The organism is Mesorhizobium sp. M0019 (assembly GCF_040323975.1).
Taxonomy (GTDB): Bacteria; Pseudomonadota; Alphaproteobacteria; order Rhizobiales; family Rhizobiaceae; genus Mesorhizobium.
Map to the genome: position 1 here is coordinate 1 of NZ_JAMYVK010000057.1, position 41,545 is coordinate 41,545.

Consider the following 41,545-nt stretch of genomic DNA (forward strand, 5'->3'; position numbering starts at 1 on the left):
GAGGTTCGCGGAAAAGCGCCCAACAGCGGCCACATCGCCGCTTCAGGCCGCCAAAACCTCATCGCCGTGCATCAAGGCGGCTAGAAGCACAGCGTCCCTGGCCGAGACAGCCAGCGGATCGGCGACGAACCAGCCGAGCACGAACAGAAGGAATGCCGACACCGCACCCGCCCACACCACCGGCGTGTCGCGGAAGGCGCGCACCATGATCATGTAGAGCGCGCTCCCGATCGTCATCAGCAGCGCCAGCCCGTCGCCGAACAAATGGCCGGTGCCGAAGCCGGACCAGACCATGATTGCCACACCGCATAGTGACACAGCAGCGGCGGCAAGCGTCTGCAGCCGGAACGGCTCGCGGACCAACAGGAGGGCCAGCAGCGCGGTGACGAACGGGGCCGTGGCATAGATGATCGCGACATTGGCGACAAAGGTGAACTTGAACGCCGAGATAAAGGCGATGCTCGCGAGTGCGCCCTCGATCGCCAGCAGCCAGCCTCGCCAGCCGAGCCGCAAGCTGTCGCGACCGCCGGAGCGCTGGCGGCGCCATAGGACATAGAGGCTGATCAGGATCGAGCCGACGAAGCCGCGCCAGCAGGTAATGGTCAGCGGGTCGGCATGGATCGATTTGGTCAGCACGCCGGTGAGGCCGAAGACGGCCGCCGATGCCGAGACCAGGATGATGCCGAGGGTACGCTCGCGGGCGCTTTCCACTGTGCATGGCATGTCCAGCGATCCCGTCATCTCACCAGCCTGCGCTGCCCCTTCCTGACACCATAGTGTCAGCTCGAGGCGTCCTGCATCGAAAACAGCAGGTAGGCAGCCCCGGTGAACAGGATTCCGGCAAGAACCCGTTCGCGGGTTTCCGCGATGGCGATATCGGCCATATGTCCGGCGGCCTTACGAATGTGTTGCGAGAGACGGTGTGAAGGCGTTGGATGCTCCCCGTATCGTCAGGCTATACGGGCGAAACCCTGCCAAGCGCTACGCCAGTGGAGACTTGCGTTTGGGCAGGCGGCATCGCCGTTAGGCAGCGAAGCCAGGCAACTATGGGAGAGAAACGAAATGGATGCGATCGCATTGAAGGCCATGCAGGCGCCGCTGAAGGTGGCCTATCGCGACGACGCCTCGCGCGCGCTGATTACTCTCCGCGCCAAAGGCTCGATCGACGACCAATCGATCGCCTGCAAGGTCGAGACAGGCAGGGCGATCGCCATTGCCGGGCTGCATCCGGCGACCGGCGGCACCGGGCTCGAACTCTGCTCCGGCGACATGCTGCTGGAGGCACTGGTGGCTTGCGCCGGCGTCACGCTGAAGGCGGTAGCGACGGCGCTGGAATTCAAGCTTGGGGCCGCCACGGTGGAAGCCGAAGGCGACCTAGACTTTCGCGGCACGCTTGGCGTGGCAAAGGATGCGCCGGTTGGCTTCCGCGCCATCCGGCTGACATTTGGCCTCGACACCGACGAGCCGCAGGAGCGCATCGATGCGCTGCTCAAGCTGACCGAGCGCTACTGCGTCGTGTTCCAGACCATCAGCCAGAAGCCGGAGCTGACGGTAAGCGCGCGACGCTGACGATCTCCCCCCTTGAGCGGGAGATGTCGCCGAAGGCGACAGAGGGGGTTGTCTCGCGTGAAGCGGCAACCGCTGCAGCAGGCCGAGCCCGGTCGGACCAACCCCCTCTGGCCTGTCGGCTATCTCCCCCTCGAGGGGGAGATCACGCTGTCCTACTGCGCCGACGGCTCCTCGGCGTCGCCCTCGTCGGCGAAGGGCGAGGCGCTCGGCACGCACTGCACCGACCAGCCGGCCGGCGTCGGTTGCTTCTGGTATTCGGTTATGGCGAAGGCGCACTGTTCGCGGGTGTCGAATGTGCTGGGCAGCACGACCATGCCGCCTTGCGGGCCGGCGATCACCAGATACCAGACTAACGCTACGCTCGGTGCCGCCATGAGTATTTCCTCGCTCTGCTTGTTTTGGGAGTCGCACGATCCTAGCAACTCCGGCCCAGCGGCGAAAGCTGGGCCAAAGCGCGGCGTTAAGCCACGGCATCACAGCCACGTGACGTCGGGTCGTTTTGGTTCAGTTCACCGCAAAACAATAGAACAGGCCGTCGCCGCCGGTGCCCTTCAGCGCTTCCTGGCTGCAGCCACCGCGTGACGCATGCGAGGAATTCCACGATTTGGCGGCTGCCGAATCATCGAGGCCGGTACGATCGTGATGACCCATCATCGCCACACCTTCTGCTTCGCTCAGCGTCCAGTCGCCGCAGGTCTGGTCGGCTATTTTCGTGCCATCCGGCTTGGAGCCGGTCAACACGTCGTGCCGGTTGGGCGTGTCGCCGCGGCCGTTGACCATTTGGCCCTTTTCGTCGAGTGCCGTCTGTTTGGTGATGGCGTTGGCATCGCTATGCAGGGAAGCGACATCATCGGCGATCTTGACGCCCTTGGCGTTGAACCACGGGCCTTTGCCGATACGGTCGCGTGCATCGGTATCGCTGGTCGAGAGATAGGCGCGCCATGTCTTGCCGGTAACGCCCGCGGCTTCGGCCAGAGAACTACAATGGGCGTCGGCGCCGGCGAGACCGCCGAGATCGGCGCCTTTGCCGGAGCCGACGCTGGTGACGAAAAAGCTCATCGTTGCCTCCTGCGACGACGCGGCGCCGATCACTGCAAGCAGCGCGGTGGCAGTCAAGAGAAGCAGTCTCCGCATATGGTCCTCCGTTTCTCGAATTGTGGCACCCGAACAACGTTGGTGCCGGCGCAATTCTTCCGGCAAAATGCGATGTGTGGCTACTCCGGCTGCCGGTAGGCGACAAAGCGATTGTGCTTGGCCTGGAAGATCAGCCCGGTCTCCTTGAGCGTAGGGCTGGCCAGCGGCACGATACGCTTGGCGATCTCCGAAGGGTGCGGCAGTGTTTCAGGATCCTCGCCGGGTACGGCCTGCGCCCGCATCGCGGTGCGCGTTGCCCCGGGATCGGCGGCATTGACCCTGAGCGGCAGGTTTTCGGTCTCATGCGCCCATGAACGCGTCATGGCCTCGACCGCCGCCTTCGACGCCGCATAAGGCGCCCAGAAGGCGCGTGCGGAGTGGGCAAGGCTGGAGCTCAGCACGATAGCACGGCCGGCATCGGAAAGCCTGAGCAGCGGGTCGACCGAGCGGATCAGCCGCCAAGTTGCGGTGACGTTGATGGTCATCACCTTCTCGAAGGTCTTGGCCTCGACATGGCCGATCGGGGCGATGACGCCGAGCACAGCGGCGTTGGCGACCAGTATGTCGAGCTTGCCCCAGCGCTCGTGGATCGCGCCGCCCAGCCGGTCGATCCCCGCCATGTCGGCAAGATCGAGCGGTACCAGCGTCGCCTGTCCGCCACCTGCCTTGATCTGGTCGTCGAGTTCTTCCAATCCGCCGACGGTGCGAGCAACCGCAATCACATGCGCACCGGCCGCGGCAAGCTCCCTGGCGATGAAATAGCCGATACCGCGCGAGGCGCCGGTGACGACCGCAACGCGGCCGGAGAGATCGAGGGGAGGGGTCATGAGCTATTCTTGGGTTGCTGGTCTAAGAACGACAGCTGAATGAAGGCAATTAATTGTTTGGCGGAATTCTCGTCAAGAGGGACAAAAACCGTTGCATCACCACCAATGGCTTTGACGACGACATACTTGTCCTGAGTCTCTCTCGCCTCTCTAACTTGGCAAAAAAGAAATCCATTACCGAGAGGCGTATCGATATCGACCTCAGATCTAATCTGATCTTTGAGCAAGGATTTTGCAAATGAGAGTGAATCCTTGAGGGCTTGCCATAAGCCTCGTCGAGCGCTCATGTCTTACCTCCGTCCGGATCGGAATTCTAAGACCCGCCGGCCGCTAACAGCGACAGCGTGCGCACATTGTCGGAGCCTTCGAAGTCGGCAAGCCGGGTCGGATACTGGCCGGTGAAGCAGGCGTCGCAGAATTGCGGCTGCTCGTTGTCGCGGCCGGCCTCGCCGACGGCGCGGTAGAGCCCGTCGATCGACAGGAAGCCGAGCGAATCGACGCGGATGAACTCGGCCATCTCCTCCACCGACATGCGCGACGCCAGCAGCTTCGACTTTTCCGGTGTGTCGACGCCGTAAAAGCAGGAGGCGCGCGTCGGCGGCGAAGCGATGCGCATATGCACTTCCTTGGCGCCGGCATCGCGCACCATCTGGACGATCTTCTGGCTGGTGGTGCCGCGCACGATCGAATCGTCCACCAGCACCACGCGCTTGCCTTCGATCATGCGGCGGTTGGCGTTGTGCTTGAGCTTGACACCCATGTGGCGGATCGAATCGCCGGGCTGGATGAAGGTGCGGCCAACATAGTGATTGCGGATGATGCCGAGCTCGAACGGAATGCCCGCGGCCTGCGAAAAGCCGATCGCCGCCGGCGTGCCCGAATCCGGCACCGGCACGACGATGTCGGCCTCGACCGGACTTTCCTGCGCCAGCTCGGCGCCGATGCGCTTGCGCACTTCATAGACGTTGCGGCCTTCGACCGACGAATCCGGCCGCGCGAAATAGACATATTCGAAGATGCAGAAGCGGGTCTTCTGCGGCTCGAACGGGAACAGGCTTTCGATGCCCTTGCTGGTGACGACGACCATTTCGCCGGGCTTCAGGTCGCGCACGAAACGCGCACCGATAATATCGAGCGCGCAGGTCTCGGAGGCGAGAATCCAGGCGCCGTCGAGATCGCCGAGCACCAGCGGGCGGATGCCGAGCGGGTCGCGGCACCCGATCATCTTCTTGGACGTCATCGCCACCAGCGAGAAGGCGCCTTCGACTTGGCGCACCGCATCGATGAAGCGCGAATTCAGGTCGCGCTCTTTGCTGGTGGCAACCAGGTGCAGGAGCGTTTCGGTGTCGGAGGTGGAAGAGAAGATGGCGCCTTGCTTCTGCAGGGCGCGCTGAACGGTCATGGCGTTGGTGAGATTGCCGTTATGGGCGACGGCAAAGCCGCCATCGGCAAGTTCGGCGAAGAAAGGCTGGATATTGCGCAGACCGGCGCCGCCGGTGGTGGCATAGCGTGTGTGGCCGATGGCACGGTTGCCTTGCAGGCTGTCGATGACACGCTGCTTAGTAAAGGTGTCGCCGATCAGGCCGACATGGCGTTCGACATGGAATTGGGTGCCGTCATAGGAAACGATGCCGGCCGCTTCCTGGCCTCGATGCTGCAACGCATGCAGACCGAGCGTTACGATGGCTGCGGCGTCCTGCCGGCCGAAAATGCCGAACACGCCGCATTCGTCGTGGAAATGGTCGTCGGCTTCGGCGGAAAGCACGTCGTCTGCGTCTGCCACTGAGGCTGCCATTGGGGCTCAAGCTCCGCTAAAGTCGCCATATAAGGTCATAGCGCATCGAAAGCAACGCACGTCGTGCGGCGTTCACATGATCGACAGTCTTGAGCCTCGCAAGTCTGTCGAAATCAGTTTGCCGGCGCCGGGTTTGCAGGTGCCGGCGTCGCGGGCGCATTGTCGGCCGGCGGCGCATCGCTGTCGTCGGGTGCCGGAGCAGTGGCGTCGTCGCCGGCGGCAGGGGCTTCCGCTGCAGGCGCGTCGGGGGCCAGAGGCGTCTCGGTGGCCGGCTGATTCGGATTGAGCTTGTTGAGGATGGCGTTTTCCGGATCCTCGGGCAGTAGGCTTTCGAGCTTGGCGCCGATCGATTCGAGCAACGGCTTTGACTTGGCGTTGGCAATCCAGCCTGGAGCCTTGGCGCCGGCCAGCCAATTGAAGAAAAGCAGCGCGACAGCGACGACCAGGATGCCGCGCGCCGCGCCATAGAGGAAGCCAAGTGTACGATCGAGCGCGCCGATCCTGGAATCGATGATCCAGTCGGCGAGCTTCATGGTGATGACCGAAACGACGATCAGCGCGACAATGAAGACGATACCGGCGGCCGCCGCCATGGCGGCCTTTTCGTTGTCGACATAGGGCTGAATGTAAGGCAGCACCGGCTTGTAGAAGAAGAAGGCGGCGGCCGCGGCGGCTGCCCAGGAGATGATCGACAGGATCTCGCGCGAAAAGCCGCGAACCATAGCGAGCATCGCCGAGACCAGGGTGAAGCCGACGAGAATTCCGTCAAGCAGCGTAATCGGCATGTTTTTCGCCCCACTCCGATCTCTTTTTCACGGCCCGACGAGCCGCATCACTCTTGCTCGTCGGCGCGGCTGCGCCGAGAGCCGGCTATGCGCGCCACGAGATCGGCAAGCTCGGTGGGCTGGAAAGCGCCGGCTCCGATCCCCCCGACCCCATTACCACCAACAAGTTCCTCGCTGCTCAAGGGCAGAACCGCGCGTCCGAAACCCAGCTTTTCGGCTTCCTTGAGGCGCTGCTGCGCATGCGCAACCGGCCTCACCGCACCCGAAAGGCTGATTTCGCCGAAATAGACGCAATCGGCGGGAAGGGCAAGACCGGTGAGCGAGGAAACCAGTGCCGCCGCCACTGCCAGGTCGGCCGCCGGCTCCGAAATGCGGTAGCCGCCGGCAACGTTGAGATAGACGTCGTGCGTGCCGAAGCGGACGCCGCAATGGGCTTCCAGAACCGCCAGGATCATCGACAGCCGGGCACCGTCCCAGCCGACGACGGCGCGGCGCGGTGTGCCCAGCGTCGATGGCGCCACCAGCGCCTGGATCTCGACCAGCACCGGCCGTGTGCCTTCCATGCCGGCGAAAACCGCGGCACCCGGCGACTTCGCATGGCGCTCACCGAGGAAAAGCTCGGACGGGTTGGCGACTTCCCGCAAGCCCTTGTCCGACATTTCGAAGACGCCGATCTCATCGGTTGGCCCGAAGCGATTCTTGACCGTGCGCAGGATGCGGTAGTGGTGGCCGCCTTCGCCCTCGAAATAGAGCACCGCGTCGACCATGTGCTCGACAACGCGCGGTCCGGCGATCTGGCCCTCCTTGGTGACGTGGCCGACCAGAACGATCGCCGCCCCTGTGGATTTTGCGTAGCGGATCATCGCCTGGGCGGCGGCACGCACCTGGGTCACCGTGCCGGGCGCCGAATCGGCCATATCGGTCCACAGCGTCTGGATCGAATCGAGAATGACCAGATCCGGCCGCTTGCCATCGGCGATGGTGGCGAGGATGTCCTCGACATTGGTTTCGGCGGCGAGCTCGACCGGGGTGTCGGCGACGCCGAGCCGCTGGGCACGCAGCCTGATCTGCGCGACCGCCTCTTCGCCCGAGACATAGACGATGCGGTGGCCCTTTGCCGCCAGCGCGGCCGCGGCCTGGGTGAGCAGCGTCGACTTGCCGATGCCGGGATCGCCGCCGACCAGCAGCGCCGAGCCGCGCACGAAGCCGCCGCCGGTGGCCCGGTCGAGTTCGCCGATGCCGGAGACGATGCGCGGCGCGTCCTCGATGTCGCCGGAGAGGCTGGTCAGCACCACCGCACGGCCCTTGCGGGCGTTGCGCGTATTGGCCGGGCCGGAGCCGATACCGCCTGACGTACCTTCCTCGACCAGCGTGTTCCACTCGCCGCAGGCATCGCATTTGCCAGCCCAGCGCTGATGCACCGATCCGCAATTCTGACAGATGAACTGGATACGGGATTTGGCCATCAGTTTATTGGTTCCAAGAGGTATTTGGAACGATCCCAGTAAATCGGCAAAGCATTTTCGACTGTATCGAAATGAGTGCGGCGCTGGCCGTTGCTCTGAGCCCAATTGTCGTATGCCGACCAACATGCATAGATGAACAAATTTACCGCCAAATCATTGTCTCGCCTGACTTCTTCATGCAGCGTTTCGAACAATCGCCTGAGCGCTAACGAGAGGCGGCGGTCCTGAAGCCGATGCATGAGAAGGAATGCACACCCGATCGCAGCGACAGACGTACTCTGCCGAGAGTCCCCTGACCAAAGTGCCAAAAGGCCCAGAAGATCATCGATGTCGCGAGTCGTTCCCAGCTTCCAAATCCGATAGAGGCCGGTCACTGCCGCGCTTCGCGTATAGTCTTCGACATGCTTGGCAAGGAATTTCCTCACCAATTCAACGTTCTCGGGCGTCGGTTCGCTCGAGTAGCAGAACACCAGCAAACCGGCGTGCGATTCCGTGCGAGAAATTGACCCGGCAGATCTCAAATATTCAGTGAGTTGCGCGCGTTCATCCTCGGAGATGTCATACTCTTCGAATTTTATCCTTTGGTAGATATCGCTAAAGTCCAATCGGCTGCTCCGCGACAATGCCTACTCGAACCGATCCGGCAAATGATGCTCCTCGGCGAGGTCCGAGAAGCGGGTGAATTCGCCCTGGAAGGCGAGGCTGACCGATCCCGTTGGGCCGTGGCGCTGCTTGGCGACGATGACCTCGGCCTTACCGCGCATCTCGTTCATCTCGTGTTCCCATTTGATGTATTCGTCGGTGCCCGGCTTCGGCTCGCGGTTCTTCAGGTAATATTCCTCGCGGTAGACGAACAGCACCACGTCGGCGTCCTGCTCGATGGAGCCCGATTCGCGCAGATCCGAAAGCTGCGGGCGCTTGTCATCGCGGCTCTCGACCTGGCGCGACAGCTGCGACAGCGCGATGATCGGCACCGCCAGCTCCTTGGCTAGTGCCTTGAGGCCGGTGGTGATCTCGGTGATTTCCTGGACGCGGTTTTGCGAGGATTTCGCGCTCGATCCCTGCATCAGCTGGATATAGTCGATAACGATGACGTCGAGGCCGCGCTGGCGCTTCAGGCGACGCGCGCGGGCCGACAGCTGAGCGATGGAAATGCCGCCGGTCTGGTCGATGAACAGCGGGATTTTCTGCATTGTCTGCGAGCAGGCGACCAGCTTTTCGAAATCCATCTCGCTGATCTCGCCGCGCCGGATTTTCGACGACGGGATTTCCGTCTGTTCGGAAATAATGCGGGTGGCCAGCTGTTCGGATGACATTTCGAGCGAAAAGAAGCCGACGACGCCGCCATTGGCCGCCTTGAACGAGCCGTCCGCCTGCTGCGCCGGGACATAGGCCTCGGCGATGTTGAAGGCGATATTGGTGGCGAGCGAGGTCTTGCCCATGCCGGGGCGGCCGGCAATGATGATCAGGTCGGACGACTGCAGGCCGCCCATGCGGCGGTCGAGATCGCGCAAGCCGGTAGCAACGCCCGACAAATGCCCGTCGCGCATATAAGCCGCATTGGCCATGTCGACGGCGGTCTTGACGGCATCGGTGAAGCTCTCGAAGCCGCCGTCGTAGCGGCCGGTCTCGGCCAACTCGAACAGGCGCCGCTCGGCATCCTCAATCTGGTCGGAGGGCGACATGTCGACCGGCGCGTCATAGGCGATGTTGACCATGTCCTCGCCGACAGTGATCAGCGCGCGCCGCGTCGCCAGATCGTAGATGGCGCGGCCATAGTCGGTGGCGTTGACGACGGTGACGGCCTCGACCGCCAACCGCACGACATATTGCGCCACCGTCATGTCGCCGACCTTCTCGTCGGCCGGCAGGAAGGTCTTCAGCGTGATCGGCGTCGCGATCTTGCCCATGCGGATGAGCTCGGCCGCGACCTCGAAGATCTTTCTATGCAGCGGCTCGTAGAAATGGCCGGGCTTCAGGAAGTCGGAGACGCGGTAGAAGGCATCGTTGTTGACCAGTATGGCGCCGAGCAGCGCCTGCTCGGCCTCGATGTTGTTCGGCGCCTCGCGATAGAGCGGTGTTTCCGCCACGCCGAATTTTCGTGCTGCCTCTGCCATGATGTCCCCGGTCCTGATCCCCGTCTCTCGATATCAGAACGAGACAAGTCGGTGATGACTTATCTGCATCAGTCCCCAACCAACCAACTTTGATGCCCGCGATTCACAGCCAGGATCTTTCGGTGGAAAGAATCTCGATTGACTCGAATCAAGATGGCGAGCCTAGCCGTTCTCAGGCGAGAACAAAACAGGAAAATAGCTGCCGGTCATTCCGGCAAGGCATCACCCCAATCCAGTCGCCGCGCGGCCTTGAACGTCTCGCCGTCGCGCTTGGTGAACAGTCGCTCGGCAGCACCCCCATCCTGTTCGCAAAGCTTCAGCAAGACCTTGCCGGAGCCCGACTTCGGCGGTGCGATCACTCGCGCTCGAGGCGGAGCGGCCGGATGGCGGGAGGCCGCGACAAAGATGAATTTCTCGTCCTCCCACGGCACCTCGGCATCCTTGGCCAGACGGTGTAGGCGCGAGCGGGCGACGCGGCGGGCGAAATGGCACCAGTCGGGGGCGACGAGCGGACAGGGCGCCTCATGCGGGCAGGGCGCAAGCACGTGCGCGCCCGCCTCGATCAGCTGCCGCCGTACGGCAAGAATACGCTGCCAGCCGGCCGGCGTGCCCGGCTCGACCACCAGCAGCGTGTCTGCGGTCAGCTGCCAGAGCCGGTCGACGAGTTTTGCCAGCGATGCCGGCGCGATCTCGTCCAGCACATAGGCTGAAGTCACCAGATCGGCCGGCTCCAGATCGACCAGGTCGATGGTGATGTCGCCGGTCCGCCAGGCGGTCCTGGCCGTGATCGAGTCCGCGGCAAGTGCTTCGCCGACCCTTCGTACCGCGGCGCCGGCCTCGAGCAGCACCGCCTGTTCGAGATCCGGCCAAAGATTGATTGTGGCCCAAAGCACCGTGCCAGGGCCGGCGCCGACATCGAGCAAGGTCTTCGGAGCATAGTCGGGCCGAGACTCGCCCACCGCATCGAGGCTGGCGCGAACGGCCGCATAGGTCGCCGGTAGCCGCGTTGCCAGATAGGCCTTCACCGCCATGTCTTCGGCCATGTGCAGGCGGCCGTCGCGCAACTCTGCGCGGTAACGGTCCGACAGCGTCCTGGCCGCTTGCTTAAGCATCGGCAACGGCACTTTTTCGAGGAGGCGGTCGACGCCTTGTCTAAGTGGGACAGGCAGTTCCATCGCTTACGCCGCCCGAGGTGCGAGCACGATGACCGAGGCGCCAACGATGCAGATCGCGGCACCGGCAAGGTCCCAGCGGTCTGGGCGCACGCTTTCCGCCAGCCACAGCCAGACCAGCGAGGCGGCAATGTAGATGCCGCCATAGGCGGCATAGGCCCGGCCCGCCGCACTGGCGTCGACCAGCGCCAGCAGCCACGCAAATAGCAGGAGCGAGACGAGACCGGGCGCCAACCACAGTGGCGACTTGTCCAGCCGCCACCACGCCCAGAACGAAAAGCAGCCGGCGATCTCGGCAAGTGCGGCGGCGACGTAGAGGAGGTAGGTCATGAAAAAAGGTCCCGCGTTGACGAGACCTTTTTCAGCGTGCCAGCCGGCAATGGCAAGCGGCAATGGTGCAATCGCAGGCAGTCTACTCCGGATCCGCCACCTTGCGGCGGCGCGTGGGCTTGGCCGCAGAAGCCTTTTCACGACGTCCAAGATCGCGCATCTCCAGCGCCTTCTCGCAACTGGCCATGTAGTCGCGCGTCATCGGCAGCGTGTCGTTCTTCTTGGCAATCTGGATTTGGAAAATCACCAGATCCTGCCAGCGGAAAGCGGCTTCCGAGGCGGCAAGATAGAACTCCCACATGCGGCAGAAGCGCTCGTCATAAATCGCCTTGGCCTTGTCGCGGTTGGCGGCGAAGCGCTCGCCCCAATGCTTTAGCGTCTCCGCATAATGCAGCCGCAGGACCTCGATATCGGTGACGACGAGCCCCGATTTCTCGATGGCCGGCATCACTTCGGAGAGCGACGGGATGTAGCCGCCCGGGAAGATGTACTTGCGGATGAAGGCGCTGGTTGCCCACGGCACGCCGGAGCGGCCGATCGTGTGCAGCAGCATGACGCCGTCCGGCTTCAGCAGCGTCGCCGACTTGTCGAAGAAGGTGCGGAAATGATTGACGCCGACATGCTCGAACATGCCGACGGAGACGATGCGGTCGAAACGCTCATTGAGCTCGCGATAGTCCTTGATGTCGAAATGCACCCGGTTTTGCAGGCCTTGCGCATGGGCGCGGTCGGTGGCGACGCCGTGCTGCTCGGTCGACAGCGTCACGCCTTGCACGTCGACGTCGAACGCCTTGGCTAGATAGAGCCCAAGCCCACCCCAGCCGGAGCCGATATCAAGAACCGTCTGGCCGGCCTTCAGCCTGAGCTTGGCGGCGATATGGCGCTTCTTGGCCGCTTGTGCCTCGTCGAGCGTCATGTCCGGCTGCTCGAAATAGGCGCAGGAATATTGCATGTCCTCATCGAGGAAGAGGCGGTAGAGGTCGCCCGACAGATCGTAATGGCGCTGCACGTTGCGGCGCGCCCGCGACGCTGTGTTGATCTGCTGCAGGCGCCGGAAGGCGTGGCGCAGACCTTCGATCGCCTTCGACCAGGTGGCATCGATACCGCCGCTGCCCATGTTCTGGAAGGCAATCCGCATCACCCCCAGCACGCCGCCCTCGAGAATGTCGAGTTCACCGTCCATGTAGGCTTCCGGCACCGCCAGCATCGGATCGAAGGTTATTGCGCGCTCGGCATGCCTTGTCTTGATGTGCATGTGCACCGGCTCGCCGCTGCCGTCACCGAAAGTCACCATCGAGCCTTGCGGCCCTGTCACCTTGAGATTGCCTATGCGGACCAGGCGGTCGAGAACGCGTTTCAGCAGAATATTCATGACCAATTGTCCCCTCTCGGCCAGACATGCTGTCCTATTCTGCATCAAGATATAGGGGTTCGAAAAGTTCCATTTGGCATAAAAATGCCCGGGTACGGGGCCCGGGCATTGGTCCAGAATAGCGATTAGCCGGCGAATGCCGACGAATGACGATCAGCCGTTGTCTTCGCCGCCTTCGAACTCCGCATTCGGATCGAAGAAGTTTTCCGGCCGCGCATTATCGTTGATGTCCTCGCCGTAGATGGCTTCGGCGGTGGTCAGTGTTTCGCCCTTGGCCTGGCGCTCGGCTTCGTCGGCCGTGCGGGCAATGTTGAGTGTGATGGTAACCTCGACTTCCGGGTGCAGCGCGATCGCCACATTGGTGACGCCGATGGTCTTGATTGGCTGGTTGAGCAGGATCTGGTTGCGGTTGACCGAAAAACCTTCCGCCGTCACCAGCTCGGCGATGTCGCGCGTCGAGACCGAACCATAAAGCTGACCGGTTTCGCCGGCCGAGCGCACGGCGATGAAGCTCTTGCCGTCGAGCTTTTCTGCAATCTGCGCGGCTTCGGACTTGCGCTCCAGGTTGCGGGCTTCGAGCTGGGCCCGCTGTCCCTCGAACTTCTTCTTGTTAGCTTCGTTGGCGCGCAGCGCCTTGCCTTGCGGCAGCAGGAAATTGCGGGCGAACCCGTCCTTGACCTTGACGGTATCGCCCATCTGGCCGAGGCGGGAAACGCGTTCGAGAAGAATGACTTCCATGGTTTTGTTCCTTCGCTTGGGCGCTATCCTCAGGATCGGCGCCGAGTTGTCTGGAACAGGTCAGGAAGCTGGGGCGTCGCCGCCTGTGTCGCTGTCCTGCCTGTCGCGGCAGTTAGGATCTCTTGTCGAAATCCAACCCGGGATTTGGTATTCGATCCGGCTACGCCCGTCGTGGCCGGTGAAAAAGCGGGCGGCGAACCGCCCGCTGGCTAGACCATGATCCCGAAAAGTGGAAACCGGTTTTCGGATAAGATCATGGTCAACTAATCAGTGTTAGCGGACCACGTAGGGCAGCAGGCCGAGGAAGCGGGCGCGCTTGATCGCCTTGGCGAGTTCGCGCTGCTTCTTCTGGCTGACGGCGGTAATACGCGATGGCACGATCTTGCCGCGCTCGGAGATGTAGCGCTGCAGAAGCCGCACGTCCTTGTAGTCGATCTTCGGCGCGTTGGCGCCGGAGAACGGGCAAGTCTTGCGGCGGCGGTGGAAGGGGCGCCGGGTTGGGATCTGGTTGATGTCGACCATTATTCTGCGGCTCCTTCAAAGCCTTCGCGCGGACGGCGCGGGCCACGATCGGCACCGCTATCGCCGAAGCTGCGCGGCGGACGATCACCACGGTCACCGCGATCGCGGTCGCCGAATGAGCGCGGGCCACGATCGCCACGGTCGCGGTCGCCGAAGCCGCCGCGTTCCGAGCGCTCTTCGCGCTTCTGCATCATTGCCGACGGACCTTCCTCATGCGCATCGACCTTGATGGTCAGGAAACGCAGCACGTCCTCGGACAGGCCCATCTGGCGCTCCATCTCATTGAGCGCGGCCGGCGGGCAGGTGATGTCCATGAGTGTATAATATGCCTTCCGGTTCTTGTTGACCCGGTAGGTGAGGGACTTCAGTCCCCAGTTCTCGACCCGGCCGACGGACCCGCCATTCGCGGTAATGACGCCCTTGTACTGTTCGACAAGCGCATCGACCTGCTGCTGCGAGAGGTCCTGCCGGGCAAGAAACACATGTTCGTATAGAGCCATAGTGTTCGTGCCTTTCTTCGTTTCTCTCCCGGTTCCCGGCGGCAAAAGCCTCTGCAACTTCTCTGACCCGCAATCCTTGCGAAGGCGGGGAAGAAAGGAGCATGACGAGACGGTCGAGAGCGGAGACACGGGAGGCGGAAGCGCTTCTCGCTTCACACGAAGGTTTCGAAAAACCTCCGGCCCTCCGTTCAGCCCCCAGCAAGGACCGGCAGATTGCGGGCGTCTATACAGGAATTTGACCGCAAAGCAAGGCCAAACGACAGGGCAAACGGCCCTACCGTCCCAGAGCGCCACGGGCCTCGACGGCAAGGCTTACGGATTTCCTGAAACCGGACCTTAACCACCATGCGAAGTTCCAGCACCGGCGGGCGTGGCGGCAACCCGTCGTTCATCATGCGGATGCAAAAGCAAACAGTCTGCGCGAGGTCGGCAGCAAGGCGGTTTTGGGGACAAAAATGCTTTTCGACAAATTCTGCCGTTCGAAGAGCGGCAACTTTGCCCTGATGCTGGCGTTCGGGCTGCCTGCGGTTCTGACCGCGGTCGCCTTTGCCGTGGACGTGTCCACCTTGATGAGGGCCAAGGTCAGCTTGCAGAACGCGCTCGATGCCGCGAACCTTGCATCTTCGCATCTCGGCGACATCGAGGCTTCCCGCAAGGACGTCTTCGACCGCTACTTCCAGACCAATGTCGCCGGCCACAGCGAGTTGAGGAACGCCGAAGCGACGCTTACCGTGGAAAGGGGCCTCAATTACATCCAGACAAAGGCTGTCGCCATGTCGGACGTCAATTTGAACTTCGCCTTCCTGTTCGGCAACGACAAGCGCATCACCGTCGATGCCGGCGCCGTCGAATCGACCAATCAGCTCGAAGTCGTGCTGGTGCTCGACAATACCGGGTCGATGGCCAGCAACGATCGCATCGGCGCATTGCGGACGGCGGCGACGGCCCTGATCGATATGCTCGAAGCGGCGAAGTCGCCGACGCGCAGCGTACGTGTCGCGGTGGTGCCGTTCGTCACCGCGGTCAACGTCAAGGGCGAGGACTACGATCCGGCCTGGATCGACATGGCCGGCAAATCGCCGAACAATGGCGCCAATTTCCCCTTGGTCGGCGGCAAGCGCGTCAACCATATGGACCTGTTCAAGCAATTGGGCGTCGAATGGAGAGGCTGCGTCGAAGCGCGGCCCGGAACCAACAATGTTTCCGACATTTCGCCCGACCAAAACAAACCGGACACCCTGTTCGTACCCTATTTCGCGCCGGACGATCCAGGTAACGCTAAAAATCCAACCAGCTCCTACGGCAATTCAGCGACCGGCTACAACAATTCCTATCTCGACGATACCGTTGTCACCGTGCTTCCCGGCCTCACCAGCGACATGGCGAAGTACAGTGTTTCGACGATGAAGCTGATCAACGACAAGAGAGGCCCACTGACTATCGGCCCAAACCGGGCCTGTCCGACGCCGATAGTGCCGCTGACCGATGATTTCGACAAATTGCGGAAGGCCGTCGGTGAGATGATCGAATGGAACGGCTCGGGGACCAATGTTTCGGAAGGCTTGTCATGGGGGATGCGGGTGCTCTCGCCGGAACCGCCTTACAGCGACGGCGCGCCGTTCAGGGCGTCAGGCACGACCAAAACGGTGCTGCTGCTCACCGACGGCGAGAATGTTGTCTATGGCGCGAAGGATACGCCACAGAAGTCGGACTATGGCTCCTACGGATTCCTGGCCTCGGGTCGGTTTGGATCCAGCGACCAGACCGCGGCTGCGCGCAATGTCGACGATTGGACAACCAATGTATGCAACACATTGAAGAAGCAGGACGTGCAGATATTCACAGTGCTGCTGCAGGCCGACACCGCAGCCAATCGCAAGCTTTACGAGGCCTGCGCATCGTCGCCGTCGGATTATTACCCGACCAACGACGTCAGTCAGCTCGAAAGCGTCTTCCTGAAAATCGGAAGCTCGATTTCGCAGCTGCACTTGACGAACTGAACGACGTCGGCCGCTCTCCCGCCGCCGCTGCTCAACTCGTGTGTGCAGCCACTTTGCCTGTGGTTTCGGGGAAGAAATCGGGCGCCGCATGGCGCTTGCCGAACATCATGTCGTATTGCAGCAGACGGAAGTCGCGGATTGCCGGATCGATCTCTTTCTGACGCGACCAATCGGGGGTGGCGTCGCCCCCCGGTGCCAAAAGCAAATTGCGGTCGATAACGCGGTAGCGCTCTCGCAACTGTCCGAGGAAGCCGGTGTAATAGGGATGGCTGATGCCGGCTGTCTTCAGGATATGGTAGGGCAGGAAGGACGGGCTGACGGCGCCCAGATCCTCGGCCGGGCCGCTGCGATTCGACCAGACGATCAGCGGCGTCTGGTGGTGCAGCAGCATCTGGTCGGCCGCCTCCTTGCGCGGCGCAACATTGTCCTTCAGGAAGCCGGTCTCGACGTAGACCGGCCCAAGTGGCGGCAGATGGTCGCCGAAGAACGCGATGACGGTCGGCCGCTCGCGTTTCTTCGCCCATTCGATCAGCCGCTCGAGGCCGCGGTCCGCGTCGGAAGAGCCTTCGGCATAGCTCAACAGCGATTCACGCGCCCATTGGCTGATCGGCGCCTGCACCTTGTGGGTCGGATTGTTATAGCGATACGGCTCATACGGCCCGTGGTTCTGCAAGCTGACGGCGAAAAAGAAGACCGGCTCGGCGCTGGTATCGGCTTCGTGGATGATCTCGTCGGTCATCGCGGCGTCCGACGCGAGCGGTCCGCGCTTCTGCATGGGCGGCAACGTCTCCTCGGACTTGAAGTCGTTGAAGCCGAAATCGGCATAGACGGCCCCCCGGTTCCAGAACCAGTTAGTGCCGGGATGGATAGCGCGCGCCCGGTAGCCTTGACTTTTCAGGAAGGTCGCCAGCGAGGGAGTCGGTGTCCGCACATATTGCTGGTAGGGAATGCTGCCCGCCGGCAGGAAGGCGTTGGAAAAGCCGGTCAGGGCCTCGAACTCGATGTTGGCCGTCATGCCGCCGAACTCGGGCGAGAACATGTAACCCGTGCGCAGTGCCCGCACATTGGGGATAGGGTCGGGCGTGATGGTGACGCCGGGTAGCTTGGTCGGATCCCAGAAGGATTCGCTCATGACGACGATGATGTCGGGCTTCTCGGCGGGTACCGAAGCCGTCACCTGCGGTTTGCCGATCGCTTCGATCGCCTTGCCGGAATAGCCGGGCGGCGCCGAGACATGCGCCATCGGGACGTTCAGCGCGAAGGCGAGCGCAAAACCGTTCGAGGCATAGTTTTCCTTCTGGTCCCACATGATCGGGATGATCTGCAGCCGGTCGCGTGTCCACGAGAAAGTGGCATAGTCCATGATGGAGACGAAGAAGGCGATCAGCGGCACCGTCAGCGTCAGCCGGGCAAGGCGGCCCTTGTGGCTGAGTGCCGGAACGCGGCGGCGCCATAGCCGCCAGCCATAGACGAGCAGCGACAGCCCGCCGACGATGCCGATCGCCAGGGCAATGGCGGTTCCCGGGCGATCGCGTACCAGAAGCGGCATCAGTGCCACGATCTGCCGGGAATAGAGGAAATCGGTCGGATAGAGCGGATCGCCGAGGTACAGCGACTTCTGGTGGCCGACGAACGCCAGCGACAATGTCAGCGGCGCGACGATCATCAGGCTCTGATGACTGCGGCCGAGCACGGCGTCGAGGCCGATGAGGATCAGCGCAAAAATGATGATCGTGGTCCAGCCGGGTTTGAAAGGCTGCAGAAAGAAATCAATGGTGCCGGCAAAGTTGCCGCGCACGATCAGTTCGATGGCAAACACAAGGATGGCCGCAGCCAGCAAGCTGATAAGGCCATAGCGGATGACAGGCCATTTGCGCGCCGGCAGATAGCCGGTCGACGGATCGCCTTCAAGAAACTGGGGCGCCGCCTCGGCTGCGCTCTGCTTGGTCTTTGCCACTTCAATAGTTCCCCGCCCCGCAACAAAAGCGTCACTCGATTGTCATCGAACTGTCACGCAAAGCTTAGCGCCTGCGGCGGAAATAAGAAGAGCCAGCAAACAAATCGTGAGCGGTTTTCATCATGAGTGATCGCCAAAAAGCCTGCCGAAACAGGCACTCGGCCGATATTACGCGATCAAGGTTGGACTTGACTTGGCCGCACGCCTTGCGTCACAGGCAACGTGAACCAGCAGCTGGGAGCCGCCGATGGCCATCGCATTCACCTTTCCAGGGCAGGGCAGCCAGGCTGTCGGCATGGGCAAGGACCTCGCCGATACCTTTGTGGAATCGCGGCGGATCTTCGAGGAAGTTGACGACGCGCTCGGCGAAAACCTATCGAAGCTGATCTGGGAAGGCCCGGAAGAGACGCTGACGCTGACCGCCAATGCCCAGCCGGCGCTGATGGCGGTGTCGCTTGCCGCAATCCGGGCGCTGGAGGCGCGCGGCTTCTCCCTGAACGGCAAGGTCACCTATGTCGCCGGCCACTCGCTCGGCGAATATTCGGCACTTGCGGCTGCAGGTTTCGTTTCGGTCGCCGACGCCGCCCGGCTGTTGCGCATCCGCGGCAATGCCATGCAGGCGGCTGTGCCGGCCGGCGAGGGCGCCATGGCGGCGATCATCGGGCTGGAACAGGCCGACGTCGAAGCCGCTTGCGCAGAGGCCGCCCAGGGCGCCGCCAAAGATCCCGCACAAGCCTTGGTTTGCCAGATCGCCAATGACAATGGCGGCGGCCAGCTGGTGATCTCCGGCGCCAGGCCAGCGGTCGAACTGGCGGCGAGGCTATGCACGGAGAAGGGCGCCAAGCGGGCACTGATGCTGCAGGTCTCGGCGCCCTTCCATTCGGCATTGATGAAGCCTGCGGCCGAGATCATGCGGGAGGCGCTGGCCGCCGTGACGAAGAGTGCGCCGGTCGTGCCGCTGGTCTCCAATGTTACGGTGACCCCGACGAGCGATCCCGACGAGATCGCCCGCCGACTCGTCGAACAGGTGATCGGGCGCGTGCGCTGGCGCGAAACGGTGGAGTGGTTCGGCAGCAACGGCGTTGCGACGCTTTACGAAGTGGGCGCCGGCAAGGTGCTGTCGGGGCTGGCCCGCCGCATCAACCGCGATATTGCCACCACTGCCATCGGATCCGCGGCGGATGTCGAGGCGGCGCTGGCGGCGCTTGCATAATCAACTGGCGATTTGACCCCGCTCCATGCGAAGGGTGTTCGCTCAGATCAGGAGGCAAGAATGTTCGAATTGACCGGCCGAAAGGCGCTCGTCACCGGCGCATCGGGAGGTATCGGCGAGGCGATCGCCCGCGTGCTGCACGGCCAGGGCGCCATCGTCGGCCTGCATGGCACACGTATCGAGAAACTGGAGGCGCTGGCCGCTGAACTGGGCGACCGGGTCAAGCTTTTCCCGGCCAATCTTTCCAACCGCGACGACGTCAAGGCGCTCGGCCAGAAGGCGGAGGCCGACCTCGAAGGCGTCGACATCCTCGTCAACAATGCCGGCATCACCAAGGACGGGTTGTTCGTACGCATGGCTGACGCCGACTGGGATAGCGTGCTCGAGGTCAACCTGACCGCCGTGTTCCGGCTGACCCGCGAGCTTACTCATCCGATGATGCGGCGCCGCCATGGCCGCATCATCAACATCACTTCAGTGGTTGGCGTCACCGGCAATCCCGGCCAGACCAACTACTGCGCCTCCAAAGCCGGTATGATCGGCTTTTCCAAATCGCTGGCGCAGGAGATCGCCACCCGCAATATCACCGTCAACTGCGTCGCCCCGGGCTTCATCGAATCGGCGATGACCGCCAAGCTCAACGACAAGCAGAAAGAGGCGATCATGGCGGCGATCCCGACCCGGCGCATGGGCACGGGCGCCGAAGTCGCCTCTGCCGTCGCCTACCTAGCTTCCAACGAGGCAGCCTACGTCACCGGCCAGACCATTCATGTCAATGGCGGCATGGCTATGATCTAACACTTGGGAAAACGCTTCATTCCGTCTTGGATGCACGGGATTTTTCGTGTAATGCCGCCCGCAACCCGGCGGTTCGGGCAAAAACCGGTCCTGTTCCGCTGCGTTTCCGGCAGGACCATCTTTCAGCTTGATTAGCGGCATTCTGGCCGCTAACGAAGACAGACAACCAAAAGACGAGGATGGCCAAATGAGTGACACCGCAGAGCGCGTCAAGAAGATCGTCATCGAGCACCTTGGCGTCGATGCCGACAAGGTGACGGAGCAGGCGAGCTTCATCGATGATCTGGGCGCGGACAGCCTCGACACGGTCGAACTTGTCATGGCGTTCGAAGAAGAGTTCGGTGTCGAAATCCCGGACGACGCCGCCGAGACCATCCTGACTGTTGGCGATGCGGTGAAATACATCGACAAGGCCTCCGCCTGACGCTATTTGCAGTCATCACCGGGGAGGACCTGCGATGAGGCGTGTCGTCGTCACGGGCCTTGGGCTGCTTTCGCCGTTCGGCATGGGCTTCGAGCACAGCTGGAAGGAGCTTCTGACCGGCCGCAGCGCAGCCAAGCGCATCACCGAATTCGAGGTGGAAGACCTTGCCTGCAAGGTCGCCCACGTCATTCCGCGCGGTGACGGCTCCAATGCCACTTTCAATCCTGAAGCCGTTCTCGAGCCGAAGGAACTGCGCAAGATCGGCGACTTCATCCTGTACGGGATCGCGGCCGCCGACGAGGCACTCAAGGATTCCGGCTGGCAGCCGAAGACGCACGAGGAACAGTGCGCCACCGGCGTGCTGATCGGTTCGGGCATCGGCGGCATCGAAGGCATCGCCGAGAATGCGATGATCCTCAAGGAACGCGGCCCGCGCCGCATCAGCCCGTTCTTCATCCCCGGCCAGATCATCAACCTCGTCTCCGGCCAGGTTTCGATCCGGCATGGGCTGAAAGGACCAAACCATGCCGTCGTCACCGCTTGCTCGACCGGTGCGCACGCCATCGGCGACGCCGCCCGGCTGATCATCTGGGGCGATGCCGACGTTATGGTCGCAGGCGGCGCCGAAGCGCCGGTGACGAGACTGTCGGTCGCCGGGTTCGCGGCTTGCCGCGCGCTCTCCACCGAGCGCAACGACGCGCCACAAACGGCCTCACGCCCCTATGATCGCGATCGCGACGGCTTCGTCATGGGCGAGGGCGCCGGTGTTGTCGTGCTCGAGGAGCTCGAACACGCCAAGGCCCGCGGCGCCAAGATCTATGCCGAGGTCACCGGCTACGGTCTGACCGGTGACGCCTATCACATCACCGCGCCTGCCGAAGACGGCGACGGCGCTTTCCGTTGCATGACCGCGGCGCTGAACCGGGCGAAGCTGACGCCGGCCGATGTCGACTACATCAACGCGCACGGCACCTCGACCATGGCCGATACGATCGAACTCGGCGCCGTCGAGCGGCTGGTCGGCAACGCCGCCTCGAAGATATCGATGTCGTCGACCAAATCGTCGATTGGCCACTTGCTGGGCGCGGCTGGTGCTGCCGAGGCGATCTTTTCGATCCTCGCCATTCGCGACAACATCGCGCCGCCGACCATCAATCTTGACAATCCGGAGCGCGAAACGGCGATCGACCTGGTGCCGCACAAGCCGCGGGCCCGGCAGATCGACGTGGCGCTGTCCAACTCCTTCGGCTTCGGTGGCACCAACGCCTCGCTCGTCTTCCAGCGCTACAATGGCTGACCGCTCTGCCGGTTTCCGTCTGCCGTCAATTTTGCCATATTCGCCCCTACTCTGCCCGAGGGGATTCGTCGCAAGATCAAATGGTAGGGCGCTATGAACACAAATCCGGCCGATAACGGGGAATTCGGGCAACGGCCAGCAACGCCCGGCCCGATCGTGCCGAAGACGGCCAGCGAGGCGTTGCGGCCCGAGGCCGGCACGCCGCCGCCGAAGCGCTCGCGTGCCTCGCGCAGCCAGTTCGTCGTGTTCATGAACTTCGTCATCTCTTCGGTGATGCTGATGGTGCTGGCGGCAGGCGTTGCGCTGTATTTCGGCAAGCAGGAGTTCAACGAGCCCGGCCCGTCGGCCAATGGCGACACTTTCCTGGTCAAGCCGAATAGCGGCGTCCAGGAGATCGCCGACCAGCTTGAGCGGCGAGGGCTGATCAGCGACGCCCGCATTTTCCGCCTTGGCGTGCGCGCCTTCGGCAATGATTCCGCCCTGAAGGCCGGCGAATACGAGATCAAGCCGCAGGCGTCGATGCACGATATCATGGAACTGCTGAAGAGCGGCAAGTCGGTGATGTATTCGCTGACCATCCCCGAGGGGCTGACTGTCGAGCAGGCGCTGCAACGAATCGCCGAGCAGGACGCGCTGACCGGCGATATGCCGTCGACCACTCCACCTGAGGGCAGCCTCGCCACCGACACGCTGCGTTTCACCCGCGGCGCAACACGCCAGCAGATGGTCGACAAGCTTCTGGCCGACCAGAAGAAGCTGGTCGACGAGGTCTGGCAGCGCCGAGCGCCGGATTTGCCGATCGCCAACGTTGAGGATTTTGTCACCCTGGCCTCTATCGTCGAGAAGGAGACCGGCAAGGGCGATGAACGCTCGCGCGTAGCCGCCGTCTTCCTCAACCGGCTGGCCAAGGGTATGCGGCTGCAGTCGGACCCGACCATCATCTACGGCCTGTTCGGCGGCAAGGGCAAACCCATCGACCGCCCGATCTATCAGTCGGACATCCAGAAGCCGACGCCCTACAACACCTATCTGATCAACGGCTTACCGCCGACGCCGATCGCCAATCCCGGCCGTGCGGCGCTGGAGGCAGTCGCCAATCCGTCGAAGACCAGCGATCTCTACTTCGTCGCCGACGGCAGCGGCGGGCACGTCTTTGCCTCGACGCTCGATGAGCATAACGAGAATGTCGCTCGCTACCGGGCACTGCTGAAAAAGCAGGCGCAGGACGCCGCCAGGGCCGGAGCAACCAATACCGGAGCCGACACGCCGGCGGGAGCCATCGTTGACGATGCGGGCGCCACCGCCGCCCAGTAGGGCCGGACGCCATCAGGTTGGCCCTGTGCATGTCCGGGTGGATGTGCAAGGGCTGCTATGGCATTGAAATTCACATGATCCTGTCCGGAGAAAATCGCTCCGGCTTGAGGGGCATTCGGCAAAGGGACGCACGGCTACATGAACTTGCAGAGCATGACCGGTTTTGCGCGCAGTGTCGCCGAACACGACGGCACTTCGATTGCCTGGGAAGCCAAGTCCGTCAACGGCAAAAGCGTCGAGGTCAGGCTGCGGCTGCCGCAAGGTTTCGACCGGCTGGAGCCGGCCGTCCGGCAGACGGTGCAGAAGCGTTTTGCGCGCGGCAATTTCCAGATGACGCTGACCATTGGCCGCGCCGCCGGCGCGCAAGCGCAACCCGTGGTCAACGAGGCTTTCCTGAAGGATCTGGCGGGGTTGGCCAAGCGGCTGCAGGAGCAGTTCGGAGTAGCCCCTGCGGCGGCCGACGGGCTGCTTGCGCTGCGCGGCGTCCTCGACATTCCCGAAACCATCGAAACCGAAGAGGCGCGCAGTGCGCTCGATACCGCAATACTGTCGGCGCTGGAAGCAGCACTGAACGGGCTGCAGCAGGCGCGCCAGGGCGAAGGTGCGGCACTTCGTTCCCTGCTGTCCGGCCATATCGACGCCATCGAGGCGCTGACGCTGCGGGCCGAGGCCGATCCATCACGCGAACCGGCCACGATCCGCGAAAGGCTCGCCGAGCAGATCCGCCTGTTGATGGACGCGTCTGCCAACCTGGACGCCAGCCGGCTGCATATGGAAGCGGCGTTCCTGGCCACCAAGGCCGACATACGCGAGGAAATCGACCGGCTGAAGACGCACGTGGTGTCGGGGCGGGCACTGCTCGCCGGAGGTGGGGCCATCGGCCGCAAGCTCGATTTCCTGGCACAGGAATTCAACCGCGAATCGAATACGCTGTGTTCCAAGTCGAATGCTGCCGCGGTCACCGCCATCGGGCTGGAACTGAAGGCGGTCGTCGACCAGTTTCGCGAACAGGTCCAGAATCTGGAATGATCCCGATGCCAAGCCACATGACTGCCAAGCCCCATGACCGCTAGGGATGTGGGTTCCCGCATTCGGCGCCGCGGGCTGATGCTGGTCTTGTCGTCGCCGTCAGGCGCCGGCAAATCGACGATTGCGCGCAATCTGCTGGAGAGCGATTCCAGCCTGGAATTGTCGGTCTCGGTCACCACGCGGCCACGCCGCGGCAGCGAGATCGAGGGCGTCCATTACCACTTCCGTACCATGCGCGAGTTCGAGCGGCTGCGCGATTCCGATGCGCTGCTCGAATGGGCGGAGGTGCACGGCAATTGCTACGCGACGCCGCGCGAGCCGGCTGAACAGGCGCTGGCCGAAGGCCGCGACATGCTGTTCGACATCGACTGGCAAGGCGCTCAGCAGCTCAAGGAGAAGATGCGCGCCGACATCGTCTCGATATTCATCCTGCCGCCATCGATGAAGGAATTGAAGGCGCGGCTGAAGCGTCGCGCCGAGGACCAGGAAGCGGTGATCGAGACGCGGCTCAAGAACGCCCGCAACGAGATCGAGCACTGGAAGGAATATGATTTCGTCATCGTCAACGACGATCTCGACCGCGCTTTCGCCGAGGTGCGCGGCATCGTCACCGCCGAACGGCTCAGACGCGATCGCCGGCCTGGCCTGTTCGATTTCGTTTCGGGGCTGCTCGACGAGAAGACGGATTGATCAAGGCGCTGTCCCCTCGACCAGGATCAGATTGCGGCTGAGCGCGGCGTCGCGCAGTTCCAATGCCGCGGCATATTCGGCGGAGCGGTACCAACGCCGCGCCGTGTCCATGTCGGGGAATTCCACGATGATCAGCGGCCGGGGAGACCAGTCGCCTTCCAACCTTTCCACCTCGCCGCCGCGTACCAGATAGCGCCCGCCATGCTGGGCGATGGAGGCAGCCGCGGCGCTGGCGCGATAGGCTCGATAGCCTCTGCGTCACGGATCGTGACGTCGGAAATGACATAGGCGGCCACTGTTTGTCTCCGGGCAGGGTTTGTCCGGCTATCTATGCCATGAGAGCGGAAATTCCACGCGGACGCTTCCCGGCATCACACCGCGTTGGTCAGGCGAACGAATTCCTCGACGCTGAGCGTCTCCGCACGCCTAGTCGGATCGATGCCGGCGCGGGTGAGCAGTGCCTCGCCGCCGAGGCTTTTCACGCTCTGCCGCAGCATTTTCCGGCGCTGGCCGAATGCCGCTTCGGTGACGCGGCTGAGCCGTTTCACCTCTGCCGGCAAGGGGTTGGCACGCGGCACAAGATGCACCACCGAGGACGTCACCTTGGGTGGCGGCGTGAACGCCTGCGGCGGTACGTCGAAGGCAATCCTCGCCTCCGTCCGCCAGCCGGCCAGCACGCCGAGCCGACCATAGGCCTCGCTGCCGGGGCTGGCTGCAATGCGTTCGGCGACCTCGCGCTGGAACATCAGCGTCATCGATGTGTAGAAAGGCGGCCACTCGGTAACGGTCAGCCAGCGGATCAGCAATTCGGTGCCGATATTGTAGGGCAGGTTGGCAACGATTTTCGCCGACCCGCCGCTTCCCGGCACTCCTTTTGCAAGCGCTGCAAAATCAGCTTTCAGCGCATCGCCGGCTACGATATCGAGCCGACCCGGATAGTGGTTCGCGATCTCGGCCAAGGCCGCTAGGCAGCGCTCGTCGCGCTCGATCGCGACGACCCGCCGGGCGCCGTTGAGGAGCAGGGCACGAGTCAGCCCGCCCGGACCGGGACCGACCTCGATAACCGTAACGTCGCTCAGGTCGCCGGCGGTTCGCGCAATCTTGCTTGTCAGGTTAAGGTCGAGCAGAAAATTCTGGCCCAGCGCCTTTTTCGCCTGCAGCCCATGGCGCTCGATCACCTCGCGCAGTGGCGGCAGGCCGTCTATGCTCATCGGGCTGGGCTCATCAGGCGGGCTCATCGGGTTAAGGCCATCGAATTTGGCTGATTGGGCTCAGGGCCTACGGCCTTTTCCCGGTATCGGCAAGAACGCGAGCCAGTTTCAGCGCTGCAATCAGGCTGCCGGCACGGGCGATGCCCTTGCCGGCGATGTCGAAGGCGGTGCCGTGGTCGGGCGAGGTGCGGACGAAGGGCAGGCCGAGCGTGACGTTGACCGCCTCGTCAAACGCCAGCGCCTTGGCCGGGATCAGCGCCTGGTCGTGATACATACAGAGCGCCACGTCGTAGCCGGCGCGGGCGCGAGCATGAAACAGCGTGTCGGCCGGCAATGGCCCGAAGGCGTCGATCCCTTCCTGCCTCAGCCGGTCGACCGCCGGGCGCACGATCCGCTCGTCTTCGGTGCCCATGGTGCCGCCTTCGCCGGCATGCGGGTTGAGGCCGGCAATGGCGAGCCGCGGCTTGGCAATTCCGAAGCGGTTCGCAAGATCGGCGGCGGTGATGCGGCCGGTGGCGACGATAAGGTCCGTCGTCAGCGCTTTCGGCACCTCGGCCAGCGCGATGTGGATGGTGACCGGCACGGTGCGCAGGTCCGGTCCGGCAAGCAGCATCACAGGCGTCACTTCGGTGCCGGTGTGAAGCGATGCCAGATGCGCCAGATATTCGGTGTGGCCGGGAAAGCGAAAGCCGGCGTCGTAGAGCGGCTTCTTGGCAATGGGGCAGGTGACGACCGCGGCAGCGCGGCCGGCCAGGCAGTCGGCAACGGCGCGGTCGATCGCCTCGATGATGCCGGCGGCGTTGGCTGGATCCGGCCGGCCGGGACTGTCGACGAAACGGGCAGCAAGCGCCACCACCGGCAGCGCGCGCGAAAATATCCCCGGCGCTAACGCCGGCGTCGTCTCGGCAATCGCGATATCGGTGCCGAGCCTGTGCGCCCGCGCGGCAATCAGTGCCGGATCGGCAAGGAGATAAAAAGACGGAACGCCAGCGCTATCGCGGGCCTGCCAAGCAGCGATGGCGATGTCCGGCCCCACGCCGGACGGATCGCCGACGCTCAACGCCAGCGGAAGCTCTGCGTCAGGCACGGCGCTTCGACTTCAGCGCTCGATTATGCGGGCTTTCTTCCGCAACTCCTCGACATATTTCTTCGAGAGTTCGTCGGCGTTCTTGTCGTTCGAACCTTCACTCTGGAACACCATCTGCGCGGCTTTGTCGTCTGACACTTCGCGCGACGAGCAGATGCCGATGAATTCGACACCGCGGTCGGTTTCGCGCGTCGTGGTGGCGCCGCCGACCTTTGTAGCCTTTATCTGCTCGGCCCAGTCCGCCGGCAATTGCGGCGCCAGCACCCGGCCGAGATCGCGAACGGTGACATCGATCAGGCCCTTGGCGAATTCGCGCGTGGTGTTGCAGCCGTTGAAGCGGGCGCGCATGGCATCGGCTTCGCGTTTGCGCTTGGCCAGCGTCGCGCTGCGCTCGGCCGCCGGCACCACGAAGATGACCTGCTGCAGCATGTACTCTGTGGCGCTCGGTTTGCTGCCGCCTTTTTCGAGCATGCGCTTGACGAGGTCCTGCTCGCTCATTGCGCCGCCACCGTCTCCGGAACGGGAACGCGCGGTCAGCGCCTGGTTCCAGGCCATCTGCGCCCGGATAAACTCCTTGAAATGCTCCTTGGTGACGCCGGATTGCGCCATCGCGCCGTCAAGCTGCTTGAGCGGCATCTTGTTGCTGGTGGCGAAACGCTGATAAGCGGCATCGACCTGCGCGTCGCTGATGCGGATGCCGAGCCGCCGGGCTTCGGCCAGGCGCAGCGTCTGGTCGATCATTTCCTGGCCGGCATCGCCCTTTCTGTGCTGCAGGCGCAGGAAAGCGGCCCGATGCTGGATGTCGCCGGTGGTTATCGGTATATTGTTGACGACGTATTTGATCTCGGTGGCGAAAACTGGCCGCGTCACCGCAGTGGTCGAGAACGCCACCAGCAGCGCGAACCCTGCCGAAAAGAGGTATTTCCTCATCGAAAGCATCCCAATTCCATCCCGATTCGGCCCAACCTATCCAGTTCAGGCCGTCAAAATTCGTGCCTGCTCTATGCGGCGAAACAATGTCGTCCGCCAGGCGCCCCGTTGCCGACCGCTGCCCGTTATTGAATGGTGTCGATGGAGCGTTGCGACGAGCCGAAATCGCCGAGCGTGCGGAACGACAGGTTGAAGCCGACGTTCTGCGATACTTCCTTGGTGTTCAGGTCACGTCTTTCCGAAAACGTCATCAAATAGGTAAAGCACGAATCACTATAGGCAAAGCCGACCCCGTCCTTGACCAGAACGCTCTGCTCCAGATCATACGTGCCGGTGCCAAAGACGCGCCAATTCTCGGCAAGATGTGTCGAGGCGCCGAGCGTAACCTCATGGCGATCGGTCGAGAAGCCATAGAGCGGCTGCGCCTGGATGAAGGCGTATTTGGCGCTCAGCGATACCGGCAGGCCCGAAAAGGCGGCCTTTACCTCAGCGCGGCGGATCTCGAAGCTTTGCTCGTCGAAACGGCCGCTGACCGAGCCGGAAAACCCGCTGGGGCTGTTGAAGCCGACAAGGCCGACATAGTCGGAGGTTGCAGTTTCAAGACCTGAATAGGCGCCGACATTGACCAGGTCCGGCGTGCCGAACGAGTTCTGGCCGCCGAGCTGGTAGGATTGGCCGAACACCGCATTGGTGCCCCAGCCATTGTCATATGCGCCGGAATAGCGCAGCCCGACATTGGCGCGTGTGCCGCCTTCCATGCGGTCATAGCCCGAGAATTTGTCGCGCTCGAACAGCGTCGTGGCGTCGAAGACGAAGCTCTGGGCGTCCTCGTTGGGGACCGCCAGCCCGCCGACATATTGCTCGTTCGGACGCATGAATACCTGCGCCATCGGTTCGAAGACATGGCTGGAACTGGTCATCGAAAACAGCACCGGCCAGCGCATCTCAAGGCCGGCGGTCGCCATGTAGCGGGCAAGCGATGAACGCATATCGTCCTCGACGCCGAGATTGGTCGCCATCTGGTTGATGGCGTCGAGCGAGGCCGAGGAGGCGTTGACGTAGCCGGCGTCGCCGCGCAGCGCCAGGAGCGGTGTTAGCAGCAGCCCGCCATCGGTGGTGAAGGTGCGCTTCCATTCGGCTTCCGCGGTAAGGCGCCCGGATTGACCGTCGATGCCGCGGACGTTGTTGACGGACGAAGGGATGCCCGAATTTGCAAGAGCCGTATCGAGCCTGTCGCGGTCAATGACCCGCGCGTTGACGTCGAACGACAGCTGCCCGCCGGCCACCGGCATGTCGGGGATATAGGCGTAGTCGAGCGAGGGCAGCACCCAGGGCTGCTTGGCGGCGCGTGCAGTCGGATCGCTGGCGAGCGTGTCTTCCTGAACATCGAAGTGCATGGCGCGCACATCGAAGTAATTGCGATCGTTGAGCCCCATCAGGTACACCTCGGAGCGGTGCACGCTATCGTTGAAGCCATCGATGTCGTAGGTGCGCGCGAAATTCTTGTCGCTCTGCAGCAGGATGTCCCAGCCGAAGTCCCAGCGCGGGTTGATGGCGAACTGGCCCTGGGTGCCCATCATGCCGCGGAACCTGTTCGGGTCGCCTTCGGTACCCGAATTCACGTTGTGGCCATTGTCGTCGATGAAGGCGTCGGGATTCTCCTGCCGGATGCCCGCAATCTTCAGGCTGTACTGACCGTTGTTGAAGCGCTGCCTCCACTCGGCCTCACCGAGGAAACCTTGCTTGGTATAGCCGCTGCCAGTGACAGTGAGATCGTAGGTCGGCGAGAGCGCGAAATAATAGGGGACTTTAACACCGACGCCGAGATCGCTCTTGTAGGCGACGCCGGGGATCAGGAAGCCGCTCTTGCGCTTGACCGTTGGGTCGGCGATCTCGAAAGCCGGCAGATAGGCCAGCGGAAAGCCGAAGAACTCGAAATTCGAGTTCTCGAAGCGAACCGTCTTCTTCTCGCCGTTCCAGATGATCTTCCTGGCCTTGATACGCCAGGTCGGCGCTTTGTCGGGCTTGTCCTCGCACGGCTCGCAGGCGGTGTAGACGCCGTTGTGGAACGTCGTCAGCACGCCGCCCATGCGCTCCGCGCTTTCGGCGGCGAAATACGCCTTGTCTATGGTCTCGACCCGCAGCGCGTTGACGAAGCCGTCGGCGAAATCGTCAGTGATGTCGGCATGCTGCGAATAGATTTTGGTGCCGTCGCTATTGACGAGTTCGACATTGCCGCTGGCGACGAGGCGTTTGGTGTTGCGGTTGTATTCGACCCGCTGGGCGACCAGACGGTTGCCGCCATAGTCGATCTGGACGCCGCCGACGGCCGTCACGGTCTGCTTGTCGTTGTCGTAGACCAGCGTATCGGCTGCCAGCAGCATCTGCGTGCCGCTCGGAACCTTCGTTGCCAGCTCACTGACGTCCTGGGCAAAAGCCGGAGCAACCGGGGCGACGCTGGCAAGCAGGCACGCCAAGGCGCTCGCCGCAGAGAGGCGTGCCAAACCGGCGTGCCTATGGCTGCGCAAAACCGCCTCCCTCACTAGCCGTCTTCCTTGTATAGCAGGAATGTCACCCCGAAGAACATAGCCACGACAACCGGGACCCAAGCCGCTACGGCCGTGGGTACGAATCCCGCTACGCCGAATGCCTTGACCAGCACCGAAACGACATAAAGCAGAAACCCGGCCACGATGCCACCCAGAATCATCGTTGCCGACTGCCCCATCCTCGCAAATCGCATTGATACCGTTGCCGCAATCAGCGTCATCGCGACAAGCAGGAAGGGCAGCGCAATCAGGGAATTGAACTGCATGGCGAAGGCATTTGCCTTGAGGCCGAAGGAGCGGGCCACTTCGATCTTGCCGGGCAGATCGTAGAAGGGAATGGTCTCAGGGCGCGCCAACCGCTCTTGCACGAATTCCGGCTTGAGATTGGTCGGCAGCCGATCGCTGGGTAACGACTGGATGGTTCCGTCACGGAACACCTTGACGTCCTGCAATTCCCAGTAGCCGTCCCGCAAAAAGGCGCGCGCCGCATCCTTGCGCTCGATGATGTCGCCTTGCGGGCTGAAGCTGAAGAAGACCGCGTCGGCCATCTCCAGGCCTTGATTGAGAATGGCGCGCGCGCCGATGATGGTGTCGCCGGCGTTGGTTTTCTGCCTGATCCAGGGCGCAGCATCGGCCGAGACGCTGTTCGACTTGCCCGAACGGAGCTGGGTCTCGATCTCCTCGGACCAGGAATAGGCGTGCGCGGCTACCGGATTGATGACGCCGACCGACAAGGCTCCAAACAGCAGCGCCCCGATGCAGCACGGCAGCAGGAATTGCCATGCGGAAACCCCGGCGGAACGGGCAATGACCAATTCATATTTGCGGTTGAGCGACACCAACGTCGCCATCGCCGAGAACAGGCCGACGAACGGCACCGTCTGCAGCATGATCATCGGCATCCTGAGCCCCGAAATGGCGAATGCAGTTGCGTAGGTGAAGCCCGGCACGCCGGTCGTGCGGCCGGAAAGCTCGGTGAAATCGATCAGGAACACCAGCGCCAAGAGGCCGATGAAGAACCAGATGGTGATCGTCACATAGCGAAAGAAGAAGTACCGACCCAGAGTCCAGCCCATCAGCCGGCTCCCTGTCCGGATGCGCCACGCCCGGCAAAACGGAGCTTGATGGCGCTCCAGCCGTCACTGAAGCGGCCGGCAAGATTGGTTATCCAATCGGCCCAGGCAACCGGCAGTTCCATGGTCCGGTTGGACACGATGAACCAGATGGCGATCGCCGATGCCACGATCGGGACGCCGTAGACCATATAGGCATATTGCGGCACGTTGTCGGCCTTGCCGGCGGCAAAGAACCCGAGCCAGCGCACGAACAGCGCGATCGCGATTGCCGTGATCAGCGGGTGCACACGCGCCTCGCGATGCGAGCGCGCATCTCCGGCAACGGCGAGCGCGATCAGCGCGAAGACGAGCGAATAGGACCACTCGGAAAAACGCTGATTGAGCTCGGCCAGGTACCTGTTCGGCTTTTGCTGGTACATCTTGTCGTTCGGACTGGGATTGAGCAGATACTGGGTCGTCCGGTCCTTCGGCAAAAGCAGGATGTCAGATGATGCCGACATGAAAGCGGACAAGTCGAAGGCGTAGGAGGTGAACCGGATCACCGAGAGGTCGCCGGTCATGGTTTTGCGATGGATGACGCCGTCATTCATCATCAGCACCTTCTCGTCGCCGCGTTCGATGATGCTGCCGGTCTTGGCGTAGTAGATGAGATTGACGCCTTCTTCGCGCGAATCGGCGACGAAGATGCCGCCGAGGCGGTTGTCGGGAAGCCGTTCGCCAACCTGCAGGAACAGGCCGTCGTCGATCTTGCGGAAGGTGCCTTCCTGGATGATCAACGACAACAGATCGGCACGCGACGACGCAATCAACTCGCGGTTCTTCTGGCGTGCGTAAGGATCGACGCCATTGTCGACGGCGAAGGAAAAAACGCTGGCTGCAATTGCCAGAAGCATGATCGGCCTGACAATGGTCCAGCGTGAAGCGCCGGCGGCATTGACGACGGCCAGCTCCGAATCCGAATTCATCACGCTGAGGATCTGGGCGACCGCGACCACCAGGGCGAACGGCACGACGATCGGAACGATTGTCGGGATGATCAGCGCTGCGACTTCGAAGAAGGTGAGGGCCGACTGACCGCTATCGGTGACGAGGTCGATGCGGGCGAGCACCTGAGTCGTCCAGACGATCGCCAGCGTCCAGACGAGCGCCAGCGCGAATACCGCGAAAGCACGGCGCATGATGTAACGTTCAACGACCTTCATGAAGGCTTTTCTCGGCGATTTCGAACGGCATCATGCCTTGGAACAAGGTAGTCGTCCGGCGCCGGCTGCACAACTGGCTCAGTTTGGCGGTTCGATCTGGGTTCTGTCCCGGATCGCAAAATCCGCTGGGCCGGAGTGTCGGCGGCAATGGATAAGAAAGAGCGAACATTGTTGGTTAACAACAGGTTGCGGCGGGAAGCGGGGCCGTGCCGCGACGAATCGTGGATGGTTCGATATCGCATATGGGAGCGATTTCGGCCAAAGTCTTGTCAAATGCGGCAAAACGACCAAATGTCGCGCCGGTCGCGACCGCCGCGGCGTGATAAGACGGGTCAGGATCTGTTGAGCCCCAGCATGGAAGCGGAAAAATTGCGCGGTCAAACCGGTCGGGAAGCGGTCTTTGACGGCGCGATCGTGGTCGGCGCCGGCGCGGCCGGCCTTGCCGCCGCCCACGCCTTGATGAAGGCCGGCGTACCGACGCTCGTCCTGGAAAAGGAGAGCCGGCTTGCCGAACCCTGGCATCGGCGGCACCAGCGTCTGCACCTCAATACGCATCGCGATCTCTCGACGCTGCCCGGCGTCGACTATCCCGCAGGCACCCCGGCTTTTCCGCATAAATCGGCCGTCATTCGCCATCTGAACGATTTCAGCCAGGCGCATGGTCTGCCGGTGGCATTCGGCGTTGCCGTTGAAGAGATCACGTTCGACGGCGATCACTGGACCGTGCGGACGAACGCCGGACGTCGTCTGGCGCGTCATGTCGTCGTCGCCACCGGGCGCGACCGGCAGCCGTTTATTCCTGCGTGGAAAGGCATGAAGGATTTTGCAGGCCGGATTATCCATTCGGCCGATTTTGGCGAGGCGAAGGACTACGTCGGCAAAAGGGTGCTGGTCGTCGGAGCCGGCAATTCGGGGTTCGACGCACTCAACCATCTTGCGAATGCAGATGCCCAAAGCATCTGGCTGTCGGCCCGCAACGGCCCGTCGCTGCTGCCGAAACGCATCGGCAAGGTCGCCGTCCACAGGCTTTCACCGTTCATGGCGAGCTTGCCGGTGCGGCTGGCCGATGCGGTGATGGCGACAACCCAGCGCCTGGTTTTCGGCGACCTGACGAAATTTGGGCTTCCGCCGGCTCCCACAGGCGGTGCGAGCCGTCTGAGCGCCGACTACACCGCGATCGCAGCCGATGACGGCGCGGTTCGCGCCATAAAGGCAGGCACGATCGTGGTGGTGCCACCATTGCGGGAATTTACCCAAGACGGCATCGTATTGAATGACGGCAGGTTGATCACGCCCGATATCGTCATTGCGGCGACCGGCTATCGCACCGGTCTGGAGCAGATGTTCGGCAAGCTCGGCGTTCTCGACGGCAAGGGCGTTCCGCTTTTCAACGGCGGCGATGCCGATCCGAAATTGCCTGGTCTGTGGTTTACCGGCATGCGGCCGAGCATTCGCGGTTGTTTCGCCAACGCCCGCATTCAGGCCAGGGCGATAGCGGCGCGGATTGTCAAGCAGCGATGATGAGCCGGACTATGCCGACTGTTCCGCCCGCAATAGACACGCCTTGTTGAGCGTGCTCGAACCGAAAGGTCAATGATCATGACGCCAGTCAGCATTCGCTACATGGTCGATGATGTCGCCGCCTCGATCGACTTCTACTGTGGACATCTGGGCTTCGCTGTTGGACAGGACGCGCGACCGGCTTTTGCTTCCGTCACACGCGGCGCTTTACGGCTCCTTCTAAGCGGACCCGGCAGTTCGGGTGCACGGGCGATGCCGGATGGCCGGCAGCCGGTGCCGGGAGGTTGGAATCGCATCCTGTTGGTGGTGCCGGACCTGAAAGAAGAGGTTGCGCGCCTCAAGAGTGCTGGACTTGTCTTTCGCAACGATATCATAACGGGCGTCGGCGGTTCCCAGACGCTGCTCGAAGACCCATCGGGCAATGTCATCGAGCTGTTTCAACCCGCCGCTCACTGACGAACGTTTCTCGCGATAATCCAACTCACTTCCCCGAAAGCAGGACATGATGAATTCGAGACCCTCGATCGCCTTTGCCAAATTCGCCGCGCCCAAAAAAGGCAGCGTTTTCGTTCTGGTGGCCGACGAGGGCGGCCTCAGCGATGCCGCCAGGGCTTGCGATCCGGCAAAGACCCTCGAGCGGGCTTTTCCGGTCGCCGACTTCACCGGCAAATTCGCCAGCCTGGTCGAAGTGCTGGCACCGGAAGGGACATCGCTCGAGCGGCTGGTGGCGGTCGGTGCCGGCAAGGGCTCCAATCTCGATGATTACGCCTGGCTGAAGCTCGGCGGCACGATTGCCGCGTCCTTTCGCAAGGCAACCGAAGTGGCCGTCGTGCTCGATCTTCCCGGTACGGCCGTCAGCGGCAGGCAAGCCGTTCAGCTTGCAGCGGGCATCCTGCTGCGCAGCTATTCCTTCGACAAGTACAAGACCAAAAAGAACAATGGCGACGACAAGCGCGAGCCAAAAAAGCCGGTCAAGGTGACTATTCACACCGCCGATCCGGCAGCTGCAAAGAAGGCCTTCGCCGATGAAGCGGCGGTGATCGACGGCGTCTTGCTGGCGCGCGATTTGGTCAATGAACCGGCCAATGTTTTGGGACCGGTGGAATTCGCCGCCCGCATCGCCGAACTGGAGGCGCTCGGCGTCACCGTCGAGATCCTGGCCGAGAAGGAGATGAAGAAGCTCGGCATGGGTTCGCTGCTGGGCGTAGCGCAGGGTTCGCCGCGTGGCGCCCGCATCGCGGTCATGCGGTGGGACGGCGGCAAGGCCAAGGAAAGCCCGGTCGCCTTCGTCGGCAAGGGCGTCACCTTCGACACCGGCGGCAATTCGATCAAGCCGGCGTCGGGCATGGAGGACATGAAGGGCGACATGGGCGGCGCTGCTGCCGTCACCGGGCTGATGCACGCGCTGGCCGCGCGCAAGGCGAAGGTCAATGTCGTCGGCATTGTCGGGCTGGTTGAAAATGCCGTCGACGGCCACGCTCAGCGACCGGGCGACATTGTCACCTCGATGTCGGGCCAGACTATCGAAGTGCTCAATACCGACGCCGAGGGCCGCCTGGTGCTGGCCGATGCGCTCTGGTACTGCAACGACCGCTTCCAGCCGAAATTCATGATCAATCTGGCGACGCTGACCGGCGCCATCATGGTCGCGCTCGGCCAGCATTATGCCGGCCTGTTCTCCAACAATGACGAGTTGGCGGACCGGTTGACGGCGGCCGGACAGGCGACGCAGGAGCGGGTGTGGCGCATGCCGCTCGGTGCCGAATACGACAAGCTGATCGATTCCAAGAATGCTGACATGAAGAACATCGGCGGCCGCCATGGCGGCGCCATCATCGCCGCGCAGTTCCTGCAGCGCTTCGTCAAGGACACGCCCTGGGCGCATCTCGACATCGCCGGCACCGCGATGGGCGCGCCTTCCAACGAGATCAACCAGTCATGGGCTTCCGGCTTCGGCGTCAGGCTGCTCGACCGGCTGGTGCGCGATCATTACGAGCAATGAGCGGCTGGGGCGGGACTCCGACAATGTAGACTGAACGCATGGCCGAGATTCTGTTTTATCACCTGACCGAATCGACGCTGGAGGATGCGTTGCCCGTCCTCCTGGAGCGCAGTATCGATCGCGGCTGGCGTGCCGTGGTGCAGACCGGCACCGAGGAACGGCGCGACGCGCTGGACCAGCATCTGTGGACTTTCCGGGACGATTCGTTTCTGGCCCACGCGACGGATCGCGAAGCCCATCCCGCCGAGCAGCCGGTGGTTCTGACCGTCGGCCCCGACAATCCGAACCAGGCGCAGATACGCTTCCTGGTCGATGGGGCGGTGCCGCCGGAGCTTGGCGGCTACCAGCGCGCCGTGTTCCTGTTCGACGGCCACGATGCAGCCCAGCTAGAGGCGGCACGCACGCATTGGAAGACAATGAAGGAGGCCGGCCACACCGTGACCTACTGGCAGCAAACGCCTGATCGGCGCTGGGAACGCAAGGCTTAGAGAATTTGCCGGCAAGGGAATCACTGGCGCCGCAAGAGTGCGATGACAAAAAGATGGACCGCCGGCTATTCAGAAGACCGGAGCAAGCCCGATGCCGCCCGATGAACGAACGCCAGGCATGCCGATAGATGCCACACTTGTTCGCCGGCTGATTGCCGCGCAGTTCCCCAAATGGGCGGACCTGCCGGTAGAGACGGTCGAGCCTGGCGGCTGGGACAACCGCACGTTCCGGCTGGGCGACAGCATGTCGGTGCGGCTGCCGAGCGCTGCCGCCTATGTCGCCCAGGTCGAGAAGGAGCATCGCTGGCTGCCCCGCCTGGCGCCTCACCTGCCTCTGCCGATACCCGTGCCGCTGGCCAAAGGCGCGCCCGGGGAAGGCTATCCATGGCCTTGGTCCGTCTATCGCTGGCTTGGCGGCAGACCGGCGGCTGGTGGACTGATTGCCGATCTTACTGAGTTCGCCCGTTCGCTGGCCGGCTTTCTGGTTGCGCTCTACCGGATCGACGCTGCCGATGGGCCACCGGCAGGGCAGCATAATTTCCACCGCGGTGGCCGGCTTTCGGTCTACGACGCCGAGACTCGAGCCGCGCTCTCGGCGCTCTGCGGCCGCATCGACAAGGCCGCCGCCGAGGCCGTGTGGGCGACGGCCCTTGCCTCGCGATCGCAAGGGCCGCCGGTCTGGGTCCATGGCGACGTCGCCTCGGGCAATCTGCTCGTCGAAGATGGCAAGCTCTACGCGGTCGTCGATTTCGGTAGTTCGGCTATCGGCGATCCTGCCTGTGATCTGGTGATCGCGTGGACGGAATTTTACGGCGAGAGCCGTCAGGCGTTTCGCGACGCCATTGCCCTTGACGAGCACAGCTGGGCGCGCGCACGGGGCTGGGCGTTGTGGAAGGCGCTGATCGTCGCTTCGGGACATGACGGCAACCAGCGCGAGGCGGAAAAATCGTGGCGGGTCATCGATGAGGTGCTGGCGGATCACACAAACAGTCGGAGCGGGAAGGCTAATTCAGTCTGAAGGCGTCCCGCTCTAATAACCAAAGCCCTATTGCCCGCCCATCTCCTTCCTGAACGTATCGAAATCGACCTGCATGCCGTTGAAGATGGTGCTCCAATGGCGGGTCAGCGCTGAAACGGCGACCGCCTCCTGGATCTCCTCGTCGGTGGCGCCGGCGCGCTTGGCGTCCTGCGTGTCCGACCAGATACAGTAGTTGCACGGGATTTGCGCCGCCACCGCGAGCGAGATCAGCGACTTGACCTTCGGCGGCAGCGCCGTCTTGTCGCTGAGCTGGATGGCCTTGACCTCGGCCCATGCACCGGGCAGACCGGCTTTCGGGAACTGCTTTACGAAACCGGGCACCCCGCCCATGGTCGACTGGATGTCCTTGACGGTCGCGTCATACTCATCGGCATAAGAAGGAGCTGCAGCCAGGGTCAGCACACAGGTGGCGGCGAGCAGGCAGGCGCGGCGGATGGAAGAATGCGTTGATGAAAGAGTACGATAGGCAGACATGACATTCTCCTCTGGCGTTTGTTGGCCTTACGGTGTAAGGTAACGTCGAAAATGAACCTTACAGTGTAAGTTGTCAAGCGACACCATGGACACATCGATCAAAAAAAAGCGACTGCGCGGCCGGCTGTCTCGCGAGATGATCGAGGATGCGGCTTTGAGGGTTATCGAGAGCGAGGGCCTCGCCGGGTTTTCGATGCGCAAGCTGGCGGCAGAACTCGGCTGCGAAGCCATGAGCATCTATCACCACTTTCCTTCGGTGGCGCATCTCTTCGAAGCCTTGGTGGATCGGCTGATCGGCTCCCTCGAAATGCCCGACGCGGACCTCCCTTGGCGACAAAGGTTACGCATTGCCGTGCAGGATTTCCGCCGCGTCGCGCGTGAGCACCCGGCCTTTGCCACGTTCCTTGTAACCTACCGGATGAATTCGCCGACCTGTCTCACTTGGCTGAACGGCATCCTCGGCCTGTTCGAGGCCGGCGGCTTCGGACCGCAACTGGGTGCGCGGCTGTTCCGCACCACCGGCTATTATCTGATGGGTGCCATCCTCGACGAGACTGCCGGCTATGCAAAGGGGCCTTCCGCCGTGACCATCGTCAGCGATGAGCAACTGGCGCAGGATTTTCCAAAAGTAGCTGCGGCCGGGCGTTATTTCGGCACCGCCGAATTCGACCGGACGTTTGATCTCGGCCTTGAGATGCTCCTGGACGAAATGGAGCGCGCCCGCGACGGCACCAGCGCGCCGAATACCGGGTCTTGACCTCATGCGCTCTCTGTTCGCCCTGATCCTGCTCATCGGTACCGGCATCGGCGTCGTCTATCCTTGGGCGATGACCAATTTCTCCGGCCGTGAGATCGGCACCTGGCGGGTTTACGACCAGGGCCGGTTCAAGCCGGTGACCGTGCCCCTGAGCGCACGCGACGGGCCGCTACGCGTGCTGGTCGACCTTACGGCGAGAGCCGAGCGCATCGTCTCGCAGCAGCGCACTGTGTTGACCCTCACTGCCGCCACCGGCGGCAGGACGGTGCTCGCCTCGACGCTGCAGTTCAATCACTCCGACAATCCGCGCCAGGTCAGCCCGCAACTGCCGGACAGGATCTTTCGCGACGAGGCCGGCCTGATCCCGACCGTTACCCCTGGTTCCTACATCTTCACCGTCGGTCCGGGCGACGCCGAAGGCATTCCGATGCGGGCCGTCGATCTCGTCCTGCGCTCGGGTGCCGGCGAGGTCGACCGCCGGGCGCGCCCGGTCGGTTTTTCCCTGATGGCGGCCGGCCTGGTCGGGCTGGTGCTGGCATTCCGTTTCGGCGGCCGCCGGCCGGAAAATCCAAACTCGCAGCCGCCACCACCGCGCTGGGGCAGGGGCTCCAATTGAACTATCGCCACGCCTACCACGCCGGGAACTTCGCCGACGTCGTCAAGCATGTCGTGCTCAGCCGGCTGATCGAATATCTGAAGCAGAAGGACAAGGCGTTTCGGGTCATCGACACCCATGCCGGGATCGGCCGCTACGATCTGTCCTCGACCGAAGCGCAAAAGACCGGCGAATGGCAAGGCGGCATCGGCCGGCTGGTCGATGCGGCCCTCGATGCGCCGGCGGCGGCACTGCTGGCGCCGTATCTTGAAGCCGTCCGCTCGCTCAATCCAGACGGCGGCGTGAAAAAATACCCAGGTTCGCCGCTGATCGCCCGGCACCTGATGCGCAAGCAGGACCGGCTGTCGGCGGTCGAACTGCATCCTAAGGATGCCGCCAGGCTGAAGGCGCTGTTCGACGGCGACTTCCAGACCCGGGTGATCGAACTCGACGGCTGGCTGGCGCTCGGCGCGCATCTGCCGCCAAAGGAAAAGCGCGGCCTCGTGCTCATCGATCCGCCTTTTGAGGAAGAGGGCGAGTTCGACCGCCTCGTCGACGGGCTGCAAAGAGCCCATCGGCGCTGGCCCGGCGGCATTTACGCGCTGTGGTATCCGCTCAAGGACCGCAGGGCGGTCGCCGCCTTCCGCAAGGCGCTGAAGCAGACGGGCATTTCGAAGCTGCTCGACATCGGTTTTGAGATCAGGCCGGACGCCGTCGAGCCGAGCCTCGACGGCTGCGGCATGGTGGTGGTCAATCCGCCCTTCACGCTGGAAGGCGAGTTACGGACGCTGCTGCCGGCGCTGCACCGGCTGCTTGCACTTGAGCAGCCGTCGCATTGGACGCTGGACTGGCTGGCGGGAGAGTAGTTTGAGGCGCGGCCCTGCCGTTCCGTCAGCGCAACCATCGTCACCACAACCACGGTCGCTACAACCGCTTGACCGCGCGTCAGCGAATCCGCACAGTGCGCGCAGTCGACCTTGAGAGGCTGCCATGACTCGCTTCGCCCAATCCGCCCTTGCCGCACTGCTCGCCCTTTGCACGCCGCTGGCCGCGCCTCTTGGCGTCACCCAGGCAGTCCAGGCGGCCGACCTTGCAATCTATACCGACGAGGATAGCGGCGTCTGCGGCGAGGCCTGGGTGCTGAACAAGATCACCGACCGCTTCTCCTATCAGGTGCATCACGTGCCGCATCTGCCGGATGTGCAGATCGTCGACTTCCAGCGCATCCATCAGCATCGCTATCTGCCGGCCGACGACACCTGGCCGATCGGCCGCCGTTATTGCGGCGCCACCGTCAGCCTCTCCGACGGCGGCGCCCGCACCATCTGGTACCTGATCGAGGAAGGCCAGGGTTTTGCCTCGATCGGCGACAATGTCGAATTCTGCGTCTCGGGCTTCGACCGCTGGATGGTCTACAACGGCCGCTGCCGCGTCCTGCGCTGACCAGCGCCTTCCGATCCCGACGGATTGTTGCGTCACTTAGCCGCCTTGATGCACGGCGATGAGGTTTTGGCGGCCTGAAGCGGCGATGTGGCCGCTGTTGGGCGCTTTTCCGCGAACCTCGT

General features: G+C 62.9%; 42 protein-coding genes and 1 pseudogene. 18 read left to right on the forward strand and 25 right to left on the reverse strand.

Annotation, left to right across the window (positions count from 1 at the left end; all coding sequences use genetic code 11):
• Positions 1-81: 81 nt before the first annotated feature.
• A pseudogene (locus NKK47_RS29355) lies at positions 82-723 on the reverse strand (DMT family transporter); the annotation flags it as partial.
• Between the two features lie 339 nt (positions 724-1,062).
• On the opposite strand from NKK47_RS29355, the gene NKK47_RS29360 reads away from it, so the two are divergent.
• On the forward strand, positions 1,063-1,569 hold the full coding sequence (locus NKK47_RS29360) for an OsmC family protein (RefSeq protein WP_352448969.1): 507 nt from the start codon (positions 1,063-1,065) through the stop codon (positions 1,567-1,569).
• A gap of 152 nt (positions 1,570-1,721) precedes the next feature.
• Here the strand turns inward: NKK47_RS29360 and NKK47_RS29365 are convergent, their stop codons facing one another.
• The 15 genes from NKK47_RS29365 to rpsF all read right to left on the reverse strand — a co-directional run bounded on the left by NKK47_RS29365 (position 1,722) and on the right by rpsF (position 14,327).
• The gene (locus NKK47_RS29365) at positions 1,722-1,943 is read right to left on the reverse strand and encodes a hypothetical protein (protein WP_254820234.1); all 222 of its coding nucleotides are present in this window, start codon (positions 1,941-1,943) and stop codon (positions 1,722-1,724) included.
• Positions 1,944-2,073: 130 nt separating this feature from the next.
• Positions 2,074-2,703, reverse strand: a complete 630-nt coding sequence (locus NKK47_RS29370) for a hypothetical protein (protein ID WP_352454393.1) — start codon at positions 2,701-2,703, stop codon at positions 2,074-2,076.
• Positions 2,704-2,783: 80 nt separating this feature from the next.
• Positions 2,784-3,530, reverse strand: a complete 747-nt coding sequence (locus NKK47_RS29375) for an SDR family NAD(P)-dependent oxidoreductase (protein WP_352454394.1) — start codon at positions 3,528-3,530, stop codon at positions 2,784-2,786.
• The gene (locus NKK47_RS29380) at positions 3,527-3,817 is read right to left on the reverse strand and encodes a hypothetical protein (protein WP_352579237.1); all 291 of its coding nucleotides are present in this window, start codon (positions 3,815-3,817) and stop codon (positions 3,527-3,529) included. Before NKK47_RS29380 ends, NKK47_RS29375 begins: the two co-directional genes overlap by 4 nt.
• Before the next feature lie 26 nt (positions 3,818-3,843).
• Positions 3,844-5,313, reverse strand: coding sequence for an amidophosphoribosyltransferase (gene purF, locus NKK47_RS29385; RefSeq protein ID WP_023677717.1), 1,470 nt, complete (start codon positions 5,311-5,313; stop codon positions 3,844-3,846).
• A gap of 125 nt (positions 5,314-5,438) precedes the next feature.
• Entirely contained in the window at positions 5,439-6,110 is a 672-nt protein-coding gene (locus NKK47_RS29390; RefSeq protein WP_023677716.1) for a CvpA family protein, read from the reverse strand.
• A 47-nt stretch (positions 6,111-6,157) separates the two neighbouring features.
• The gene (radA, locus tag NKK47_RS29395; RefSeq protein WP_352579238.1) at positions 6,158-7,576 is read right to left on the reverse strand and encodes a DNA repair protein RadA; all 1,419 of its coding nucleotides are present in this window, start codon (positions 7,574-7,576) and stop codon (positions 6,158-6,160) included.
• The gene (locus NKK47_RS29400) at positions 7,576-8,181 is read right to left on the reverse strand and encodes a hypothetical protein (protein WP_023677715.1); all 606 of its coding nucleotides are present in this window, start codon (positions 8,179-8,181) and stop codon (positions 7,576-7,578) included. Before NKK47_RS29400 ends, radA begins: the two co-directional genes overlap by 1 nt.
• A gap of 21 nt (positions 8,182-8,202) precedes the next feature.
• Positions 8,203-9,693, reverse strand: a complete 1,491-nt coding sequence (locus NKK47_RS29405; protein WP_023677714.1) for a replicative DNA helicase — start codon at positions 9,691-9,693, stop codon at positions 8,203-8,205.
• Between the two features lie 206 nt (positions 9,694-9,899).
• Complete coding sequence (locus NKK47_RS29410; RefSeq protein WP_352454396.1) at positions 9,900-10,868, reverse strand: small ribosomal subunit Rsm22 family protein; 969 nt, start codon at positions 10,866-10,868, stop codon at positions 9,900-9,902.
• A 3-nt stretch (positions 10,869-10,871) separates the two neighbouring features.
• Positions 10,872-11,195: a YnfA family protein gene (locus tag NKK47_RS29415; RefSeq protein ID WP_352454397.1), complete on the reverse strand. Its 324-nt coding sequence runs from the start codon at positions 11,193-11,195 to the stop codon at positions 10,872-10,874.
• 82 nt (positions 11,196-11,277) lie between these two features.
• Positions 11,278-12,567 carry a cyclopropane fatty acid synthase gene (locus NKK47_RS29420; protein WP_352454398.1) on the reverse strand — a complete coding sequence of 430 codons (1,290 nt, stop codon included), beginning with the start codon at positions 12,565-12,567 and terminating at the stop codon, positions 11,278-11,280.
• Positions 12,568-12,720: 153 nt separating this feature from the next.
• A complete protein-coding gene (rplI, locus tag NKK47_RS29425) occupies positions 12,721-13,305 on the reverse strand; it encodes a 50S ribosomal protein L9 (RefSeq protein WP_254820243.1) in 585 nt (194 codons plus the stop codon).
• A 273-nt stretch (positions 13,306-13,578) separates the two neighbouring features.
• Positions 13,579-13,827 (reverse strand): 30S ribosomal protein S18, encoded by a 249-nt coding sequence (gene rpsR, locus NKK47_RS29430; RefSeq protein WP_006203718.1) that lies wholly within the window; start codon positions 13,825-13,827, stop codon positions 13,579-13,581.
• Positions 13,827-14,327 (reverse strand): 30S ribosomal protein S6, encoded by a 501-nt coding sequence (gene rpsF, locus NKK47_RS29435; RefSeq protein WP_352454399.1) that lies wholly within the window; start codon positions 14,325-14,327, stop codon positions 13,827-13,829. The genes rpsR and rpsF overlap by 1 nt, the downstream gene beginning before the upstream one ends.
• Positions 14,328-14,782: 455 nt before the next feature.
• On the opposite strand from rpsF, the gene NKK47_RS29440 reads away from it, so the two are divergent.
• A complete protein-coding gene (locus NKK47_RS29440; RefSeq protein WP_352579239.1) occupies positions 14,783-16,327 on the forward strand; it encodes a pilus assembly protein TadG-related protein in 1,545 nt (514 codons plus the stop codon).
• A 31-nt stretch (positions 16,328-16,358) separates the two neighbouring features.
• Here the strand turns inward: NKK47_RS29440 and NKK47_RS29445 are convergent, their stop codons facing one another.
• On the reverse strand, positions 16,359-18,284 hold the full coding sequence (locus NKK47_RS29445; RefSeq protein ID WP_023677707.1) for an LTA synthase family protein: 1,926 nt from the start codon (positions 18,282-18,284) through the stop codon (positions 16,359-16,361).
• A 247-nt stretch (positions 18,285-18,531) separates the two neighbouring features.
• Between NKK47_RS29445 and fabD the strand changes: the two genes are divergently transcribed.
• The 7 genes from fabD (at position 18,532) to gmk (ending at position 25,049) form a co-directional block, all read left to right on the forward strand.
• Positions 18,532-19,497: an ACP S-malonyltransferase gene (gene fabD, locus NKK47_RS29450; protein ID WP_352454401.1), complete on the forward strand. Its 966-nt coding sequence runs from the start codon at positions 18,532-18,534 to the stop codon at positions 19,495-19,497.
• Between the two features lie 60 nt (positions 19,498-19,557).
• A complete protein-coding gene (fabG, locus tag NKK47_RS29455) occupies positions 19,558-20,295 on the forward strand; it encodes a 3-oxoacyl-[acyl-carrier-protein] reductase (RefSeq protein WP_352453223.1) in 738 nt (245 codons plus the stop codon).
• A gap of 187 nt (positions 20,296-20,482) precedes the next feature.
• Positions 20,483-20,719 carry an acyl carrier protein gene (locus NKK47_RS29460; RefSeq protein ID WP_006203723.1) on the forward strand — a complete coding sequence of 79 codons (237 nt, stop codon included), beginning with the start codon at positions 20,483-20,485 and terminating at the stop codon, positions 20,717-20,719.
• Positions 20,720-20,753: 34 nt separating this feature from the next.
• On the forward strand, positions 20,754-22,016 hold the full coding sequence (gene fabF / locus NKK47_RS29465) for a beta-ketoacyl-ACP synthase II (protein WP_352454402.1): 1,263 nt from the start codon (positions 20,754-20,756) through the stop codon (positions 22,014-22,016).
• A 93-nt stretch (positions 22,017-22,109) separates the two neighbouring features.
• Positions 22,110-23,330 carry an endolytic transglycosylase MltG gene (gene mltG, locus NKK47_RS29470; protein ID WP_352454403.1) on the forward strand — a complete coding sequence of 407 codons (1,221 nt, stop codon included), beginning with the start codon at positions 22,110-22,112 and terminating at the stop codon, positions 23,328-23,330.
• A gap of 138 nt (positions 23,331-23,468) precedes the next feature.
• The gene (locus tag NKK47_RS29475; RefSeq protein ID WP_352579240.1) at positions 23,469-24,359 is read left to right on the forward strand and encodes a YicC/YloC family endoribonuclease; all 891 of its coding nucleotides are present in this window, start codon (positions 23,469-23,471) and stop codon (positions 24,357-24,359) included.
• A 33-nt stretch (positions 24,360-24,392) separates the two neighbouring features.
• On the forward strand, positions 24,393-25,049 hold the full coding sequence (gene gmk, locus NKK47_RS29480; RefSeq protein ID WP_023677701.1) for a guanylate kinase: 657 nt from the start codon (positions 24,393-24,395) through the stop codon (positions 25,047-25,049).
• Here the strand turns inward: gmk and NKK47_RS29485 are convergent, their stop codons facing one another.
• The 7 genes from NKK47_RS29485 to lptF all read right to left on the reverse strand — a co-directional run bounded on the left by NKK47_RS29485 (position 25,050) and on the right by lptF (position 33,104).
• Complete coding sequence (locus tag NKK47_RS29485) at positions 25,050-25,262, reverse strand: DUF1330 domain-containing protein (RefSeq protein WP_502905078.1); 213 nt, start codon at positions 25,260-25,262, stop codon at positions 25,050-25,052.
• Between the two features lie 158 nt (positions 25,263-25,420).
• The gene (rsmA, locus tag NKK47_RS29490; RefSeq protein WP_352579241.1) at positions 25,421-26,260 is read right to left on the reverse strand and encodes a 16S rRNA (adenine(1518)-N(6)/adenine(1519)-N(6))-dimethyltransferase RsmA; all 840 of its coding nucleotides are present in this window, start codon (positions 26,258-26,260) and stop codon (positions 25,421-25,423) included.
• 67 nt (positions 26,261-26,327) lie between these two features.
• Positions 26,328-27,347 (reverse strand): 4-hydroxythreonine-4-phosphate dehydrogenase PdxA, encoded by a 1,020-nt coding sequence (gene pdxA / locus NKK47_RS29495; RefSeq protein ID WP_352579242.1) that lies wholly within the window; start codon positions 27,345-27,347, stop codon positions 26,328-26,330.
• A gap of 12 nt (positions 27,348-27,359) precedes the next feature.
• Positions 27,360-28,286: a peptidylprolyl isomerase gene (locus tag NKK47_RS29500; RefSeq protein ID WP_352579243.1), complete on the reverse strand. Its 927-nt coding sequence runs from the start codon at positions 28,284-28,286 to the stop codon at positions 27,360-27,362.
• Between the two features lie 116 nt (positions 28,287-28,402).
• Entirely contained in the window at positions 28,403-30,820 is a 2,418-nt protein-coding gene (locus tag NKK47_RS29505; protein ID WP_352579244.1) for an LPS-assembly protein LptD, read from the reverse strand.
• Positions 30,820-31,905 (reverse strand): LPS export ABC transporter permease LptG, encoded by a 1,086-nt coding sequence (gene lptG, locus NKK47_RS29510; protein ID WP_023677695.1) that lies wholly within the window; start codon positions 31,903-31,905, stop codon positions 30,820-30,822. The genes NKK47_RS29505 and lptG overlap by 1 nt, the downstream gene beginning before the upstream one ends.
• On the reverse strand, positions 31,902-33,104 hold the full coding sequence (gene lptF / locus NKK47_RS29515; RefSeq protein ID WP_352579245.1) for an LPS export ABC transporter permease LptF: 1,203 nt from the start codon (positions 33,102-33,104) through the stop codon (positions 31,902-31,904). The genes lptG and lptF overlap by 4 nt, the downstream gene beginning before the upstream one ends.
• Positions 33,105-33,458: 354 nt before the next feature.
• On the opposite strand from lptF, the gene NKK47_RS29520 reads away from it, so the two are divergent.
• The 5 genes from NKK47_RS29520 to NKK47_RS29540 all read left to right on the forward strand — a co-directional run bounded on the left by NKK47_RS29520 (position 33,459) and on the right by NKK47_RS29540 (position 38,133).
• Positions 33,459-34,625, forward strand: coding sequence for a flavin-containing monooxygenase (locus tag NKK47_RS29520; RefSeq protein ID WP_352579246.1), 1,167 nt, complete (start codon positions 33,459-33,461; stop codon positions 34,623-34,625).
• Between the two features lie 72 nt (positions 34,626-34,697).
• A complete protein-coding gene (locus NKK47_RS29525; RefSeq protein WP_352454411.1) occupies positions 34,698-35,081 on the forward strand; it encodes a VOC family protein in 384 nt (127 codons plus the stop codon).
• A 49-nt stretch (positions 35,082-35,130) separates the two neighbouring features.
• Positions 35,131-36,627, forward strand: coding sequence for a leucyl aminopeptidase (locus NKK47_RS29530; protein WP_352454412.1), 1,497 nt, complete (start codon positions 35,131-35,133; stop codon positions 36,625-36,627).
• A 38-nt stretch (positions 36,628-36,665) separates the two neighbouring features.
• Positions 36,666-37,115 carry a DNA polymerase III subunit chi gene (locus NKK47_RS29535; protein WP_352454413.1) on the forward strand — a complete coding sequence of 150 codons (450 nt, stop codon included), beginning with the start codon at positions 36,666-36,668 and terminating at the stop codon, positions 37,113-37,115.
• Positions 37,116-37,233: 118 nt separating this feature from the next.
• Positions 37,234-38,133: an aminoglycoside phosphotransferase family protein gene (locus NKK47_RS29540; RefSeq protein ID WP_352454414.1), complete on the forward strand. Its 900-nt coding sequence runs from the start codon at positions 37,234-37,236 to the stop codon at positions 38,131-38,133.
• A 27-nt stretch (positions 38,134-38,160) separates the two neighbouring features.
• Here NKK47_RS29540 and NKK47_RS29545 read toward each other — a convergent pair whose 3' ends face one another.
• Complete coding sequence (locus tag NKK47_RS29545; protein ID WP_352454415.1) at positions 38,161-38,628, reverse strand: carboxymuconolactone decarboxylase family protein; 468 nt, start codon at positions 38,626-38,628, stop codon at positions 38,161-38,163.
• Between the two features lie 85 nt (positions 38,629-38,713).
• Here NKK47_RS29545 and NKK47_RS29550 point away from each other — a divergent pair, with 85 nt between their 5' ends.
• From NKK47_RS29550 to NKK47_RS29565, 4 genes are all read left to right on the forward strand, one after another.
• Complete coding sequence (locus tag NKK47_RS29550) at positions 38,714-39,385, forward strand: TetR/AcrR family transcriptional regulator (protein WP_352579247.1); 672 nt, start codon at positions 38,714-38,716, stop codon at positions 39,383-39,385.
• A 4-nt stretch (positions 39,386-39,389) separates the two neighbouring features.
• Entirely contained in the window at positions 39,390-40,001 is a 612-nt protein-coding gene (locus NKK47_RS29555; RefSeq protein ID WP_023677686.1) for a hypothetical protein, read from the forward strand.
• Positions 39,998-40,846, forward strand: coding sequence for a 23S rRNA (adenine(2030)-N(6))-methyltransferase RlmJ (locus NKK47_RS29560; protein ID WP_352454417.1), 849 nt, complete (start codon positions 39,998-40,000; stop codon positions 40,844-40,846). Before NKK47_RS29555 ends, NKK47_RS29560 begins: the two co-directional genes overlap by 4 nt.
• A 124-nt stretch (positions 40,847-40,970) precedes the next feature.
• On the forward strand, positions 40,971-41,423 hold the full coding sequence (locus tag NKK47_RS29565; RefSeq protein WP_352454418.1) for a hypothetical protein: 453 nt from the start codon (positions 40,971-40,973) through the stop codon (positions 41,421-41,423).
• The last annotated feature ends 122 nt before the right edge of the window (positions 41,424-41,545 follow it).

What these genes read in the sequence shown, in the direction of transcription:
- NKK47_RS29410 (WP_352454396.1), bottom strand. Translation starts at nt 10,868, where the DNA reads ATGGAACTGCCTGTCCCACTTAGACAAGGCGTCGACCGCCTCCTCGAA.
- NKK47_RS29365 (WP_254820234.1), bottom strand. Translation starts at nt 1,943, where the DNA reads ATGGCGGCACCGAGCGTAGCGTTAGTCTGGTATCTGGTGATCGCCGGC.
- rsmA (WP_352579241.1), bottom strand. Translation starts at nt 26,260, where the DNA reads ATGAGCATAGACGGCCTGCCGCCACTGCGCGAGGTGATCGAGCGCCAT.
- NKK47_RS29375 (WP_352454394.1), bottom strand. Translation starts at nt 3,530, where the DNA reads ATGACCCCTCCCCTCGATCTCTCCGGCCGCGTTGCGGTCGTCACCGGC.
- mltG (WP_352454403.1), top strand. Translation starts at nt 22,110, where the DNA reads ATGAACACAAATCCGGCCGATAACGGGGAATTCGGGCAACGGCCAGCA.
- NKK47_RS29535 (WP_352454413.1), top strand. Translation starts at nt 36,666, where the DNA reads ATGGCCGAGATTCTGTTTTATCACCTGACCGAATCGACGCTGGAGGAT.
- fabD (WP_352454401.1), top strand. Translation starts at nt 18,532, where the DNA reads ATGGCCATCGCATTCACCTTTCCAGGGCAGGGCAGCCAGGCTGTCGGC.
- NKK47_RS29540 (WP_352454414.1), top strand. Translation starts at nt 37,234, where the DNA reads ATGCCGATAGATGCCACACTTGTTCGCCGGCTGATTGCCGCGCAGTTC.
- NKK47_RS29475 (WP_352579240.1), top strand. Translation starts at nt 23,469, where the DNA reads ATGAACTTGCAGAGCATGACCGGTTTTGCGCGCAGTGTCGCCGAACAC.
- NKK47_RS29520 (WP_352579246.1), top strand. Translation starts at nt 33,459, where the DNA reads ATGGAAGCGGAAAAATTGCGCGGTCAAACCGGTCGGGAAGCGGTCTTT.
- NKK47_RS29370 (WP_352454393.1), bottom strand. Translation starts at nt 2,703, where the DNA reads ATGCGGAGACTGCTTCTCTTGACTGCCACCGCGCTGCTTGCAGTGATC.
- NKK47_RS29440 (WP_352579239.1), top strand. Translation starts at nt 14,783, where the DNA reads ATGCTTTTCGACAAATTCTGCCGTTCGAAGAGCGGCAACTTTGCCCTG.
- NKK47_RS29500 (WP_352579243.1), bottom strand. Translation starts at nt 28,286, where the DNA reads ATGCTTTCGATGAGGAAATACCTCTTTTCGGCAGGGTTCGCGCTGCTG.
- fabG (WP_352453223.1), top strand. Translation starts at nt 19,558, where the DNA reads ATGTTCGAATTGACCGGCCGAAAGGCGCTCGTCACCGGCGCATCGGGA.
- NKK47_RS29405 (WP_023677714.1), bottom strand. Translation starts at nt 9,693, where the DNA reads ATGGCAGAGGCAGCACGAAAATTCGGCGTGGCGGAAACACCGCTCTAT.
- rpsR (WP_006203718.1), bottom strand. Translation starts at nt 13,827, where the DNA reads ATGGTCGACATCAACCAGATCCCAACCCGGCGCCCCTTCCACCGCCGC.
- NKK47_RS29415 (WP_352454397.1), bottom strand. Translation starts at nt 11,195, where the DNA reads ATGACCTACCTCCTCTACGTCGCCGCCGCACTTGCCGAGATCGCCGGC.
- NKK47_RS29460 (WP_006203723.1), top strand. Translation starts at nt 20,483, where the DNA reads ATGAGTGACACCGCAGAGCGCGTCAAGAAGATCGTCATCGAGCACCTT.
- NKK47_RS29545 (WP_352454415.1), bottom strand. Translation starts at nt 38,628, where the DNA reads ATGTCTGCCTATCGTACTCTTTCATCAACGCATTCTTCCATCCGCCGC.
- NKK47_RS29390 (WP_023677716.1), bottom strand. Translation starts at nt 6,110, where the DNA reads ATGCCGATTACGCTGCTTGACGGAATTCTCGTCGGCTTCACCCTGGTC.
- NKK47_RS29360 (WP_352448969.1), top strand. Translation starts at nt 1,063, where the DNA reads ATGGATGCGATCGCATTGAAGGCCATGCAGGCGCCGCTGAAGGTGGCC.
- NKK47_RS29565 (WP_352454418.1), top strand. Translation starts at nt 40,971, where the DNA reads ATGACTCGCTTCGCCCAATCCGCCCTTGCCGCACTGCTCGCCCTTTGC.
- lptF (WP_352579245.1), bottom strand. Translation starts at nt 33,104, where the DNA reads ATGAAGGTCGTTGAACGTTACATCATGCGCCGTGCTTTCGCGGTATTC.
- fabF (WP_352454402.1), top strand. Translation starts at nt 20,754, where the DNA reads ATGAGGCGTGTCGTCGTCACGGGCCTTGGGCTGCTTTCGCCGTTCGGC.
- NKK47_RS29380 (WP_352579237.1), bottom strand. Translation starts at nt 3,817, where the DNA reads ATGAGCGCTCGACGAGGCTTATGGCAAGCCCTCAAGGATTCACTCTCA.
- rplI (WP_254820243.1), bottom strand. Translation starts at nt 13,305, where the DNA reads ATGGAAGTCATTCTTCTCGAACGCGTTTCCCGCCTCGGCCAGATGGGC.
- NKK47_RS29420 (WP_352454398.1), bottom strand. Translation starts at nt 12,567, where the DNA reads ATGAATATTCTGCTGAAACGCGTTCTCGACCGCCTGGTCCGCATAGGC.
- NKK47_RS29555 (WP_023677686.1), top strand. Translation starts at nt 39,390, where the DNA reads ATGCGCTCTCTGTTCGCCCTGATCCTGCTCATCGGTACCGGCATCGGC.
- radA (WP_352579238.1), bottom strand. Translation starts at nt 7,576, where the DNA reads ATGGCCAAATCCCGTATCCAGTTCATCTGTCAGAATTGCGGATCGGTG.
- rpsF (WP_352454399.1), bottom strand. Translation starts at nt 14,327, where the DNA reads ATGGCTCTATACGAACATGTGTTTCTTGCCCGGCAGGACCTCTCGCAG.
- NKK47_RS29550 (WP_352579247.1), top strand. Translation starts at nt 38,714, where the DNA reads ATGGACACATCGATCAAAAAAAAGCGACTGCGCGGCCGGCTGTCTCGC.
- NKK47_RS29530 (WP_352454412.1), top strand. Translation starts at nt 35,131, where the DNA reads ATGAATTCGAGACCCTCGATCGCCTTTGCCAAATTCGCCGCGCCCAAA.
- gmk (WP_023677701.1), top strand. Translation starts at nt 24,393, where the DNA reads ATGACCGCTAGGGATGTGGGTTCCCGCATTCGGCGCCGCGGGCTGATG.
- NKK47_RS29525 (WP_352454411.1), top strand. Translation starts at nt 34,698, where the DNA reads ATGATCATGACGCCAGTCAGCATTCGCTACATGGTCGATGATGTCGCC.